The 54,901-nt window shown below is 67.6% G+C and carries 58 protein-coding genes and 2 tRNA genes (2 of these 60 only partly in view); 52 read left to right on the top strand and 8 right to left on the bottom strand.

Annotated elements, in window-relative coordinates:
- Positions 1–575, bottom strand: the 5' portion of a protein-coding gene (locus ACUDCK_RS01045; protein ID WP_175167268.1) for a 5-oxoprolinase subunit PxpA. It extends 196 nt beyond the left edge of the window; 575 of the gene's 771 nt are visible here — the first part of the coding sequence; it begins with the start codon at positions 573–575; its stop codon lies beyond the left edge, outside the window.
- A 258-nt stretch (positions 576–833) separates the two neighbouring features.
- On the opposite strand from ACUDCK_RS01045, the gene ACUDCK_RS01040 reads away from it, so the two are divergent.
- Together ACUDCK_RS01040 and ACUDCK_RS01035 are read left to right on the top strand one after the other, a co-directional pair.
- A complete protein-coding gene (locus ACUDCK_RS01040) occupies positions 834–1,751 on the top strand; it encodes a LysR family transcriptional regulator (protein WP_049070599.1) in 918 nt (305 codons plus the stop codon).
- A 129-nt stretch (positions 1,752–1,880) separates the two neighbouring features.
- The gene (locus ACUDCK_RS01035) at positions 1,881–2,522 is read left to right on the top strand and encodes an OmpW/AlkL family protein (protein ID WP_049070597.1); all 642 of its coding nucleotides are present in this window, start codon (positions 1,881–1,883) and stop codon (positions 2,520–2,522) included.
- Between the two features lie 17 nt (positions 2,523–2,539).
- Here ACUDCK_RS01035 and ACUDCK_RS01030 read toward each other — a convergent pair whose 3' ends face one another.
- Positions 2,540–3,412 (bottom strand): LysR family transcriptional regulator, encoded by an 873-nt coding sequence (locus tag ACUDCK_RS01030; RefSeq protein WP_116791679.1) that lies wholly within the window; start codon positions 3,410–3,412, stop codon positions 2,540–2,542.
- Positions 3,413–3,477: 65 nt separating this feature from the next.
- Between ACUDCK_RS01030 and ACUDCK_RS01025 the strand changes: the two genes are divergently transcribed.
- The 26 genes from ACUDCK_RS01025 to ACUDCK_RS00900 all read left to right on the top strand — a co-directional run bounded on the left by ACUDCK_RS01025 (position 3,478) and on the right by ACUDCK_RS00900 (position 23,488).
- Positions 3,478–4,698 carry a YbfB/YjiJ family MFS transporter gene (locus ACUDCK_RS01025; RefSeq protein ID WP_175167269.1) on the top strand — a complete coding sequence of 407 codons (1,221 nt, stop codon included), beginning with the start codon at positions 3,478–3,480 and terminating at the stop codon, positions 4,696–4,698.
- Positions 4,699–4,719: 21 nt separating this feature from the next.
- Positions 4,720–5,697 (top strand): Bug family tripartite tricarboxylate transporter substrate binding protein, encoded by a 978-nt coding sequence (locus ACUDCK_RS01020; RefSeq protein WP_054503728.1) that lies wholly within the window; start codon positions 4,720–4,722, stop codon positions 5,695–5,697.
- 20 nt (positions 5,698–5,717) lie between these two features.
- Positions 5,718–6,785, top strand: coding sequence for an NAD(P)H-dependent flavin oxidoreductase (locus ACUDCK_RS01015; RefSeq protein ID WP_175167270.1), 1,068 nt, complete (start codon positions 5,718–5,720; stop codon positions 6,783–6,785).
- Positions 6,786–7,066: 281 nt separating this feature from the next.
- Positions 7,067–7,903: an ABC transporter ATP-binding protein gene (locus tag ACUDCK_RS01010; RefSeq protein WP_054503785.1), complete on the top strand. Its 837-nt coding sequence runs from the start codon at positions 7,067–7,069 to the stop codon at positions 7,901–7,903.
- Positions 7,900–8,688: a lipid asymmetry maintenance ABC transporter permease subunit MlaE gene (gene mlaE, locus ACUDCK_RS01005; RefSeq protein WP_006392341.1), complete on the top strand. Its 789-nt coding sequence runs from the start codon at positions 7,900–7,902 to the stop codon at positions 8,686–8,688. Before ACUDCK_RS01010 ends, mlaE begins: the two co-directional genes overlap by 4 nt.
- Positions 8,689–8,701: 13 nt before the next feature.
- A complete protein-coding gene (mlaD, locus tag ACUDCK_RS01000; RefSeq protein WP_006392340.1) occupies positions 8,702–9,202 on the top strand; it encodes an outer membrane lipid asymmetry maintenance protein MlaD in 501 nt (166 codons plus the stop codon).
- Positions 9,203–9,293: 91 nt separating this feature from the next.
- Positions 9,294–10,097: an MlaA family lipoprotein gene (locus ACUDCK_RS00995; protein WP_054503730.1), complete on the top strand. Its 804-nt coding sequence runs from the start codon at positions 9,294–9,296 to the stop codon at positions 10,095–10,097.
- A gap of 38 nt (positions 10,098–10,135) precedes the next feature.
- Positions 10,136–10,765 carry an MlaC/ttg2D family ABC transporter substrate-binding protein gene (locus ACUDCK_RS00990; RefSeq protein WP_054503731.1) on the top strand — a complete coding sequence of 210 codons (630 nt, stop codon included), beginning with the start codon at positions 10,136–10,138 and terminating at the stop codon, positions 10,763–10,765.
- 175 nt (positions 10,766–10,940) lie between these two features.
- Entirely contained in the window at positions 10,941–11,738 is a 798-nt protein-coding gene (locus tag ACUDCK_RS00985) for an ABC transporter ATP-binding protein (RefSeq protein WP_054503786.1), read from the top strand.
- The gene (locus ACUDCK_RS00980) at positions 11,735–12,547 is read left to right on the top strand and encodes an ABC transporter permease (RefSeq protein WP_006388063.1); all 813 of its coding nucleotides are present in this window, start codon (positions 11,735–11,737) and stop codon (positions 12,545–12,547) included. Before ACUDCK_RS00985 ends, ACUDCK_RS00980 begins: the two co-directional genes overlap by 4 nt.
- A 5-nt stretch (positions 12,548–12,552) precedes the next feature.
- Positions 12,553–12,798 carry a BolA family protein gene (locus tag ACUDCK_RS00975; RefSeq protein WP_054503732.1) on the top strand — a complete coding sequence of 82 codons (246 nt, stop codon included), beginning with the start codon at positions 12,553–12,555 and terminating at the stop codon, positions 12,796–12,798.
- A 2-nt stretch (positions 12,799–12,800) separates the two neighbouring features.
- A complete protein-coding gene (murA, locus tag ACUDCK_RS00970; protein ID WP_054503733.1) occupies positions 12,801–14,081 on the top strand; it encodes a UDP-N-acetylglucosamine 1-carboxyvinyltransferase in 1,281 nt (426 codons plus the stop codon).
- A complete protein-coding gene (gene hisG, locus ACUDCK_RS00965; RefSeq protein WP_020925616.1) occupies positions 14,078–14,752 on the top strand; it encodes an ATP phosphoribosyltransferase in 675 nt (224 codons plus the stop codon). Before murA ends, hisG begins: the two co-directional genes overlap by 4 nt.
- A gap of 45 nt (positions 14,753–14,797) precedes the next feature.
- The gene (hisD, locus tag ACUDCK_RS00960; RefSeq protein ID WP_020925617.1) at positions 14,798–16,102 is read left to right on the top strand and encodes a histidinol dehydrogenase; all 1,305 of its coding nucleotides are present in this window, start codon (positions 14,798–14,800) and stop codon (positions 16,100–16,102) included.
- Positions 16,099–17,190: a histidinol-phosphate transaminase gene (hisC, locus tag ACUDCK_RS00955; protein ID WP_175167271.1), complete on the top strand. Its 1,092-nt coding sequence runs from the start codon at positions 16,099–16,101 to the stop codon at positions 17,188–17,190. Before hisD ends, hisC begins: the two co-directional genes overlap by 4 nt.
- A gap of 12 nt (positions 17,191–17,202) precedes the next feature.
- Entirely contained in the window at positions 17,203–17,790 is a 588-nt protein-coding gene (gene hisB / locus ACUDCK_RS00950) for an imidazoleglycerol-phosphate dehydratase HisB (protein WP_006388056.1), read from the top strand.
- Positions 17,791–17,827: 37 nt separating this feature from the next.
- Positions 17,828–18,526, top strand: a complete 699-nt coding sequence (gene hisH, locus ACUDCK_RS00945) for an imidazole glycerol phosphate synthase subunit HisH (protein ID WP_054503736.1) — start codon at positions 17,828–17,830, stop codon at positions 18,524–18,526.
- 57 nt (positions 18,527–18,583) lie between these two features.
- Positions 18,584–19,324: a 1-(5-phosphoribosyl)-5-[(5-phosphoribosylamino)methylideneamino]imidazole-4-carboxamide isomerase gene (gene hisA / locus ACUDCK_RS00940; RefSeq protein ID WP_006388054.1), complete on the top strand. Its 741-nt coding sequence runs from the start codon at positions 18,584–18,586 to the stop codon at positions 19,322–19,324.
- A complete protein-coding gene (gene hisF / locus ACUDCK_RS00935) occupies positions 19,321–20,139 on the top strand; it encodes an imidazole glycerol phosphate synthase subunit HisF (RefSeq protein ID WP_006388053.1) in 819 nt (272 codons plus the stop codon). The genes hisA and hisF overlap by 4 nt, the downstream gene beginning before the upstream one ends.
- Positions 20,140–20,141: 2 nt before the next feature.
- Positions 20,142–20,546, top strand: a complete 405-nt coding sequence (hisI, locus tag ACUDCK_RS00930; RefSeq protein WP_025139940.1) for a phosphoribosyl-AMP cyclohydrolase — start codon at positions 20,142–20,144, stop codon at positions 20,544–20,546.
- Positions 20,543–20,893 (top strand): phosphoribosyl-ATP diphosphatase, encoded by a 351-nt coding sequence (locus ACUDCK_RS00925; protein WP_054503738.1) that lies wholly within the window; start codon positions 20,543–20,545, stop codon positions 20,891–20,893. Before hisI ends, ACUDCK_RS00925 begins: the two co-directional genes overlap by 4 nt.
- Positions 20,894–20,908: 15 nt before the next feature.
- The gene (locus tag ACUDCK_RS00920) at positions 20,909–21,277 is read left to right on the top strand and encodes a histidine triad nucleotide-binding protein (protein ID WP_049070563.1); all 369 of its coding nucleotides are present in this window, start codon (positions 20,909–20,911) and stop codon (positions 21,275–21,277) included.
- Positions 21,278–21,291: 14 nt separating this feature from the next.
- Complete coding sequence (gene tatA, locus ACUDCK_RS00915) at positions 21,292–21,519, top strand: Sec-independent protein translocase subunit TatA (RefSeq protein WP_054503739.1); 228 nt, start codon at positions 21,292–21,294, stop codon at positions 21,517–21,519.
- A gap of 71 nt (positions 21,520–21,590) precedes the next feature.
- Positions 21,591–22,193 carry a Sec-independent protein translocase protein TatB gene (gene tatB / locus ACUDCK_RS00910; protein ID WP_175167272.1) on the top strand — a complete coding sequence of 201 codons (603 nt, stop codon included), beginning with the start codon at positions 21,591–21,593 and terminating at the stop codon, positions 22,191–22,193.
- Positions 22,190–22,981, top strand: coding sequence for a twin-arginine translocase subunit TatC (gene tatC / locus ACUDCK_RS00905; protein ID WP_054503741.1), 792 nt, complete (start codon positions 22,190–22,192; stop codon positions 22,979–22,981). Before tatB ends, tatC begins: the two co-directional genes overlap by 4 nt.
- A gap of 105 nt (positions 22,982–23,086) precedes the next feature.
- Positions 23,087–23,488: a helix-turn-helix domain-containing protein gene (locus tag ACUDCK_RS00900; RefSeq protein ID WP_144656492.1), complete on the top strand. Its 402-nt coding sequence runs from the start codon at positions 23,087–23,089 to the stop codon at positions 23,486–23,488.
- 73 nt (positions 23,489–23,561) lie between these two features.
- Here the strand turns inward: ACUDCK_RS00900 and ACUDCK_RS00895 are convergent, their stop codons facing one another.
- Positions 23,562–24,722, bottom strand: coding sequence for a trypsin-like peptidase domain-containing protein (locus ACUDCK_RS00895; RefSeq protein ID WP_054503743.1), 1,161 nt, complete (start codon positions 24,720–24,722; stop codon positions 23,562–23,564).
- A gap of 19 nt (positions 24,723–24,741) precedes the next feature.
- Between ACUDCK_RS00895 and ACUDCK_RS00890 the strand changes: the two genes are divergently transcribed.
- Positions 24,742–25,518, top strand: coding sequence for a Nif3-like dinuclear metal center hexameric protein (locus ACUDCK_RS00890; protein ID WP_064527556.1), 777 nt, complete (start codon positions 24,742–24,744; stop codon positions 25,516–25,518).
- A 499-nt stretch (positions 25,519–26,017) separates the two neighbouring features.
- Here the strand turns inward: ACUDCK_RS00890 and mscL are convergent, their stop codons facing one another.
- Positions 26,018–26,470: a large conductance mechanosensitive channel protein MscL gene (mscL, locus tag ACUDCK_RS00885; protein ID WP_006388043.1), complete on the bottom strand. Its 453-nt coding sequence runs from the start codon at positions 26,468–26,470 to the stop codon at positions 26,018–26,020.
- A 140-nt stretch (positions 26,471–26,610) separates the two neighbouring features.
- On the opposite strand from mscL, the gene petA reads away from it, so the two are divergent.
- From petA to ACUDCK_RS00845, 8 genes are all read left to right on the top strand, one after another.
- On the top strand, positions 26,611–27,252 hold the full coding sequence (gene petA / locus ACUDCK_RS00880) for a ubiquinol-cytochrome c reductase iron-sulfur subunit (protein WP_006388042.1): 642 nt from the start codon (positions 26,611–26,613) through the stop codon (positions 27,250–27,252).
- Positions 27,253–27,326: 74 nt separating this feature from the next.
- Positions 27,327–28,715: a cytochrome b gene (locus ACUDCK_RS00875; protein ID WP_049070550.1), complete on the top strand. Its 1,389-nt coding sequence runs from the start codon at positions 27,327–27,329 to the stop codon at positions 28,713–28,715.
- Positions 28,716–28,740: 25 nt separating this feature from the next.
- On the top strand, positions 28,741–29,595 hold the full coding sequence (locus tag ACUDCK_RS00870; protein ID WP_054503745.1) for a cytochrome c1: 855 nt from the start codon (positions 28,741–28,743) through the stop codon (positions 29,593–29,595).
- 153 nt (positions 29,596–29,748) lie between these two features.
- A complete protein-coding gene (locus ACUDCK_RS00865; RefSeq protein ID WP_006388039.1) occupies positions 29,749–30,360 on the top strand; it encodes a glutathione S-transferase N-terminal domain-containing protein in 612 nt (203 codons plus the stop codon).
- A 12-nt stretch (positions 30,361–30,372) separates the two neighbouring features.
- On the top strand, positions 30,373–30,816 hold the full coding sequence (locus ACUDCK_RS00860) for a ClpXP protease specificity-enhancing factor (protein ID WP_054503746.1): 444 nt from the start codon (positions 30,373–30,375) through the stop codon (positions 30,814–30,816).
- A gap of 218 nt (positions 30,817–31,034) precedes the next feature.
- The gene (locus tag ACUDCK_RS00855; RefSeq protein WP_054503747.1) at positions 31,035–31,679 is read left to right on the top strand and encodes an imm11 family protein; all 645 of its coding nucleotides are present in this window, start codon (positions 31,035–31,037) and stop codon (positions 31,677–31,679) included.
- A gap of 73 nt (positions 31,680–31,752) precedes the next feature.
- Positions 31,753–31,828, top strand: a tRNA-Thr gene (locus ACUDCK_RS00850).
- Positions 31,829–32,085: 257 nt separating this feature from the next.
- Complete coding sequence (locus ACUDCK_RS00845) at positions 32,086–32,487, top strand: VOC family protein (protein ID WP_054503748.1); 402 nt, start codon at positions 32,086–32,088, stop codon at positions 32,485–32,487.
- 233 nt (positions 32,488–32,720) lie between these two features.
- Here ACUDCK_RS00845 and ACUDCK_RS00840 read toward each other — a convergent pair whose 3' ends face one another.
- Entirely contained in the window at positions 32,721–34,109 is a 1,389-nt protein-coding gene (locus tag ACUDCK_RS00840; protein ID WP_054503749.1) for a GntP family permease, read from the bottom strand.
- A 153-nt stretch (positions 34,110–34,262) separates the two neighbouring features.
- On the opposite strand from ACUDCK_RS00840, the gene ACUDCK_RS00835 reads away from it, so the two are divergent.
- From ACUDCK_RS00835 to ACUDCK_RS00815, 5 genes are all read left to right on the top strand, one after another.
- Positions 34,263–34,338 (top strand) — tRNA-Asn (locus ACUDCK_RS00835).
- 187 nt (positions 34,339–34,525) lie between these two features.
- A complete protein-coding gene (locus tag ACUDCK_RS00830) occupies positions 34,526–34,939 on the top strand; it encodes a hypothetical protein (protein WP_054503750.1) in 414 nt (137 codons plus the stop codon).
- A 64-nt stretch (positions 34,940–35,003) separates the two neighbouring features.
- Positions 35,004–35,906 carry a transcriptional regulator GcvA gene (gene gcvA, locus ACUDCK_RS00825; RefSeq protein ID WP_116791554.1) on the top strand — a complete coding sequence of 301 codons (903 nt, stop codon included), beginning with the start codon at positions 35,004–35,006 and terminating at the stop codon, positions 35,904–35,906.
- Positions 35,907–36,012: 106 nt separating this feature from the next.
- The gene (locus ACUDCK_RS00820) at positions 36,013–36,486 is read left to right on the top strand and encodes a RidA family protein (protein ID WP_054503752.1); all 474 of its coding nucleotides are present in this window, start codon (positions 36,013–36,015) and stop codon (positions 36,484–36,486) included.
- Positions 36,487–36,533: 47 nt separating this feature from the next.
- Complete coding sequence (locus ACUDCK_RS00815; protein ID WP_175167273.1) at positions 36,534–37,736, top strand: aminotransferase class V-fold PLP-dependent enzyme; 1,203 nt, start codon at positions 36,534–36,536, stop codon at positions 37,734–37,736.
- A gap of 42 nt (positions 37,737–37,778) precedes the next feature.
- On the opposite strand, the gene ACUDCK_RS00810 is transcribed toward ACUDCK_RS00815, so the two are convergent.
- The gene (locus tag ACUDCK_RS00810; protein WP_175167274.1) at positions 37,779–38,672 is read right to left on the bottom strand and encodes a DMT family transporter; all 894 of its coding nucleotides are present in this window, start codon (positions 38,670–38,672) and stop codon (positions 37,779–37,781) included.
- A gap of 170 nt (positions 38,673–38,842) precedes the next feature.
- Between ACUDCK_RS00810 and ACUDCK_RS00805 the strand changes: the two genes are divergently transcribed.
- The 8 genes from ACUDCK_RS00805 (at position 38,843) to ACUDCK_RS00770 (ending at position 49,458) form a co-directional block, all read left to right on the top strand.
- Entirely contained in the window at positions 38,843–39,730 is an 888-nt protein-coding gene (locus ACUDCK_RS00805) for a helix-turn-helix domain-containing protein (protein ID WP_064527550.1), read from the top strand.
- A gap of 77 nt (positions 39,731–39,807) precedes the next feature.
- A complete protein-coding gene (locus ACUDCK_RS00800; RefSeq protein ID WP_175167275.1) occupies positions 39,808–41,238 on the top strand; it encodes a DUF2868 domain-containing protein in 1,431 nt (476 codons plus the stop codon).
- Positions 41,231–42,601, top strand: coding sequence for a GTPase/DUF3482 domain-containing protein (locus tag ACUDCK_RS00795; protein WP_064527545.1), 1,371 nt, complete (start codon positions 41,231–41,233; stop codon positions 42,599–42,601). Before ACUDCK_RS00800 ends, ACUDCK_RS00795 begins: the two co-directional genes overlap by 8 nt.
- A 210-nt stretch (positions 42,602–42,811) precedes the next feature.
- On the top strand, positions 42,812–44,419 hold the full coding sequence (locus ACUDCK_RS00790; protein WP_064527542.1) for an ABC transporter substrate-binding protein: 1,608 nt from the start codon (positions 42,812–42,814) through the stop codon (positions 44,417–44,419).
- A 156-nt stretch (positions 44,420–44,575) separates the two neighbouring features.
- The gene (locus ACUDCK_RS00785) at positions 44,576–45,547 is read left to right on the top strand and encodes an ABC transporter permease (RefSeq protein ID WP_024067408.1); all 972 of its coding nucleotides are present in this window, start codon (positions 44,576–44,578) and stop codon (positions 45,545–45,547) included.
- A gap of 12 nt (positions 45,548–45,559) precedes the next feature.
- Complete coding sequence (locus tag ACUDCK_RS00780; protein ID WP_054503759.1) at positions 45,560–46,486, top strand: ABC transporter permease; 927 nt, start codon at positions 45,560–45,562, stop codon at positions 46,484–46,486.
- A gap of 7 nt (positions 46,487–46,493) precedes the next feature.
- A complete protein-coding gene (locus ACUDCK_RS00775) occupies positions 46,494–48,221 on the top strand; it encodes an ABC transporter ATP-binding protein (RefSeq protein WP_054503760.1) in 1,728 nt (575 codons plus the stop codon).
- Between the two features lie 28 nt (positions 48,222–48,249).
- The gene (locus tag ACUDCK_RS00770) at positions 48,250–49,458 is read left to right on the top strand and encodes a metal-dependent hydrolase family protein (RefSeq protein ID WP_175167276.1); all 1,209 of its coding nucleotides are present in this window, start codon (positions 48,250–48,252) and stop codon (positions 49,456–49,458) included.
- Positions 49,459–49,488: 30 nt separating this feature from the next.
- Here the strand turns inward: ACUDCK_RS00770 and ACUDCK_RS00765 are convergent, their stop codons facing one another.
- Positions 49,489–50,928, bottom strand: coding sequence for a YdgA family protein (locus tag ACUDCK_RS00765; RefSeq protein ID WP_244976886.1), 1,440 nt, complete (start codon positions 50,926–50,928; stop codon positions 49,489–49,491).
- 151 nt (positions 50,929–51,079) lie between these two features.
- Positions 51,080–52,552, bottom strand: coding sequence for a YdgA family protein (locus ACUDCK_RS00760; RefSeq protein ID WP_054503762.1), 1,473 nt, complete (start codon positions 52,550–52,552; stop codon positions 51,080–51,082).
- 304 nt (positions 52,553–52,856) lie between these two features.
- Between ACUDCK_RS00760 and ACUDCK_RS00755 the strand changes: the two genes are divergently transcribed.
- A complete protein-coding gene (locus tag ACUDCK_RS00755) occupies positions 52,857–54,371 on the top strand; it encodes a DEAD/DEAH box helicase (protein WP_175167278.1) in 1,515 nt (504 codons plus the stop codon).
- 45 nt (positions 54,372–54,416) lie between these two features.
- Positions 54,417–54,901, top strand: partial view of a LysE family translocator gene (locus tag ACUDCK_RS00750; RefSeq protein ID WP_049070507.1) — the 5' portion only. It continues 145 nt past the right edge of the window; 485 of the gene's 630 nt are visible here — the first part of the coding sequence; its start codon is at positions 54,417–54,419; its stop codon lies beyond the right edge, outside the window.

Below are 54,901 nucleotides of genomic sequence, written 5' to 3'. Positions count from 1 at the left end.
GGATCGAGCGCCTGGGTGTAGCGCGTGAACACGATCGAGCCGCCGGCGTCGTAGTCGCGGTCCGCGTAGAACTCGCGCACCACCGGCAGGCCCAGCTCGCGCGCCACCTTGCAGGTCAGCGAGTTCTCCATGCAATACAGCATCAGCGTGGGCTCCAGGTCGCGCAGCGTCTGCACCAGGCGGCGCGACAGGGTTTCGTCGCGCGCGGCGCGCATGTAGAGCGCGCCATGCGGCTTGACGTGCTGCAGCCGCAGGCCATAGAGGCGGGCGAATTCGCGCAGGGCGCCGACCTGGTAGACGATGTCGTTGACCAGGCCCTCGGCGTTCTCGTTCAGGTCGCGGCGGCCGAAGCCGACCAGGTCGCGAAAGCCGGGATGCGCGCCGATGCCGATGCCATGCTCGCGCGCCATCACCACGGTGCGGTTCATGATGTTGGGATCGCCGGCGTGAAAGCCCGTGGCGATGTTGGCCGAGCTGATCAGCGGCATGATGGCGTCGTCGACGTCATCGCCGATCTTCCAGGAACCAAATCCCTCGCCCATGTCGGAGTTCAGGTCTATCGTCGCCTTGCTCATGAAACAGGATCTCCTTCCATCTGCGGGCCGGTGGCCCGCGCAATGCCTGCACAGTAGCGAAGCGCCCGAGGGATAAAAAGTTCTTTTTTCGGATCAACGGTTATCTGAATTTTTGATGCCCCGCATTACGCACCAAATCAGGGCGATTACCGGATTCCTATGAAATTTCAGGGATTTCCCTGAGATTCGGCGCACCCCCATGGCGCGGATAAACAGATATTCTGGTGGCTGACTATCTATTAATCAGATATTGCCGCCATGTCGCTTACCCTCCGGCAGCTCAAGTATTTCGTCGCGGCCGCCGAACTCGGGCAGATCTCGCAGGCGGCGATCCAGTTGGCGATCTCGCAATCCGCCGTCACCACCGCCATCCGCGAACTCGAGGAGATCGTGGGCTCGCCGCTGTTCCAGCGCAGCGCCAGCGGCGTGGCGTTGACCGAGACCGGGCGCGGCTTCCTCAACCACGCCTACAACATCCTGTCGTCGGTCGACGAGGCGCTGCGCATGCCCAGCGCCGACGGTCGCGAGAGCGGGAGGTTGCTGCTGGCAGCGTCCTATACCGTGATCGGCTACTTCCTGCCGTACCACCTGCAGCGCCTGTCGCAGCTCTATCCCAACCTGGACATCCAACTGCACGAACTGAACCGCAACGCCATCGAGGAAGGCCTGATCGCGCACCGCTACGACATGGCGGTGCTGCTGACCTCGAACGTGGTGAACCCGGAACTGGCCGTCGAGCATTTCTTCGGCTCGCCGCGGCGGCTGTGGGTGCCGGCGCGCCATCCGCTGCTGGCGCGCGACACGGTCACGCTGGAAGACGTGGCGCATGAACCGTTCATCATGCTGACCGTCGACGAGGCCGCGCACACCGCGCTGCGGTACTGGAGCGAGACGCCGTTCCGCCCCGACGTGCGCCTGCGCACCTCTTCAGTGGAAGCGGTGCGCAGCATGGTGGCCAATGGCGGCGGCGTGGCGGTGCTGTCGGACATGGTCTATCGGCCGTGGTCGCTGGAAGGCCGGCGCATCGAGACCATCCAGTTGAAGGATCCGATCCCGCCGATGAACGTGGGGCTGGCGTGGCGCAAGGGCGCGGACATCACCGGCCCGATGCGCGCGGTGCGCGACTATTTCCGCCACGCGTATGCCGTGCCGCGTGGCACCGACAACTTGCGTTGAGTCCGATTCGTACGTATTTGTGGCGCCGCTACCACGCGCCGCGTTGCCGCTTGATACACGTCAAGGCCCGCTTTTCCCGCCTCTGCGAACCTGAATGCCTGCATTCACGCAATACACGGAGAGAGGAAAATGTTCGCGATGTCTCGGCGCCTGCGCGCCCTTGCCCTGGCCACTGCCTGCGGCGCCCCCCTGATGCTTGCCGCCCCCGCCCATGCCCACGAAGCCGGCGACATCCTGTTCCGGGTCGGCGCGACCCAGGTACGCCCCGCGTCCAACAACGGCACGGTGCTCGATGGCACCGTCAAGCTCGACGCCAACAACAACGTGCGCCCCAGCTTCACGCTGGCCTACATGGCCACGCGCAACATCGGCATCGAACTGCTGGGCGCCTGGCCGTTCCAGCATGATGTGCGCGGCAGCGGCCTGGGCAAGATCGGTTCCAGCAAGCAATTGCCGCCGACCCTCAGCCTGCAATGGCACATCCTGCCCGACAGCATGGTTCAGCCCTACATCGGCGTCGGCATCAACTACACCAAGTTCTTCGACACCAAGGCCGAAGGCGCGCTCAAGGGTTCCGACCTGAAGATGGGCGATTCCTGGGGCGTGGCCGCGCAACTGGGCGCGGACATCAAGATCAGCGAACGCTGGTTCATGAACGCCGACATCCGCTACATCGACATCAAGTCCAAGGTGAAGCTCAACGGCGAACACATCGGCACCGCCCGCATCAACCCGTGGGTCGCCACGCTGGGCGTCGGCTACCGCTTCTGATACCCACGTCCCATCGGCTACTGGCGCCGCTGCGCCAGTAGCTGCCGCAACGCCTGCAATGCAGGCGTTTCGTCGTCCGCGCGCCAGATCAATCGCGTCTGCGCGCGGCCGTGTCTGCCAGCCAGCGGCGTCACGCGCAGCGACGGCTCCGCGCCCAGCAGCGCCAGCACCGAGCGCGGCACGATCGCCACGCCCGAGCCTGCCGCCACGCACGCGACGATGGCGTGGTACGACGCGAATTCCATCACCTTGCCCGGCGCCACGCCTTCCTGGCCGAACCAGGATTCCAGGATGCGTCGGTACGAACAGCCCGCCGCGAACGCGATGACACTGCGATCGCCGACATCCTTGGGGCCATGGATCTCGGGCCAGGCCAGCGGCGAGATCAGCGCCAGTTCTTCCTCGAAAGCCGGTTGCTGCGCCAGACCCTGCGCGTCGAAGGGCTGCGCCACGAAGGCGGCCTCGATCTCGTAGTTGCGCACCATGGCCGCCAACGCGCCCGACGTGCCCGTGACCAGTTCGATCCGCACCTTCGGCCAGGCCGCGTGATACGTCGCGAGGATAGGGGGCAGGCGCGCCGCGGCCGTGCTTTCCATGGTGCCGATGCGCAGCAGGCCCTGCGGCGCGCCGTCGCGCACGGCCGCCTGGGCCTCGGCCGACAGGCGCAGCATGCGGTCGGCGTAGGACAGCAGCACGCGCCCCTGTTCCGACAGCACCAGGCGCCGGTTCTGGCGGCGAAACAGCGGCGCCTCCAGCGTCGCTTCAAGCTGCTTGAGGCGGGTCGAGACGTTCGACTGCACCCGGTTCAGGTGGGCCGCGGCGCGCGCCACGCCCCCGTGGTCGGCCACCGCCTTGAAGATCTGCAGCGCGTCGAGATCCAAATTTCTCATTTCAAGAACTCATGTTCTTAATAATTCACTATTCAAGATATTAGTACAGCCGTAGAGTGGGAGCCATGTCAATAGCCGCCTACCCCGATCCCGCGTCCCCGCGCGGCGCCATCCGCCTGGCCTTGCCGGCCGCGCTGGCGCTGGCCGCCGCCATGGGCATCGGCCGCTTCGCCTTCACGCCGGTCTGGCCGTTGATGGCGCAGGAGGCCGGCCTGTCGCTGGCTCAGGGCAGTTGGCTGGCGTCGGCCAATTACGCGGGTTACCTGCTGGGCGCACTGGCGGCGGCGGTGCGGCCGCCGCGCCATCCGCGCGCCATGCTGGCGATCAGCCTGCTGGCCGTGGCCGTGCTGACGCTGGCCATGCCGGCGTTCCACGGCGTCCTGGCCTGGAGCCTGCTGCGGCTGGCGGCGGGCTATGGCAGCGCCAGCGCCTTCATCTGCGTGGCCGCGTCGCGCGCGGTCGCCCCGGGCGACCCGCGCGCGCCAGCCGTGTCGGCCATCACCTACGCCGGCGTCGGCGCGGGCATCGCGCTGACCGGCCTGGCCTGTCTGGGATTGATGGCCGCCGGCGTCGGCGCCAATGCAAACTGGATCGCGCTGGGCGCGCTGGCGCTGCTGCTGTCGGCCCTGGCCTGGCCCGGGCTGAAGCGCCCCGGGCCGGCCCGCCACCTGGCCGCCGCGCCCGCGCCCGGGCGCCTGCCGCCGGGTATCGGCCGCCTGGCGCTGCATTACGGCGTGTTCGGCGCCGGCTACATCATTCCCGCCACCTTCCTGCCCGCCATGGCGCGCGAGATCATTCCCGATCCCGCCGTGTTCGGCTGGGCCTGGCCATTGTTCGGCCTGGCCGCCGCGCTCTCCTGCCTGGTGGCGCCGCGCGTGGCGCAAGCCCGCGAGGACAAGACGGTGTGGCGCGGGGCGCAGGCGTTGATGGCGCTGGGCATGCTGGCGGCGGCGCTATGGCACGACATCGCCGCGATCATCGTCGCCGCGCTGCTGGTGGGCGGCACCTTCATGGTCATCACGCAATCGGGCATGCTGGTGGCGCAACGACTGGCCGGCAGCGCCGCGCCACGGGCCGCGGCCGTCATGACCTCGGCCTTCGCCGCCGGCCAGATCGTGGGGCCGCTGCTGGCCTCCGCCGCCGCGCGCTGGGGCGCCACGCTGCCGCAAGTGCTGGCGGCAGGCGCGGCATTGCTGGCGCTGTCGGCCTGGCGCTTGGGGAAAATCAGCACCACGGGCGGCAACGCTGGGCATAATGCGATCGGTTCCCGGGAACCATCACATTAAGAGAAAGAGGAGTCACCCAGCATGAAATCGCTACGCCCCCTGGTCGCCGCCCTGGCCACCTTCGCCGCCCTGAGCGGCACCGCCCACGCCCAGGCCGCCGACTGGCCCGCCAAGCCCATCACCATGATCGTGCCCTACGCCCCGGGCGGCTTTGCCGATACCCGTGTGCGCCTGCTGGCGCGCAAGCTGGGCGAATCGCTGGGCCAGCCGATCGTGGTCGAGAACAAGGCGGGCGCGGGCGGCGTGGTCGGCACCAACCTGATCGCCAAGGCGGCGCCCGACGGCTACACCATCGGCACCGGCAACCTGGCGCCGATGGCGGTCAACCCGTCGCTGATGAAGGACATGCCGTACAACCCGCAGAAGGATCTGGCGCCCGTCATCCTGATCGAGAACAGCCCCCTGGTGCTGAGCGTGAACAACGAGCTGCCGGTCAAGACCCTGGCCGACCTGATCGCCATGGCCAAAAAGCAGCCGGGCAAGCTGTCATTCGGTTCGTCCGGCGTGGGCGGCGCCCATCACCTGTCCGGCGAGATGTTCCGCGAGCAAGCCAAGATCGACATCGTGCACGTGCCCTACAAGGGCGGCAGCCTGGCCGCGACCGACCTGATGGGCGGCCATATTTCGATGATGTTCGAGATGGGCTACTCGGCGCTGCCGGCCATCCAGGGCCAGAAGATCCACCCGATCGCGGTGACCTCGGCCAAGCGCCTGGCGGTGCTGCCGGACGTGCCCACCATGGCCGAATCCGGCCTGCCGGGCTTCGAGTCGTACAACTGGCAGGGCATCGTCGCCCCCGCCGGAACCCCCGCGCCCATCATTGCCAAGCTCAATGCCGAGTTCAACCGCATCCTGAAGGAACCCGACGTGCAGAAGGCCATCGCCGACACCGGCAGCCAGGCCGGCGGCGGCACGCCCGAGGAATTCGGCGCGTTCATCAAGAGCGAAACGGACAAGTGGGCGCACGTCATCCAGGCTGGAAACATCCAGCTGCAATAAGCCAACCAGGAGGTTTCCCCATGACATCCCGCCTATCCGATCTGCTCAAGCTTGACCACCCCATCATCCAGGCGCCCATGGCGGGCGGCGCGACGACGGTGGAACTAGTGTCGGAGGCTTCCAAGGCGGGTGTCCTGGGTTCGCTGGGCGCGGCCTACCTGTCGCCCGATCAGATCGAGACGGCGGCCGCCGGGATCCGCGCGCGCACCGACCGGGCGTTCGGCATCAACCTGTTCGCGGCGGTGCCGGAGCAACCGTACCAGGGCGACGCCAGCCGCATGCTGGCGCTGCTGGCGCGCTACCACGCCCAACTGGGCCTGCCGGCGCCCGTCGCGCCCGGCCCGCAGGCCGACCCGCTGCCCGGCCAGATCGAGGCCGTGCTGCGCGTGAAACCGGCGGTCCTGAGCTTCACCTTCGGCCGCCTGCCCGCGGACGTGCTGGCGCGCTGCCGCGAACTGGGCATCCTGACGGTCGGCACCGCCACCACCGTGCGCGAAGCGGTGGTCCTGGAGCAGGATGGCGTCGATGCCGTCGTGGCGCAGGGAGCGGAGGCGGGCGGGCATCGCGGCACCTTCCTGGACGATTTCGAGCATTCGCTGGTCGGCACCATGGCCCTGGTGCCCCAGGTGGCCGACGCGGTATCGATCCCGGTGATCGCCTCCGGCGGCATCATGGACGGCCGCGGCATCGCCGCCGCGCTGGCCCTGGGCGCGGATGTCGCACAAATGGGGACGGCCTTCCTGACCACGGACGAAGCCGGCATCGGCGATGCCTACAAGGCGGTGCTGCCTGCCTCGCGTTCCGAACAGTCGCGGGTGACCCGGGCCTTTTCCGGACGCCCGGCGCGCGGCATCGCGAATTCGTTCATGCGCGACGCCGATCAACTTTCAGACGATATCCTGCCTTACCCGCTGCAGAACGCGCTGACCCGCCCCATGCGCACCGCCGGCGGCCAGGCCGGCAACGTCGCCGTCCTGTCTTTGTGGGCCGGCCAGGGCGCGCCGCTGGCGCGGCGGGAAAGCACGGCCGCGCTGGTGGCGCGGCTGGCCCGCGAAACCGCCGCGGCGCGCGGCCGCGGCCGGGCCTGAACGGGGCCGGCGCAAGGGATTCCGGGGGGCCGACAGGCCCCGCCGATTGTTCCCAATGCCGAAAACACTGTTCCATAGACAACCCTAACGCACTGCGATGACAGTTCGTCGGGCTACAATGGCCCCTCGCCGCCGGGTGCGACGGGTCTTTCCTCGTCCCCGGCATATGAGTAACAGGGCGCTTCCCGACGCAGCCCGTCTCGCTCGCGCCGGCCGGATGATCCGCCCAGGCACGAACGTGGCGGCAGGGCATTCGCCACCGAAACACCCTTTTGTTGCCCATGCCCGATCAAACCCGCAGCACCCCGGAATTCGCCCTGCGCCTGCAAGGTGTGGCGCTAGGCTACGGTGATTTCACCGTCTTGCGCGACATTTCCATGGAAGCGCGTTCGGGCCAGGTGGTCGCCATCATGGGCGGCTCGGGTTCAGGCAAGACCACGCTGCTGCGGGCCGCCACCGGCCAGCTCACTGCGCAACAAGGCACCGTGCTGGCGTTCGGCCAGGACATCGCCCGCGCCACCCCCGCCGAACTGCAGTCGCTGCGCAAGCGCATGGGCGTGCTGTTCCAGCAGGGCGCGCTGTTCACCGACCTGAACGTGTTCGAGAACGTCGCCTTCCCGCTGCGCGAACACACCACGCTGGCCGAATCCGAAATCACGGCGCGCGTGCTCGACAAGCTCGACGCCGTCGGCCTGCGCGCCGCCGCCCACCTGAAGGTGGCCGAGATCTCCGGCGGCATGTCGCGCCGGGTGGCGCTGGCCCGCGCGGTCGTGCTGGAACCCGAACTGATCCTGTACGACGAACCCTTCGCCGGCCTCGATCCGATTTCACTGGGTATCACCGCCCGCCTGATCCGCAGCCTGGCCGACCGCCTGGGATGCGCCTCGGTGCTGATCACCCACGACGTGCACGAATCGTTCGCGATTGCCGACCAGGTCTATCTGGTGGGCCAGGGCCAGCTCAAGGCCGCCGGCACGCCCGAGAGCCTCTCGGCATCGCAGGACCCCTACGTGCAGCAATTCCTCAAAGGCGAGCCCGACGGCCCGGTCGCGTTCCAGTATCCCGAAACGCCGGCTTTCCAGAAGTGGCTGTCGCAACAACAAGGGCGCAAGGCATGAGCGGATCCAACAACGCCGTGAGCGCGCTGGGCGGCTGGGTGCGCACCCGCATCGCCGGCATCGGCTACTTCACCCGTTTCTTCGGCGCCATGCTGGCCCGCAGCGGCATCGCGCTGTCGCGGCCGCGGTTGGTGTCGCAGCAAATTCATTTCATCGGCAACTTTTCGCTGCTGATCATCGCCGTGTCCGGCATGTTCGTGGGCTTCGTGCTGGGCCTGCAGGGCTATTACACGCTGAACCGCTACGGCGCCGAGGAATCGCTTGGCCTGCTGGTGGCGCTGTCGCTGGTGCGCGAACTGGGGCCGGTCGTGACCGCGCTGCTGTTCGCCGGCCGTGCCGGCACCTCGCTGACCGCCGAGATCGGCCTGATGAAGGCGGGCGAACAACTGTCGGCCATGGAAGTCATGGCCGTCGACCCGATGCGCCGCGTGCTGGTGCCGCGCCTGTGGGGCGGCATCATCGCCATGCCGATCCTGGCCGCCGTGTTCTCCATGGTGGGCATCCTGGGCGGCTGGGTGGTCGGCGTGCTGATGATCGGGGTCGATGCCGGCGCCTTCTGGTCGCAGATGCAGGGCGGCGTCGATGTCTGGAACGACGTCCTGAACGGCGTCATCAAAAGCCTGGTCTTCGGCGTCACGGTGACGCTGGTGGCGCTTTACGAAGGCTGGCAGGCCAAGCCCACCCCCGAAGGCGTCGCCCGCGCCACCACCCGCACGGTGGTGGTGGGCTCGCTGGCGGTGCTGGGGCTGGACTTCCTGCTGACCGCCTTGATGTTTGGAAACTGATTACGGATCGATCATGTCTCGCGAAAAAACCGATTTCTGGGTAGGCCTGTTCGTCTTGCTGGGCGCGGCCGCGCTGGCGTTCCTGGCGTTGCGCGCCGGCAACTTGAGCACCTTTTCTTTTGCCCCCACCTATACGCTGACGGCCAATTTCGATAACGTAGGCGGCCTCAAAGTGCGCGCGCCCGTGAAAAGCGCCGGGGTCGTGGTCGGCCGGATCTCCAAGATCTCCTTCGACGACAAGACCTTCCAGGCGGTCGTCGCGATGAACCTGGAAACCGCCTACCAGTTCCCCAAGGACTCTTCCGCGGCCATTCTCACCTCGGGCCTGCTCGGCGAGCAGTACCTGGGCCTGACGCCGGGCAGCGAAGACGACAATCTGGCCGAGGGTGGCAAAATCCGCTATACCCAAAGCGCCGTGGTGCTGGAACAGCTCATCAGCAAGTTCCTGTACGGCTCGGCCGAGAAGGAAGGCACGAACGCGGCTGGCGCGCCCGACGCGAAAGCCCCGAATTGAAGAGGACCCGTCACGCCCGGCAACAACCCGAAGCTTGACGCGCCGCACGCTGCAATAAAAATAGAAATCTGCTGATAGGGATGCCCTGATCATGAACACGAAAGCTCTTTCCCGCATTGCCACCGTCGCCGCCGCCGGCGCACTGATGGCGGGCTGCGCCGCGCCGCAGCACCCGGATCCGCGCGATCCCTGGGAAGGCTTCAACCGCGGCGTGTACAAGTTCAACGACACGGTTGACCGCGCGGTCTTCAAGCCGGTGGCGCAGGCCTACACCTACGTCACGCCGGAACCCGTGCGCAGTTGCGTCCACAACATCTTCAGCAACGTCGGCGATCTCTGGTCGGGCACCAACAGCTTCCTGCAGGGTCGCGGCCACGACTTCGTCAACACGCTCGGCCGCTTCCTGTTCAACACCACCATGGGCGTGGGCGGCTGCTTCGACGTCGCCTCGGCCAACGGCGCGCGCAAGATCCCGAACGACTTCGGCACCACGCTGGGCGTCTGGGGCTTCAGCCAGGGGCCGTACCTGGTGCTGCCGTTCTTCGGCTCGGCGAGCGTGCGTGATGGCGTCGGCCTGGTCGGCGACTGGCAGGGCCGCATGCGCGGCTACATGGGCGTGAGCGCCATCGACAACGTGGCCCTGCGCAATTCGCTGTGGGGCCTGGAAGTGGTCGACACGCGCGCCAGCCTGCTCAACGCCACCGACACCATCGACCGCGTGGCGCTCGACCCGTACAGCTTCGTGCGCGACGCCTACCTGCAGCGCCGCGCCGCGATGGTCAACGGCCAGCGCGTCGACGACGAATCCAGCCTGCCCAACTACGAGGACGACGAGGACGACGCCGCCAAGGCCAAGGGCGCGGCCGCGCCGGTCGCCAACCCCGCAACCAAGTAAGCTGTCGGATTGCGTTTTCAGTACAGCAAGGAGTTTCCATGCGGTTTTCTTTTTTTCCCCTGCTCCAACGCCTGGCCTTTGCCGGCCTGCTAGGGCTCGCGGCAACGCCCGCCGTGCAGGCGCAGCCCAACGCCAACGGCGCGCCCAACGATTTCGTGCTGGCGGCCGCCAATGAGGCGCTGGACGTCCTGAAGGCCGACGGCGCCGTCAAGGCCGGCAACACGGCCCGCATCAACCAGGTCGTGAACGAGCACATCCTGCCTTACGTCAACTTCCAGAAGACGACGCGGCTGGCCGCCGGGCGCTACTGGCGCCAGGCCACCGAACAGCAGCGGACCGCCCTGGCCGACGCCTTCCGCGGCACCCTGGTGCGCACCTACAGCGGCGCGCTGACGCGCGTCACGTCGGGCACCACCATTACGGCCCTGCCGTTCCGCGGCGACCCCAAGGCCGACGACGCGGTCGTGCGCACGCTCATCAGCCAGCCCAACGGCCAGCCGGTCGGCGTCGACTACCGCCTGGAAAAGACGCCCCAGGGCTGGAAGATCTACGACATGAACGTCGAAGGCATCTGGCTGATCGAGAACTACCGCAACCAGTTCGCCCAGCAGATCAACCAGAATGGCATCGACGGCCTGATCCAGGCGCTGAACCAGCGCAACCAGTAACGATCCCGTCCGGCTTGTCCCGGCCCGGCGCGCCCCTGCGGTCCGCCGGGCCTGTCATTTTGGGGACGGACCATTGCGCCACGCCCCCACGGCCGCCGGGGCTATCGGCGCCTCGCGTAGCGGGGCGCTTATATAATGATCAATTCGCTCTTTGCCGGGCACCCTCGCCGCCGTCATGTCTGCCGTCAGTCTTGAGAACGTCTCCAAAATCTACTCGCCGCGCCGCAGCGGCTGGGGCAAGCTCACCGGGCGCGCGCCTGGCGCCGGCTTCCAGGCCCTCGACAATGTCAGCCTGAACATCGAGCACGGCGAGTTCTTCGGCCTGCTCGGGCCCAACGGCGCCGGCAAGACCACCCTGATCTCCATCCTGGCCGGGCTGGCGCATGCCACCGCCGGCCGCGCCACCGTCTGTGGCTACGACGTCGTGGCCGACTACAAGTCGGCACGGCGGGCGCTGGGCGTCGTGCCCCAGGAACTGGTCTATGACCCGTTCTTCACGGTGCGCGAGACGCTGCGGATCCAGTCAGGCTATTTCGGCCTGCGCAAGAATGACGACTGGATCGACGAGATCCTGTTCAACCTGGGGCTGGCCGACAAGGCCAACTCGAACATGCGCGCGCTGTCCGGCGGCATGAAGCGCCGCGTGCTGGTGGCGCAGGCGCTGGTGCACCGCCCGCCCGTGATCGTGCTGGACGAGCCCACCGCGGGCGTCGACGTCGACCTGCGCCGCACCCTGTGGGAATTCATCTCGCGCCTGAACAAGGCCGGCCACACCATCATGCTGACCACCCACTACCTGGAAGAAGCGGAAGCCCTGTGCGGCCGCATCGCCATGCTCAAGGGCGGCCACATCGTGGCTTTGGACACCACCCAGGCGCTGCTGGCCCGCGTCGGCGGCGTCGACCTCGAGGACGCCTTCGTGCGCATCATGCACCAGGACGACGCCCCGCAACCCGAAGGTATTCCGCAATGACGCAGCCCGCCGCCAATGCCAGCCAGCCGCTGGTGCAGCCCCGACTGGACGCGGGTTCCGGCTTTCCGACCCTGCTGCGCAAGGAGTTGCTGCGCTTCTGGAAAGTCAGCTTCCAGACCATCGCCGCGCCCGTCATCACCGCGCTGCTGTACCTGCTGGTGTTCGCCCACGTGCTGGAAGGGCGCGTCATGGTCTATGGCAGCGTGCCGTACACCGCGTTCCTGATCCCCGGGCTGATGATGATGAGCATGCTGCAGAACGCCTTCGCCAACCCGTCGTCGTCGCTGATCCAGAGCCGCATCACCGGCAACCTGGTGTTCATGCTGCTGCCGCCGCTGTCGCACCGCGACATTTTCGCCGCCTACGTGCTGGCGGCCGTGGTGCGCGGCCTGGCCGTGGGCCTGTGCGTGTGGGTGGTGGCGCTGTTCTTCGTCTCGCTGGTGCCGTCCAACCCGCTGTGGCTGCTGGTGTTCGCGGTGCTGGCCTGCGGCATCATGGGCGTGCTGGGCCTCATCGCCGGCCTGTGGTCCGAGAAATTCGACCAGTTGGCGGCGTTCCAGAACTTCCTCATCATGCCGGCCACCTTCCTGTCCGGCGTGTTCTATTCCATCCATACGCTCCCGGCCTTCTGGCAGGGCGTGTCCCACTGGAACCCCATCTTCTACACCATCGACGGCTTCCGCTACGGATTCTTCTCGGTGTCGGACGTCTCCCCCTGGCGCAGCCTGGCGGTGGTGACGGGGGTGTTCCTCGCGCTTTCGATCTATGCGCTGCGGCTCCTGGCCAGCGGCTACAAACTCAGGAACTGACGTCCATGCTTCCCACTCCCGCGCAAGTCCGCCAATACATCGCGGACGGCCTGCCCTGTGAACACCTCGACGTACAGGGCGACGGCTCGCATTTCGACGCGGTCATCGTCAGCGCCGCCTTCGAAGGCAAGCGCCTGATCCAGCGCCACCAACTGGTCTACGCGGCGCTGGGCGACCGCATGAAAGCCGAGATCCACGCTTTGTCGATGCGCACCCTGACCCCGGCCGAATACACCCAGGCGGGCAAGTGACCATGGACAAGCTACGCATTACCGGCGGTGCGCGCCTGCATGGCGAAGTCACCATCTCCGGCGCCAAGAACTCGGCCCTGCCGATCCTGTGCGCCGGCCTGCTGACGGCGGACCCGCTGACCATCGCCAACGTGCCGCACCTGAACGACACCGCCACCATGCTGCGCCTCCTGGGCCGCATGGGCGTGCGCGCCGAACGCGCCAACGACGGCATCGTGACCCTGCAGGCCGACCGCGTCGACAGCCTCGAAGCGCCGTACGACCTGGTCAAGACCATGCGCGCCTCGATCCTGGTGCTGGGCCCGCTGGTGGCGCGCTTCGGCGAAGCCCGCGTCAGCCTGCCGGGCGGCTGCACCATCGGCCAGCGGCCGGTGGACCAGCACATCAAGGGCCTGGCGGCGCTGGGCGCCGACATCAGCATCGAGCACGGCTTCGTGGTGGCGCGCGCCAAACGCCTTAAGGGCGCCTCGATCCGCACCGACATGGTCACCGTCACCGGCACCGAGAATCTGCTGATGGCCGCCGTGCTGGCCGAAGGCCAGACCGTGCTGGAAAACGCCGCGCGCGAGCCCGAGGTGGTGGACCTGGCCGAGCTGCTCATCAAAATGGGCGCCCGCATCCAGGGCCACGGCACCGACCGCATCGTGATCGACGGCGTCGAACGCCTGCACGGCGCCGAGCACCGCGTGATTTCCGACCGCATCGAGGCCGGCACCTTCCTGTGCGCCGTGGGCGCGGCGGGCGGCGACATCGTGCTGCGCAACACCGACGCCGGCATCCTCGGCGCCACGCTCGACAAGCTGACCGAGGCCGGCCTGGCCATCGAGACCGGCCCCGACTGGATCCGCGGCGCCATGTCGAAGCGCCCCAAGGCCGTGGGCTTTCGCACCCATGAGTACCCCGGCTTCGCCACCGACATGCAGGCCCAGTTGATGACGCTGAACACGGTGGCCGAAGGCACTTCGGTGATCGTCGAGAACATCTTCGAGAACCGCTACATGCACGTGCAGGAACTGCGCCGCATGGGCGCGGACATCGACATCGACGGCCACACCGCGGTGGTGCGCGGCATTGCCCGCCTGTCGGGCGCGACGGTCATGGCCACCGACCTGCGGGCCTCGGCCAGCCTGGTGATCGCCGGCCTGGCCGCCGATGGCGACACGCTGGTCGACCGCATCTACCATCTGGATCGCGGCTACGATCGGATGGAAGTCAAACTGCGCGCCCTGGGCGCCAATATTCAACGCGTCGTTGAACGCACTAGCGGCAAGGAATCGGCATGAGCAATGCCCCGCTCGCCCCGCTGACCCTGGCTCTGTCCAAGGGGCGGATCTTCGAAGAAACCATGCCTTTGCTGGCGGAAGCCGGCATCGAGGTGCCCGAGAACCCCGAAAGTTCGCGCAAGCTGATCCTGCCGACCAGCGATCCCGGCCTGCGCCTGATCATCGTGCGCGCTTCCGACGTGCCGACCTACGTGCAGTACGGCGCGGCCGACCTCGGCATCGCCGGCAAGGACGTGCTGATCGAGCACGCCGCGCAGCAGCCCGGCGGCCTGTACCAGCCGATCGACCTGAACATCGCCAAGTGCCGCCTGGCCGTGGCCGTGCGCAACGGCTTCGACTACGAAGCCGCGGTGCACCAGGGCGCGCGCCTGCGCGTGGCCACCAAGTACGTGCAGTCAGCCCGTGAACACTTCGCCTCCAAGGGTGTGTACGTCGACATCATCAAGCTGTATGGTTCGATGGAACTGGCGCCGCTGGTGGGCCTGGCCGACTGCATCGTGGACCTGGTGTCCACCGGCGGCACGCTGCGCGCCAACGACCTGGTCGCGGTCGAGGACATCATGCCGATTTCCTCGCGCCTGATCGTCAACCAGGCCGCGCTGAAGACCCGCGGCGAACGCCTGCAACCGCTGCTGGACGCTTTCGAGCGCGCCGCCTCCCGCAACGCCTGACCCAGGCCGCCGCCCCGCGCGGCGGCCGCCACCCGCCTGAACGCCATGGCCCTGATCAATCGTCTCGACTCCCGCGATCCCGGATTCGCATCCGCCCTGTCCAAGCTGCTGGCCTTCGAAGCCACCGAGGACGAGTCCATCGACCGCGCCGCCGCCGGCATCCTGGCCGACGTGCGCGCCCGCGGCGACGCCGCGCTGGTGGAATACACCCAGCGCTTCGACCGCATGCCGCACGCGTCCGCGGACACGCTCGAAATCCCCAAGGCCGACTGGCACGCCGCCCTGGCCGCGCTGCCGGCCGCCCAGCGCGACGCGCTGCAGGCCGCCGCCGAGCGCGTGCGCCGCTACCACGAACGCCAGCGCGCCGAGACCTGGACCTACACCGAAGCCGACGGCACGGTGCTGGGCCAGCAGGTCACGCCGCTGGACCGCGTCGGCCTGTACGTGCCGGGCGGCAAGGCCGCGTATCCGTCGTCCGTGCTGATGAACGCCATCCCGGCCAAGGTCGCCGGCGTGCAGGAACTGGTCATGGTCACGCCCACGCCGGACGGCGCGCGCAACCCCATCGTGCTGGCCGCAGCCGCCATCAGCGGCGTCGACCGCGTGTTCGCCATCGGCGGCGCGCAGGCCGTGGGCGCGCTGGCCTACGGCACCGCCACCGTGCCGGCCGTGGACAAGATCGTCGGCCCGGGCAACGCCTACGTGGCCGCCGCCAAGCGCCGCGTGTTCGGCGTGGTCGGCATCGACATGATCGCCGGCCCCAGCGAAATCCTGGTGATCTGCGACGGCAAGACGCCGGCCGACTGGATCGCCATGGACCTGTTCTCGCAGGCCGAACACGACGAACTGGCCCAATCCATCCTGCTGTGCCCGGACGCCGCCTTCATCGCCGAGGTCGAGGCCGCCATCGCGCGCCTGCTGCCGACCATGCCGCGCGCCGACATCCTGCGCACCAGCCTGGCCAACCGCGGCGCGCTGATCCAGGTGCGCGACCTGGACGAAGCCTGCCGCATCGCCAACGACATCGCCCCGGAACACCTGGAGATCTCCACCGAGCAACCGGAAATCTGGACCGCCAGGATCCGCCACGCCGGTGCCATCTTCATGGGCCGCTTCAGCTCGGAAGCCCTGGGCGACTACTGCGCCGGCCCGAACCACGTGCTGCCCACTTCCCGCACGGCGCGCTTCTCGTCGCCGCTGGGCGTGTACGACTTCCAGAAGCGCTCCAGCCTGATCCAGGTCTCGCACCAGGGCGCCCAGACGCTCGGCCGCATCGCCGCCGAACTGGCGCTGGGCGAAGGCCTGCAGGCCCACGCCGCCAGCGCCCAGTACCGGATCGACCAGCCATGAGCGAGGTCGCCGGCCGCATCGCCGGCACCATCCGGCCCGATATCCGCAAACTGACCGCGTATCCGGTGGCGCACGCCGAAGGCTGCATCAAACTGGACGCGATGGAGTCGCCCTACGAGCTGCCCGAGGCGGTGCGCGACGACCTGGCCCGGGTGCTGCGCGATACGCCGCTGAACCGCTACCCGGCGGCCGACCTGTCCGAACTGCGCCAGGCCGTGAAGACGGCCTTCGGCGTGCCTGCCGGCGCGGGCGTGCTGTTCGGCAATGGTTCGGACGAGCTGATCCACATCGTGGTGCAGGCCTGCTGCAACCCGGGCGAGGTGGTGCTGGCGCCGTGGCCGTCGTTCGTCTATTTCGACATGGCGGCGCGCTTCGACCACGCCCGCTTCGTCGGCGTGCCGCTCGCCGAAGATCTGTCCCTTGATCTTCCCGCCATGCTGGCCGCGATCCGCGAACACCAGCCCAAGGTGGTGTTCCTGGCCGTGCCCAACAATCCCACCGGCGGCGCCTGGTCGGACGCCGACATGGCCGCCATCATCGCCGCCGCCCCCGGCCTGGTGGTGGTGGACGAGGCCTACCAGCCGTTCACCGACCGCAGTTGGATGCCGCGCCTGCTGGACGCGCCCAACGTGGTGGTGATGCGCACGGTGTCCAAGATCGGCTTGGCGGGCCTGCGTTTCGGCTACCTGGCCGGCCACCCGGACTGGGTTGCCGAACTGGATAAAGTGCGCCCGCCCTACAACCTGGACGTGCTGACCCAGGCCGCGCTGCTGACGGTGCTGCGCCACAAAGCGGTGCTGGACGAGCAGGCGGCCCGCCTGCGCGCCGACCGTGAACCGCTGGCGGCGGCGCTGGCGGCGCTGCCCGGCGTCAGGGTATTCCCTTCCGCGGCCAACTTCATACTCGCGCGCTTTTCCGGCAAGCTGGACGGCAACGCCGTGCATCTTGCCCTGAAACAGCGCAAAATATTGGTTCGAAACTTCTCCAACGCCCATCCGCTCCTGGCCGGCTGCCTCCGCATCTCGGTAGGTTCCCCGGACGAGAACGCCGCTTTGCTATCGGCACTGCAAGACATCCTGAGTGCCTAATCGAGTCCTGACATGCGTACCGCAGAGATCACCCGCAACACCAACGAAACCCGCATCCGCGTGGCCATCAATCTGGATGGCACCGGCAAGCAGACGATCGACACGGGCGTGCCCTTCCTGGACCACATGCTGGACCAGATCGCGCGCCACGGCCTGATCGACCTCGACATCAAGGCCGAGGGCGACCTGCACATCGATGCGCATCACACGGTGGAAGACGTGGGCATCACGCTGGGCATGGCCATCGCCAAGGCGGTCGGCACCAAGGCCGGCCTGCGCCGCTACGGCCACGCCTACGTGCCGCTGGACGAGGCGCTGTCGCGCGTGGTGGTCGATTTCTCGGGCCGTCCCGGCCTGGAATACCACATCCCGTTCACCCGTTCGCACATCGGCGCCTTCGACGTCGACCTGACGCGCGAATTCTTCCAGGGCCTGGTCAACCATGCGCTGATCACCCTGCACATCGACAACCTGCGCGGCACCAACGCCCACCACCAATGCGAAACGGTCTTCAAGGCCTGTGGCCGCGCGCTGCGCATGGCCATCGAAGTCGACCCGCGCATGGGCGACGTCGTCCCCTCGACCAAGGGCGTGCTGTAAGCTGCGCGACCTCCCGCCACGCATCAGGTAAACCGAAGTGACCACTATCGCCATCGTCGACTACGGAATGGGCAACTTCCACTCCGTCGCGCGCGCGCTCAAGTACGCCGCCCCGGACGCGGACATCCGCATCTGCAACCAGCCCCATGAAATCGACGCGGCCGACCGCGTGGTGTTCCCGGGGCAGGGCGCCATGGCCGACTGCATGCGCACCCTGAACGAATCCGGCCTGCGCGAAGCGGTCGTCAAGGCCGCCCGCAGCAAGCCGCTGCTGGGCGTCTGCGTGGGCGAACAGATGCTGTTCGATTCCAGCGAAGAGGGCGCCACCCCGTGCCTGGGCCTGTTCCCCGGCGTGGTGCGCCGCTTTGCCGGTCCGCGCTTCGCCGACCCGGTCGCGGCCGACGACGCGGCCTGCGAGGCCGACACCGGCACGGCCGGCCCGGTCGATGTCCGCCCCGAGCGCCTGAAAGTCCCGCACATGGGATGGAACAAAGTGCGCCAGACGCGCTCTCACCCTATCTGGGACGGCATTCCGGACGACACGCATTTCTATTTCGTCCATAGTTATTACGCCGACCCGGCCGATACGAGCCTGACTGTTGGTGAAACCGATTACGGCGTCGCCTTTACCTGCGCGGTGGCGGCAGCTAACATTTTCGCGGTGCAGTTCCACCCCGAGAAGAGCGCCGAGCACGGTTTGCGCCTGTATCGCAATTTTGTAGACTGGCAGCCGTAAGCCCACCCGGCCGACGCGCGCCAGCCCGTTCAACCCCATATTTTCCCGCTGCCCACCATGCTGCTGATCCCCGCCATCGATCTCAAAGACGGACGCTGCGTGCGTCTGCGCCAGGGCGACCTGGACGATGCAACGGTGTTCTCCGAAGACCCCGCCTCCATGGCCTCGCAATGGCTCGACCAGGGCGCCCGCCGCCTGCATCTGGTCGACCTGAACGGCGCCGTCGCCGGCAAACCGAAGAACGAAGCGCCCATCAAGGCCATCCTGGACGCCGTCGGCGACGACATCCCCGTCCAGATCGGCGGCGGCATCCGCGATCTCGACACTATCGAACGCTACCTCGACGCCGGCATCTCCTACGTGATCATCGGCACCGCCGCGGTCAAGAACCCGGGCTTCCTGCAGGATGCCTGCGGCGCCTTCCCCGGCCAGATCATCGTTGGCCTGGACGCCCGCGACGGCAAGATCGCCACCGACGGCTGGAGCAAGCTGACCCGCCACGACGTGCTCGACCTGGCCAAGAAGTTCGAGGACTACGGCTGCGAAGCCATCATCTATACCGACATCGGCCGCGACGGCATGCTGTCGGGCGTGAACGTCGAGGCCACCGTGCGCCTGGCGCAGCACGTGCGCATTCCCGTGTTCGCCTCGGGCGGCATCGCCGGCATCCAGGACATCGAGGCGCTGTGCGCCGTCGAGGAAGAGGGCGTCGAAGGCGCCATCCTGGGCCGCAGCATCTACGAAGGCACGCTCAACTTCCAGGCGGCGCAGGCCCGCGCCGACGAATTGGCCAAATGACCACCTCCAGCAGTACCTCCGGGGCGGGCGCGCCCGCCCAGAGCGCGCTGACCCGCCGCATCATTCCCTGCCTTGACGTCACCGCCGGCCGGGTCGTCAAGGGCGTGAACTTCGTCAACCTGGCCGACGCCGGCGACCCCGTCGAGATCGCCCGCCGCTACAACGAGCAGGGCGCCGACGAGCTCACCTTCCTGGACATCACCGCCACCAGCGATGGCCGCGACCTGATCCTGCCCATCATCGAGCAGGTCGCCTCGCAGGTCTTCATCCCCCTGACGGTGGGCGGCGGCGTGCGCCAGGTGTCCGACATCCAGCGCCTGCTGAACGCCGGCGCCGACAAGATCAGCATCAACAGCGCCGCCGTGGCCAATCCGGAACTGGTGCGCGCGGCCTCCGACTACCACGGCTCGCAATGCGTGGTGGTGGCGATCGACGCGCGCCGGGTCTCGGCCGCGGGCGAAGCACCGCGCTGGGAAGTCTTCACCCACGGTGGCCGCAAGGCCACCGGACTGGACGCCGTGGCCTGGGCCCGCCGCATGGCCGCCTACGGCGCCGGCGAGATCCTGCTGACCAGCATGGACCGCGACGGCACCAAATCCGGCTTCGACCTGGAACTGACCCGCACCGTGTCGGATGCCGTGCCGGTGCCGGTCATCGCCTCGGGCGGCGTCGGCACCCTGCAGCACCTGGCCGACGGCGTCACCACCGGCCGCGCCAGCGCCGTGCTGGCCGCCAGCATCTTCCACTTCGGCCAGCACACGGTCGGGGAATGCAAGCGCTTCATGGCCGAGCAGGGCATCGAAGTAAGGATATGACGATGAGCAACGAACCCAGTTGGATGGCCGACGTCGTCTTCGACGAGAACGGCCTGATCCCCGCCATCGCCCAGGACGCCGACAATGGCCAGATCATGATGGTGGCCTGGATGAACCGCGAATCGCTGGCCGAGACCGCCGCCACCGGCCGCGCGGTGTACTGGTCGCGCTCGCGCCAGCGCCTGTGGCGCAAGGGCGAGGAATCCGGCCACGTGCAGCAGGTGCACGAGCTGCGCCTGGACTGCGATGGCGACGTGGTGCTGCTCAAGGTGCACCAGGAGGGCGGCATCGCCTGCCACACGGGCCGAGCCAGTTGCTTCTACCGCCGCCTGGAAGGGCAGACCGACCAGGCCGCCTGGGTTACCGTGGACCCGGTGCTGAAAGACCCCGAACTGATCTACAAATGACCAACTCGCCCCTGACCGCCCACGACGTCCTGGCCCGCATCGCCGACACGCTGGAGACCCGCCGCCCCGAGAATGGCGGCGACCCCAAGGCCTCGTACGCGGCCAAGCTGCTGTCCAAGGGCCCCGACGCCTTCCTCAAGAAGATCGGCGAGGAAGCCACCGAGCTGGTCATGGCCGCCAAGGACGGCGTGCCCGAACGCATCGTCAGCGAAACCGCCGACCTGTGGTTTCATTGCCTGGTGGCGCTGACGCACTTCAACCTGCGCCCCGACGACGTGCTGGCCGAACTGGCCCGCCGCGAAGGGCTGTCGGGCCTGGCCGAAAAGGCCAGCCGTCCCCAGGACTGACACGGAACCGGAAAAATGAGCGCCAACTGTATTTTCTGCAAGATCGCCGCCGGCGAGATCCCGTCCAAGAAGGTCTACGAGGACGAGGACTTTGTTGCATTCCACGATATCAACCCGGCCGCGCCGGTGCATTTATTGCTGATCCCTCGACGTCATGTCACATCCATGCAGGATATTACGGCCGAGGACGCAGGTTGGTTGGGTAGAATGATGGCATTGGCGCCGCGGCTTGCCGCTGAAAACGGCTGCACCCCGGGCCCTGATGGCGGGTTTCGCATCATGATCAATTCTGGCGTCGAAGGCGGCCAGGAAGTCCCGCATCTGCATTTCCACATCATCGGCGGTCAGCGACCCTGGAAAGGGCGCATGGCCCCCACTGCGTAATACGGAGAACCATCATGGGTAGCTTTAGCATTTGGCATTGGCTGGTCGTTCTGGTCATTGTGGCGCTGATCTTCGGCACCAAGAAACTGCGCAACATCGGCTCGGACCTGGGCGGCGCCGTCAAGGGCTTCAAGGAAGGCATGAAGGACGCCAACAGCGACAAGCCGACCGAACCCATCGCCCAGCAGCGCGTGGCCGGCGACACCATCGACGTGCAGGCCAAGGAAAAGTCCAACTCCTGAGCGCCTGCGCGTCCCCGGGCCCGGCCTGCACCGGCCGGCCCTCATAGCCTCAATTCCCGAGCGGCCGTCGAATGTTTGATGTCAGCCTCACTGAACTGATGGTGATCGGCGTCGTCGCGCTGATCGTCATCGGCCCCGAACGCCTGCCCAAGGTCGCCCGCACGGTCGGCCACCTGCTGGGCCGCGCGCAGCGTTACGTCAATGACGTGAAATCCGATATCCAGCGCGAGATCGAGCTGGACGAGCTGCGCAAATTCAAGAGCGAAATGGAGACCGCGGCACAGGATGTGCACCAGTCGCTGAACGATACCCACAACGCCTTGCAGGAGCCGGTGCAGCAATTCCGCGCCGAACTCGACGAAGTCGCCCGGGAAGCCAGCGGCAAGCCCGCGCTGACGGCCGGCGCCGAAACCACCGCCCCCGCCGACCCGCACGCCGCGCCGGCCGCGTCGGCCGACCCGCTGATGACGCCGCACGCGGCCCAGCCGGCCGAGCCGCCGCGAACCATCGCGCCGCCCAACCCGAACCTGAGCCTGGACCTGGATCCGCCCGCCGCCGCGCCGGCCGCCCAGCCCGCGCCCGCCCCGCAACCGGCGCCGGCGCCCGGCGCCCCGGCCGCCAGCGAGACCCCGCCGGCCAACAAGCCCGCCACGCCCTCCGGAACGACAACGTGACCCAGGACGCCTCCCAAGAAGACGGCCAGCAGGAAAGCTTCATCTCCCACCTGGTCGAACTGCGCACCCGCCTGCTGCGCGCCGTCGGCGCGGTGGTGGCGGTGTTCATCATCCTGTTCATCTACCCCGGCGCGTCCGCCATCTACGACGTGCTGGCCCAGCCCATGCTGGCCTCGCTGCCGCAGGGCACGCGCATGATCGCCACCGGCGTCATCACGCCCTTCATGGTGCCGGTCAAGGTCACCATGATGGCCGCCTTCATCGTCGCTTTGCCGGTGGTGCTGTACCAGGCCTGGGCCTTCGTCGCGCCCGGCCTGTACAAGCACGAGAAGCGCCTGGCGCTGCCGCTCATCATCTCCAGCACGCTGCTGTTCATCGCGGGCATGGCGTTCTGCTATTTCGTGGTGTTCCGAACGGTCTTCCACTTCATCGCCACCTTCGCGCCGCAATCGATCACGCCGGCGCCGGACATCGAGGCCTACCTGAGCTTCGTCATGACCATGTTCATGGCGTTCGGCATCACCTTCGAGGTGCCGGTGGCGGTGGTGCTGCTGGTGCGCATGGGCGTGGTGGAGCTGTCCAAGCTCAAGAGCGCGCGCGGCTACGTGGTGGTCGGCGCCTTCATCATCGCCGCGGTGGTGACGCCGCCGGACGTGGTCAGCCAGTTCATGCTGGCGGTGCCGCTGTGCCTGCTGTACGAGCTGGGACTGATCTGCGCGCGCATGGTTACGCCCAAGCCCGGCGCCGACGACGCCGTGAACGACGGCTCGCTGACCGAGCGCCACTGAACCCTCGCTGCCGACCCTGACGGGGCCCCTTGCGGGCCCCGTTGTCATTGCATAAACGGACTGTTTCCGCTTGTCCGGCGGCGACTGCAAACTTACATTGCAGCCATGTCGCTCGCCCTACGCCTGCGCACCCTGATGCGGTGGCGCGGCATCAAAAGCCAGAACCAGCTTGCCCGCATCTCCGGCGTGCCGCAGTCCTGCATCCACCGTATCCTCACCCGCGATGAACACTACGCGCCCACCCGCGCCACGCTGCAACGGCTGGCGCGGGCGCTGGACACGCAGGTCCCCTGGCTGGCCGACGGCATGGTGGCGCAGGCCGGCGCGGCGCCCCTGGCCCAGGAAGACGCGCACTCCGACGCCTACAGCGCCGAAATCTGCGCGCTGCTGCGGCATCAACCCGAAGCCGTGCGCAAGCGCGTGCTGCAGGTCGTGCGCCTGGTGCTCGACGCCCCGTGCCGTCCGCGACGCGCCCCCGCGTCGCGACAGCCTCAGGCCCGACCGTAGCGGCATCGGCGGCCAGCGTGCCACCTGCGCCGCCCATCCACGGCCATCGCCGGCGTGCCAGGTGACCGCCCCGTTATCGCGGCAGCCCCGGCCGCGTGCCCACCATCACCGTCAGCTCGGCCACCTTGCCGCCGCGCAACACGCCCAGCGTCGCGCGCTGTCCCGGCGTCAGTTGCGCGATCTCGGCCAGCAGCGCCGACGTATCCATCATCGGCTTGCCGTTCACCGTCTGCACGATGTCGCCAACCCGCAGGCCGCCCTTGGCGGCCGGGCCGTCGCGCAGCACGCCGGCGATGATCACGCCGCGCGCATCGCGGTCCAACTGGAACGCGCGCGCCAGCTCGGGCGTCAGGTCCTGCGGCTCCACGCCCAGCCAGCCGCGCTTGACGCCGCCGGTCTTGACGATCTCGTCCATCACTTTGCGGGCGATGTCGATGGGCGTGGCGAAGCCGATGCCCATCGAGCCGCCCGACTCGGAATAGATCGCGGTGTTGATGCCCACCAGGTTGCCCTGCGCATCCACCAGCGCGCCGCCCGAATTGCCCGGATTGATGGCGGCATCGGTCTGGATGAAATTCTCGTAGGTATTCAGGCCCAGTCCGTTGCGGCCCAGCGCCGACACGATCCCCTGCGTGGTGGTCTGCCCCACGCCGAACGGATTGCCGATGGCCAGCACCACGTCGCCGACCCGCAGGCCGCGGTCCGGCGCCAGCGTGGCCGCGGGCAGGTTGCGCAGGCTGGCCAGCTTCAGCACCGCCAGGTCGGTGTCCGGATCGGCGCCCACGACCTTGGCCGTATCCTTGCGCCCGTCCGCCAGCGCCACCTCGATGGCGTCGGCCGCCTGCACCACGTGATAATTGGTCAGCACGTACCCGTCATGATTCACCACCACGCCCGAGCCCAGGCTGGTGCTGGCCTGGCGCCGGCTGACGCCAGGCACCTGGCCGAACAACTGGCGCAGGATCGGATCGTCCGGCAGCGGCACCAGCGGCACATCGACGTGCTTGGTGGTGTAGACATTGACCACCGAGGGCGCCGCGCGCGCCACGCCATCGGCGTAGGAAACCGCCCCCGCCAACGGCCGCACGGTCGCGGCAACCGGCTGCGGCGTCGCCGCGGGCGCGGCGTCCGGCCCGACCAGCCGCAGCAGATCCGGCCGCAAGGTGGTGACGACGAATAGAATACCCAGGCAGACCGTGACGGCCTGAGCGAAGATCAGCCAATATCGGCGCATGTTTCTGATAGGACTAGCAATGAGTAAAGTGGACTCCCACGTCCTGGCCGCCTGGCTGGACGACACCCTGCAAGCCGCCCGTTTCAAGGACTACTGCCCCAACGGGCTGCAGGTGGAAGGCCGATCCGAAGTCGGACACATTATCACCGGTGTCACCGCCAGCGAAGCCCTGTTGCGCATCGCCGTGGAACGCGGCGCCGACGCGGTGCTGGTCCACCACGGCTGGATGTGGCGCAACGAGGACCGCCGCATCATCGGCACACGCCGCACCCGCATGGCGCTGGCGCTGAAGAACGACCTCAACCTCTACGCCTACCACCTGCCCCTGGACGCCCATCCCACCCTGGGCAACAACGCCCAGTTGGCCCGCGTCCTCGGCCTCGAACCCAAACGCCGCGACGACGGCGCCCCCCGCACCTGTGGCCCCGACAACCTGGTCTGGCTCGGCACCGCCCCCGACGTGGCCACCGTCGGCCAACTCGCCGCCCGCATCCAGCAACGCCTGGGCCGCCAACCCCTGGTCGTCGGCAACCCCGACCAGCCCGTCGCTCGCATCGCCTGGTGCACCGGCGGCGCCCAGGGCATGCTCGCCGACGCCATCGACGCCGGCGCCACCGCCTACATCACCGGCGAAGCCTCCGAATCCACCTTCCACCTCGCCCAGGAAACCGGCGTCGCCTTCCTCGGCGCCGGCCACCACGCCACCGAACGCTACGGCGTCCAGGCCCTGGGCCAGGCAGTGGCCGAACGCTTCGGCATCAAGGTGGAATTCGTGGACCTGGACAACCCGGTGTGACGGCAACGAAAGGGCATGGCCGCAACGCTGATCCGTGCGCGTACCCGCCCACCCGCAGCCACGCAGCCACGCAGCGTCTGAACGCCGCCGGGCCACCCATAACACTCACCGCAAGCGCGCAGCGCACACCCTCCCACTCCCCAGAAGCACGTATGCCAAAACCGGCTGCCCGCGCAGCCGGTTTTGGCGGGCAACACAAGCCCCTCCCATGCCGCCTCGGTCCAGCAGCGCATGAAACCTCGAAACCGGTAGCCCGGCGCGGGTGGTCGCGGGCGGGGCGCGCCGTCAGATGCGCCCGGCGGAAACCGAAGGCAGCCGCCGGCAGGCGGCAACGAGGTTGAGCTCGGGGCAGTCCGGAGCGAACGCTCCGGACCGCAATCGCAGGCGCGCCCCGCCCGCGACCGCCCGCGCCGGGCGGCCTACGAAGCCCACACCCCCCGCAAGCAATCAACCACTGAACCAACAAAAAAGCGCCCCGCAGGGCGCTCTTCCATTCACTTCAAGGCTGCTTCTTCAACAAATCCCGAATCTCGCGCAACAACGCCACATCCTCGGGCGTCGCAGCAGGCGCCGCCGGCGCTTCCTCGGCCTTGGTCCGCGCCTTGTAGATCGCCTTCACCATCCAGAAGATCACAAACGCCAGCAACACGAAATTGATAATGATCGTGATGAAGTTCCCCCAGGCGAAAACGTTGGCTCCCGCCTTGGTCAGATCGGCATACGTCATCGGCCCGTTGTAACCGGCCGGCATCGACAGCACCAGGAACTTGTTCGAAAAATCGACGGATCCGCCAAGCACGAAGTTCACCAGCGGCATGACGATATCCTTGACCAGTGAGTCGACGATTCTGCCGAAAGCCGCCCCAATGATCACACCAACCGCCAAATCAACCGCATTGCCTTTGACAGCGAAATCTCGGAATTCTTTGACGAAACCAGTCGCTTTGCTCATAAAAGCACTCCCTTCGTGATACGCCCACCAGTAGGCTGGCGCTATAATACGCGGTTGCTATGTTGTTACATATTCCCGCGAAGCCGATGCCGCAGAAGTGATGCTACTCGTAGAGCGGGCGCATCAACAAGGATAGGAAGATGAGTCAGGATACGCTGGTGCATGATGATGACGGTGCGGTTGATCCAAATCTGCCGCCCGATCCTTCGCGACGTTTCTGGGTAACCACCGCCTGTGCTGTGGGTGGCGTAGCAGGTGTCGCAACGGCAATACCGCTTGTGAGCACGTTTTCCCCTTCTGAAAAAGCCCGCGCGGCCGGCGCCCCCGTCGAAGTCGACATCGGCGATATCCCGGTCGGCACCATGAAAACCGTGGAATGGCGTGGCAAGCCGGTCTGGATCATCCACCGGTCTCCTGAACAGATCGCCGGCCTCAAGACCCAGGACGCGCTCCTGGCGGACCCTCAATCCAAACGCCCCGGCTTCACTCCCAAATACGCAGAAAACGAAGGTCGCTCGCGCAAGCCCGAGATCTTCGTCTGTGTTGGCATCTGTACTCATCTGGGCTGCTCGCCCACCTCGCACTTCGAAACGGGCGGCGGTGGCGGCATGGGCGCCTCCTGGCAAGGCGGATTCCTCTGTCCGTGCCACGGCTCCACGTTCGACCTGGCAGGCCGGGTCTACAAGAACAAGCCCGCTCCCGATAATCTCGAAGTCCCGCCGTACCAGTATCTCACCGACTCCCGCATCATCGTGGGCGTCGATGAAGACAACAAGGCCTGACGCTCGCGTCGCGCTTTTTTCCCGAATTACGTAAGTAAAACAAATACGCCACGTATTAGAGAAGGAGCCGTTACATGGCTGGCGAGAAAACCGTCGAGACGACAGGCCTGTTGGGCTGGCTGGATCGGCGCTTCCCGGTGACCTCCACCTGGAAAGCGCATCTGTCCGAATACTACGCACCGAAAAACTTCAACTTCTGGTATTTCTTCGGCTCACTGGCGCTGTTGGTGCTGGTGCTGCAGATCGTGACCGGCATCTTCCTGGTCATGCATTACAAGCCGGACGCCGAACGCGCGTTCCAATCCGTCGAATACATCATGCGCGAAGTCCCGTGGGGCTGGCTGGTGCGCTACATGCACTCGACCGGCGCCTCGATGTTCTTCGTCGTCGTCTACCTGCACATGCTGCGCGGCCTGCTCTACGGCTCGTACCGCAAGCCGCGTGAACTGGTCTGGATCTTCGGCGTCGCGATCTTCCTCTGTCTGATGGCCGAAGCATTCTTCGGCTACCTCCTGCCGTGGGGCCAGATGTCCTACTGGGGCGCACAGGTGATCGTGAACCTGTTCGCGGCCATCCCGTTCATCGGCCCCGAGCTGTCGATCTGGATCCGCGGCGACTACGTCGTCTCCGACGCCACGCTGAACCGCTTCTTCGCCTTCCACGTCATCGCCATTCCGCTGGTGCTGGTGGGCCTGGTGGCGGCCCACCTGGTGGCGCTGCATGAAGTCGGCTCGAACAACCCGGACGGCATCGAGATCAAGGAAGGCCCGAAGGACAAGTACGGTCGCCCGAAAGATGGCATTCCGTTCCATCCGTTCTACACGGTGCACGACCTGGTCGGCGTCGCGGGCTTCCTGCTGGTGTTCGCCTTCATCGTGTTCTTCGCGCCGGAAATGGGCGGGTACTTCCTGGAGTTCAACAACTTCATCCCGGCCGACTCGCTCAAGACGCCGCCGCACATCGCCCCGGTCTGGTACTTCACGCCGTTCTACTCGATGCTGCGCGCCACCACCGACGAGTTCACGTGGGTGCTGGCCGGCGCTTCGGTGCTGGGCGCCATCGCGCTGCTCGTCAAGAGCAACCTGAAGGGCTTCATGCGCATCGCGGTGCCCGGCATCCTGATCGTCGTGGCCGTGCTGCTGCGCGTGATCGACGCCAAGTTCTGGGGCGTGGTCGCCATGGGCGGCACCGTGGTCATCCTGTTCTTCCTGCCGTGGCTGGACCATTCCCCGGTCAAGTCGATCCGCTACCGCCCCACCTGGCACAAGTGGATCTACGGCATCTTCATGGTCAACTTCCTGGTGCTCGGCTACATCGGTACGCAGCCGCCCAGTCCGCCGTTGAACATCACGTCGCAGATCGGCACGCTGCTGTACCTGGCATTCTTCTTCCTGATGCCGGTCTGGAGCCGCCTGGGCACTTTCAAGAAAGTGCCTGACCGCGTGACGTTCCACGCCCACTGAGCCCCACGAAAATAACGGACTGACCATGATCAAGAAGCTGATTGGTGCCGTGGCGTTGATGATGCTCACGTGTACCGCCACGTTCGCCGCCGAGGGCGGCTATCCGCTGGACAAGGCGCCTTACCGCGTCAACGACATGGCGTCGCTGCAAAACGGCGCCAAGCTGTTCGTCAACTACTGCCTGAACTGTCACAGCGCATCGTCGATGCGCTACAACAAGCTCAAGGACATTGGCCTGACCGACCAGCAAATCAAGGAAAGCCTGCTGTTCACCGGCGAGAAGGTCGGCGACATGATGAATGTCGCCATGACGCCCAAGGACGCCAAGAAGTGGTTTGGCACCACGCCCCCGGACCTGTCCGTGATCGCGCGCGCCAAATCCGTCAACGCCGGCCCCTCGGGTTCCGACTACATCTACACCTACCTGCGCACGTTCTACCGCGACACCTCGCGTGCCACGGGCTGGAACAACCTGGTGTTCCCGGCCGTCGGCATGCCGCACGCGCTGTGGGAACGGCAGGGTCCGCGCGAGCTGACCACGGTGGCGATGCACGAGGTCGAAGGCAAGGACGGCGCGCCGAAGTCGTGGGAACGGGTCACGACGGTGTACGATGCGCAAGGTTTTGCCACGGTCAAGGCCGAGCCGGTAGCCAGCTACCACGGCCATGCCACCTTCGAGGCCAAATTCAAGGCCGCCAACCCGGCCCAAACCGCAACATACGACAACGACGTCGCCGACCTGACCGCGTTCATGTCCTGGATGGCCGAGCCCGTCCAGACTTTCCGCGTCCAGTTGGGCGTCGGTGTCATGTTGTTCCTGCTCTTGTTCTTCCTGGTGATGTGGCGCCTGAACGCCTCTTACTGGAAACACGTGCGCTAACCGCAACGCCCCGCCAGGCTTATCCGCCCCCATTTTCGCCAGGGTGGATAATGGCGGGTTAGGGCTGTATGCCTACCCCCCGCCTGGCAATCGGGGCCAGCGCCTGCTAGATTAGGGCGCTGGCCTTTCGTTTTTCATAAAGGATTTTTCGCCATGATGGTGCTCTATTCCGGAACCACGTGTCCGTTTTCGCAACGCTGCCGCTTCGTGTTGTTCGAAAAGGGCATGGATTTCGAGATCCGCGACATCGACCTGTACAACAAGCCCGAAGACATCTCGGTGATGAATCCGTACGGTCAAGTGCCCATTCTGGTCGAGCGCGACCTGGTCCTGTACGAGTCGAACATCATCAACGAGTACATCGACGAGCGCTTCCCGCACCCGCAGCTCATGCCGGCCGATCCGGTCATGCGCGCGCGCACCCGCCTGTTCCTGTACAACTTCGAGAAAGAGCTGTTCGTCCACGTCTCGACGCTGGAAGACCGCAGCGCCAAGCCCGACGAGAAGAAGCTGGCCAACGCCCGCCAGAACATCCGCGACCGCCTGGCCCAACTGGCCCCGATGCTGCTCAAGAACAAGTACATGCTGGGCGAGGAATTCTCGATGCTCGACGTGGCCGTGGCCCCGCTGCTGTGGCGCCTGGACCACTACGGCATCGAGCTGCCCAAGAACGCGGCTCCGCTGCAAAAGTACGCCGAGCGCATCTTCTCGCGCCCGGCCTACATCGAAGCGCTGACGCCTTCGGAAAAAGTGATGCGTCGCTAAGGTTGTTGCGTGATGGGTGAAACTTCGACCAAACCGTATCTGATCCGCGCGCTGCACGAATGGTGCACCGATAACGGCTACACGCCGTACATCACCGTGCAGGTCGACGAGCACACCATGGTGCCCGTCGCCCACGTGCGCGACGGCCAGATCACCCTGAACGTGGGCACGCTGGCCACCAACCGCCTGGTGCTGGGCAACGAATTCATCGAATTCCAGGCCCGCTTCAGCGGCGTGACCGAAAACGTCTACGTGCCGGTGGGCGCCGTCAGCGCCATCTATGCGCGCGAAACCGGCGCCGGCATGGGCTTCGAAGTGCAGCCCTACGAACCGCCGGCCCCGGGCGCGCAGAACGCCTCCGAGACCGTCCCGTCCGAAGCCGAGGCGGATGCCGCCCCCGGCGATGACGGCGGCGACGACGAGCCCAAGCGTCCGCACCTGACGATCGTCAAGTAATCCGGCAGGTCCCCCGCGCCGCCCCGGCCCCAGGCCCGGGCGGCGCGGTCACGTCTGGCCGCCGCCAATGTGACGCCCGATTGCATGGCGATCTTCTGAAGCACGGGATAAGAGTGCGTATCATTTGCATATCCAGGAAAAATCCCGTCTCATACGCTTGAACCGGGTCCGCTGCGGCACGCGCCGCTCCCCGGCTTTCCAGGAGTGATGCACCGCCCATGCCGTACCTGATCGGAATGACGCCCGCCGGCGGCGTATCGACCCAGTTCATGCCGCAGATAGACCGCCAACTGGTTGCCAAGCTGTGCCTGTTCGATAGCCTGTCGGACGACGATCTCGCCCGCATCCCGCGTCAGATCCGACTGACCTTGCGCGGCACCGGCCGCGTCCCCGCGATCGTCGGATGGGACGGCGGGCCATTCCTGGTCAATGCCCGGGTGCGCGAACTCATGGAAACGCTCGAACCCGACACGCACCGCTTCCTGCCGGTCGAGGCCGAGACCATGATCGTGGGCCGCAAGAGCCGGCCGTTCCGCACCTACCACCTGCTGCTGTGCCCGCCGCGCGTGGACGCCGTCATCATCGAGAAGACCGAGTTCTCCAAAGGCATGGGCCGGGCGGGCTACGAAGCCGGCGGCTGCTTCTCGTTCCTGAAGGGCACGCCGCTGGTGCTGGACCGCGGCGCCATCCAGGACCGCTGCTTCTGGCGCCTGCCGCGGCAATTCGGCGTCCGGCCGTCGTATCCGCACAGCGGCATCAGCGGCTACTTCTGCTCGGATGAATTCTGGCGCGCCCTGCGCGCCGAGCGCCTGGGCGGCTGGGAAGCCAGGCGCCGCTGCGCGACGGGCGTGCGCCCGGAATGACCCGCATGCACGCCGGAAAGAATCTCCTTTTTTCATTACAATGCAGTCCCTGCGCGCGGCCCGCGCGCGCCACGCCGGTGTAGCTCAGTTGGTAGAGCAGCTCACTTGTAATGAGAAGGTCGAGGGTTCGATTCCTTTCACCGGCACCATCAGCATCCCCCGGGATCCTCCCTCAGCGCACAAGGTCAGGCCGAACGTCCCAGTTCGCCAATCAATCACGCGATTTCGCCGCGTGCCGTGCCACCGGTAAATGATCGATTCGATGAAGTCCGGCCATCCGGCCAGTCTGGCGTGGCTATACTTGTCTTGGTCCCTCGCACAGGCCCCGAACGCCGCGGTAACACGACAGTCCATGGCAGCGAGGATCGCTTGCCTGTGAAGCACTTGATTTGGGAAATGCGGATCCATGTTCAGTCACATCACGGTCGGCGTCAGCGATCTGGCCCGCGCCTCGGTTTTCTACGATGCGATCCTCGCACCGCTTGGCCTGCGCCAACGGCAGGTCACACCCGACGGCGGGCCGGCAGCGCTCTGCTGGGTGGTTCCCGGCGCCACGCTGCCTCGGTTCTACGCCTACGCGCCGTTTGATGGAAAGCCCTGCTCCGCGGGTAATGGCAGCATGGTGGCGTTCCTCGCGCCCGACGAGCAGGCGGTGAGGCACGCTCATGCCCTCGGGCTTGCCGCGGGAGGTGTGGACGAGGGGGCTCCGGGCCCGCGCCCCCACTATGGCAACGGCTACTATGGCGCCTACCTGCGCGACCCCGACGGCAACAAGATCCACCTCGTCTACCGGGGCGATATCGTCTAGAACGCCGAGACGGCAACTCCCCATACGGTGCACCCATGATGCCCATGGAATCCGACACCTGCGCCAGCTCCTGCGGGTCTACGCGACCTGTCTGATCGCCACGGCGAGCCGCGCTTGCGCGTTGTCTGATTGAGTTCCGGCGTGCAGCCGACAAAAAAAACGGCCATTCGGCCGTTTTTTTCGATTCCTTGCACGCAGGCAGCGGCCGCATTCCGGCCGGCCCGTGCCGCGGCTCACCCCAGCGCCGGCAGCATGTTGAACAGCAGCACCATCACCAGGCCGGCCACCGACACGATGGACTGCACCACCGAGATCGTCTTGGTGGCCTCGCCCATGGTCATGCCGAATGATTCCTTCACCATCCAGAAGCCGGCGTGATTGGCATAGTTGAAGAACAGCGAGCCGCAGCCGATCGACAGCGCCAGCAGCGGCAGGTTCAGCGAGGGATCGGCGCCGGCCAGCGGCGCCAGCAGGCCGGCGGCGCCGACGATGCCGACGGTGGCCGAGCCGGTGGACACCGACAGCAGCATGGCGATCAGCCAGCCCAGCACCAGCGGCGGAAACGCGAACTGGTGGGTCAGGTGGACGATGGCGTCGCCGACCTTGGCGCTGGTCAGCACCTGCTGGAACGCCCCGCCGCCGGCGATGATCAGCATGATGCCGGCGATCGGCTTGAGGCTCTTGCCGAGCCCGTCGCGCAACTTCTCGGCGTCGCCGCCGCGCGCCAGCACCAGCGCCACGGCTGCGAACAGCACGCCCAGCAACATGGCGACCAGCGGATTGCCCAGGAAGGCCGCCACGTGCATCAGGGGCGAGGTCTTGGGCAGCAGCATCTCGGCCACCGCGTGCAGCAGCATCAGCAACGCGGGCAGCAGGGCCGCCAGCACGCCCAGGCCCACGCCCGGCACCGAATGGCCGGCATCGGCCTGGCGGACGGCGGTGAATTGCTCGAGCAGGGCTTCGTCCGGGCGGGTCGTCATGCGCGGCGCGATGAAGGCGCCGTACAGCGGACCGCCCAGGATCATGGCGGGCAGGGCGGCGAGAAAGCCGTAGATCATGGTCGGGCCGACCGTGGTCTTGAGACTGGCGATAGCCGTCAGCGGGCCGGGATGCGGCGGCACCATGCCGTGCATGGCGGCCAGGGCCGAGATCACGGGCACGCCCACGTACACATAGGCCGAGCCCTTGAAGCGTTCCTGGCCTTCCAGCTTGCGCGCCACGCTGAAGATCAGCGGCAGCATCACCACCAGGCCCACCTCGAAGAACATCGGGATGCCGATGATGAATGCCACCAGCGTCATGGTCCACGGAATCATGCGCGGCGAGGTGCGGTTCAGGATCGCATTGGCCAGGCGCTCGGTGGTGCCCGAGTCCGCCAGGATCTTGCCGAGCATGGCGCCCAGCGCGATCACCACGCCCACCGCGCCCAGGGTCTTGCCGGCGCCGTCGGTCAGGTTCTTGACGATGGCGGTCGGCTCCATGCCGGTGGCGAAGCCGACGCCGATGGACACGATCAGCAGCGCCAGCAGCGGGTGCATGCGGATGCGCGAGACGATGAGTGCGACCAGCACCAGGACGCTCACCAGGGCGGTGAGCAACAATTGGATGTCGAACGAAGACATGTGTGAAACCCAGAAAAAACGTGAGAGGTCGCGAACCTTCTGGTTGCCATGATAAGGGATCGCCCTGGCGCCGAAGCGTCATAACCCCTCCAGTCATCCGGGCCGTTTTGCATTCCCCGCGAAATTTGTGCATAATTCGCCCCCTCTACCTGTTCCCCGATAGCTCAGTCGGTAGAGCGACGGACTGTTAATCCGCAGGTCGCTGGTTCGAGCCCAGCTCGGGGAGCCAAAGAATGCAGTACTGAAGGGCCCGCAACGTGTTGCGGGCCTTTTGCATGGGCGAACGCCCGCGGCACGCCGCCAAAGTCGGACGGTGTTCCGCCTCAATCGAGCGGTCCGGGCCCGAATGCGGGGTGAAATGGTTCTACGATTGGCGTCGAGTCAACCGTGATGCCCGGGTACCAGCCGCTCTCCCCATGCCTTCCCCAACGAAATCCGTCGACGCAAAGACCGCCTTTGAACTCGTGTTCGGGCTGCTGCAGAAAAATCCCTGGATCGTGCCCGGCGCCTCGGCCCCGCTGCCGGACATCGCGGTCATGAAGCGGCACCAGGCCGAGGCCGTCAATGTGATCCTGTGGATCTGTGAAACCGGCGACCTGACGGGCTGGCCCGCGCAGACGCCGCTGGACACCCAGGCCACGGCCGCGTATCTGCTGATGGATCTCACTTTCCGGCTGCTCGATCCGGCCTCGGCGCTGTCGGCAAGCACCTGGGACGTCCCGGCGGACGAGCAGGCGCAGCGCCAGGCGCTGCGGATCGTGCGGCATGAAGTGCAGCGCAGCAAGCCGATCAACGCGGCCGACCTGGCCCGATTCCCTGCCCACTCCTGATTTGCGAGAATGGGGCGCCCGCCGGATACTCCCCCAAGCCGGTCCTTCCGCCACCGCCTGCCCCATGCGATCCAATCGATCCCTGCCCGCCCTGGTCTCGCTGCGCGCCTTCGAGGCCGCCGCCCGGCGCCTGAGCTTCAGCCTGGCGGGCGAAGAGCTGTTCGTCACCCAGAGCGCCATCAGCCACCATATCCAGCGGCTGGAGGCGGAACTGGGCGTGGCGCTGTTCGAGCGCCGCACCCGTGCCGTGGCGCTGACCCCGGCCGGGCAGGCTTATTACGAGCAGGTCCACGCCGCGTTCACGCTGCTGCGCCAGGGCACCGACGCCATCCGCGCGCCGGCCCCCGCGCGCCGCGCGCTGCGCGTCGGCCTGCTGGCATCGTTCGCCACGCGATGGCTGGCGCCGCGGCTGCCGGACTTCGCCGCGGCGCATCCGGACATCGACCTGCAACTGCTGCCCGACATCGGCCTGGCCGACGTGGCGGGCGGCGAGGTCGACGTGGCCATTCGCTACGGCCGCGGCACGTGGCCCGGCGTGCGGGCGCGCCGCATCATGGCGGAGCGGCTGTCCGTGGTGTGCGCGCCCGCGCTGCTGGCGGGCCGGCGGCGTCCGCGCACGCCGGCGGACCTGCTGCGCCATTCCCTGCTGGTCTCGCATACCCGGCATCCGTTCGAGTGGGACACGTGGTCGCGCCATCATGGCCTGGATCTCGGCCGCGCCCAGACCGTGCACCTGCACGACTACAACATCGTGGTCGAAGCCGCGCTGGCGGGGCAGGGCCTGGCCATGGGCCGCCACCGCATGATCGCCGCGCAACTGGCCAGCGGCGCCCTGGTCGAGGCCCTGCCGGGCACCACCCTGGAAGATCCGCGTATCGGCTGGTGGTTCGTGAGTCCGCGCGGCAAGACCGATGCCGCCGCCCAGGCGTTCCTGGCGTGGCTGATGCGGGCCGCGGCGCAAGGCTGACGCATTACTTTTACTCATACGTCGCTCGCAATAATTGATTGGTCAGGCGCGACGCGCATCGATAGCATGGAGATCACCCTTTCTTTTCCGTTTCACAGGTGACTCCATGACCCGTACGATCTCCGGCCGCGTGGCCGAACTCGGCCTTGCGCTGGACCCCGCGGCCGCGCCCGCCGCCAATTACGTCCCCTTCGTGCAAGAGGGCAACCTGCTGTACATCTCGGGCCAGATCTCGCGCGCCGCTGGCAAGGCGACGTTCCTGGGCCAGTTGGGCAACCAGATTTCCGAAGCCGACGGGGTCGCCGCCGCGCGCCTGTCGGCGCTGGGCATCCTGGCGCAGATCGCCGCCGCCACCGACGATCGGCTCGATCGCGTGGCGCGCGTGGTGCGCCTGGGCGTATTCGTCGCCAGCACGCCGGACTTCAACCGCCAGAGCGCGGTGGCCAACGGTGCCTCGGACCTGATGGTCGAAGTGTTCGGCGACGCCGGCCGCCACGCGCGCAGCGCGGTCGGCGTGGCCTCGTTGCCGCAAGGCGTGGCGGTGGAAGTGGAAGCGGTCATCGCGCTCACCCCCGCCTGATGTCCCGACGCCGGGCCGCCGCCCGGCGCGATTTTCCTGGAATTGCCATGTCCGCCGCCCTGACCCCCGCCGCCCTGGAAGCGTTGCGCGCCGCCACGCCCGGCACGCGCACCACCGTCCATTTCAACCATGCCGGCGCCTCGCTGCCGTCCGCCGCCACCCTGGACGCCATCCAGGCCCACCTGCGGCGCGAAGCCGAGCAAGGGCCGATGGAGGCGGGCGTGGCCGCGCGCGCAACGACCGAACAGGCGCGCCAACTGGCGGCGCGCCTGCTCAACGCCCAGCCCGACGAGATTGCCCTGACCGGCGGCAATTCCCCCGGCTGGGGCGCGGCCTTCGCCGCGCTGGGCCCGTGGCGCGCGGGCGACCGCATCCTGGTCGGACGCCACGAATGGGGCGGCAATCTCTCCGCCATGCGGCTGACGGCGCAACGCGCCGGCGCCTCGATCGAGACCATCCCGTCGGACGACAGCGGTTGCGTCGATCCGGTCGCGCTGCAAGCCATGCTGGACGAACGGGTGCGGCTGATCGCGTTGACCTGGCTGCCCGCCAACGGCGGCCTGATCAACCCGGCCGCCGCCGTCGGCCGCGTGGCGCGCGCCGCCGGCGTGCCGTATTTCATCGATGCGGCGCAGGCCGTTGGGCAATTGCCGGTGGACGTGGCCGAGGTCGGCTGCGACGTGCTGAGCGGCGCCGGTCGCAAGGCCCTGCGGGGCCCGCGCGGCACCGGCCTGCTGTACGTGCGGCGCGATTTCCTGCCACGGCTGACGCCGGCGTTCGTCGACACCTATTCGGCGCCGCTGGGTGCCGACGGCCAGCCGCAAGTGCGCGCCGACGCGGCGCGCTTCGAATCCGCCGAGGCCTCGCTGGCGCTGCGCTGCGGCCAGGCCAATGCGCTGCGCGAGGCGCTCGATATCGGCCTGGAAGCGATCCGCGACCGTATCGACACGGTCGCCCAGGCCCTGCGGGCGGAACTGGCCGCGATTGCCGGCATCGAGGTCCTGGACCAGGGCCGCGAGCGCTCGGGCCTGGTGTCGTTCAACCTTGCCGGGCACGAAGCCACCGCGGTGCAGCGGGCCCTGGCGGCGCAGGGCATCATTATCGGCAGCAACGGCGTGCCGTACACGCCGCTGGACATGAACGCGCGCGGGCTGACGCAGATCGCGCGCGCCTCGGTCAGCTACCTGACGCGCGACGACGAGATCGACCGCCTGCTCGACGCGCTGCGCATGCTGGCGCGCCAGGGCTAGCGCTCGTCGCCCGGCGCCGATGCACACCGCGGCGCCATCGCCCTACACCGCGATACGGCGTGCGAACGGCGACCACTTGGTGAAAACCAGCAGATTGCCGAACATCACCAGCGCCAGACCCAGCAACGCGGCAGGGGTCCACTGATAGCCCTCGGCAAAGGTCGACACGCTCAAGGCCACCACGGGGAACAGCACGGTGCAGTACGCCGCGCGCGCCGGCCCCATGCGACCGACCAGCGTCAGGTAGGCGGTAAAACCGATCACGGACCCCGGAATCGCCAGGTACACCAGCGCGCCAACATAGGCCGTGGAGGTGTCGAAGCGGAACGGCACGCCCGCGGCCAGGCAGCCGGCCAGCAGCACCGCCGCGCCGTACAGCATGCTGTAGGCGTTGCCGGTGAGCGGCCGCAGGCCCGCGCGCTGTTGCAGCGACGACAGCATGTTGCCGGTCGAGAAGCAGAACGTGCCGAGCAGCGCGAAGCCCAGGCCCAGCAGGGTCTCGTGGCTGGCCTGCTGGCCCGCCAGTTCGGGCCAGAACAGCAACACCAGCCCGCTGAATCCCACCACGCCGGCGACCATCACGCGCGGCGCGATGCGGGTGCCGAACCAAAGCCGCGCGTTGAGCGCGTTCCACAGCGTCGCGGCCGAGAACACCACCGACACCAGGCCGCTGGGAATCCACTGCGTAGCGGTGTAGAAACAGAGGAAGTTCAGGCAGAACAGGCACAGCCCCTGACCCAGGCACAACAGGTGCCCGCGTCGGTCCATGCGCTGCAGTTTGCGCGTCAGCAGCAGGGCGGCGAACAGCACCAGCCCGGCCAGCGCGAAGCGGTAGAAAATGGACATGGGAATGGGCACCACGCCCAACTGCAGTTTGATGGCAATCCAGGTGGTGCCCCAGATGATGACGGTCAGGAAATACAGGAAGAGATTCACTTTCGGACGCTCGACAGGGCGAAAAGAGACATGGAATCCGGGCGCGCGAAAATGCGTCGCCCTGTCGCGCAGTCTGCGCCCGCGCGGGCCACGAAAATTGCCGGTTCTTGCGGTTTTTTCTTGCTCCGCGCGATCCACGCGCGCAAGGATCGCAGTAGCATTTCGATTCCATGGGCACCATCGCATCGGCTCCGTCCGACTTCTCCGTTTTCCGCACGCTGTCCGCGTCCACCGCGACGCTGGCGCGCGCGGCCTCGCTGGGCGAGGGCATCGCCATCTCGCAATGGAGCCGCAGCGCCCATGAGACGCTTGGCTACGACATGCCCGGGCATCACACGCTGTCGCTGTACCTGCATGGCGGCGAGAAATCCTTCCGCGTGGGCAACCCGCTGCATGGCGGCGCCGGCAAGTTCTGCGTGCTGCCGGCCGAGCACTATTCCCGCTGGTGCATGAACGACACGGTGCACTTCCTGCATCTGTACATCGCGCCGGAGCGGCTGGCGCGCGAGGCGGTGATGCGGCTCGATTGCGAGCCGCGCTCGCTCGAACTGCGCGACCGCACCTATATCCACGACGACTCGCTGACCGACGTCTGCCGGGCCCTGCTCGACACCGACTGGCGCGCGCCCGCCGACCGTCTGGCCGCCAGCAGCGCGGCCGAGACCGTGCTGCATCACCTGCTGCTGCAGGGTGTGTCGCGCAAGGTCGCGCCGCCAGCGCGCGGCGGCCTGGCGCCCGCGGTGCGCCGGCGTGTCATGGACTATGTCGACGCGCATCTCGCCGAGCCCTTGACGCTGGACCAGTTGGCCGGCGTGGCCGCGTTGTCCACCTATCACTTCGCGCGCATGTTCCACGCCTCGTTCGGCGAACCGCCGCACGCCTGGGTGCGCGCCCGCCGCCTGGCGCATGCGCGCGGCCTGCTGGCCGCCGGCAAGGGCGACCTGGCGGGCATCGCGCAGGCCGCCGGGTTCGGCAACGCCAGCCACCTGTCGCGCGTCTTCCGCGACGCGGTCGGGGTGACGCCGGGCCAGTACCGCGCCGCCCGCCGCGGCCACTGAACCGCCGACCCCGCCGGCGCGCCCGGTCTACAATGGCGCACCGCCCTTCGCGGCCTTGATCGCCTGCCCCGCCCGCGATGCCATCGCCGACTTCCCGCGACGTTTCCGCTGTCCCCGACGCCTCCCGCCCCTCGCCGCTGCACGCGCATTGGCTGGCCGAGCTGGTCCGGCTGCGCGAAGCGCACTGGGGGCCGCTGGAAGACGCCGCCGTGGTGTGGCGGGTGCGCCAGTTGGACGCCGACCTGCCAGACCGCATCCTGGCCCGCGCGCAACACCTGGCGCGACGCGAAGGCCTGGCGCCGCTGGTGGACGGCTGGCGCCGCAGCGCCTGGGCCGTGCTGGCGGTGTTGCTGCTGCTGGCGCTGCTGTCGGGCGCGGGCGTGGCCGCCGGCGCGCTGGGCGACGGCGCCCGTCCCGTCAATGTGCTGTGGGCGCTGGGCGCCTTGCTTGGCCTGCACGCGCTCACTTTCCTGCTGTGGCTGGCCAGCTTCCTGCTGACGCCCGCCTCGATGACCCCGCTGGGGCGCCTCTGGCTGTGGGCCACCCGCAAGCTGGCGCGCGGCCCGGACAGCGCGCTGGTGCCGCAGGCCCTGCTCAATCTGCTGGCCCGCGCGGGCGCGCTGCGCGCGCTGTTCGGCGCCGTCAGCCACGGGCTGTGGCTGGCCGGCCTGAGCGCGGCGCTGGCGACCTTGCTGGCGCTGTTGACCACCGCCAGCTACCGCTTCATCTGGGCGACCACGCTGCTCGCGCCGGACACCTTCGTCTGGCTGACCCAGGTGGCGGGCTGGCTGCCGGCGCATCTGGGTTTTCCGCTGCCCGACGCCGCCATGGTGCGCGCCAGCGACGGCGTCCAGGCGCTGGCGGCCGACGCGCAGGTGCAGTGGTCGTGGTGGCTGATCGGCGTGCTGGTGACCTACGGCATCCTGCCGCGCCTGGTGGCGTGGCTGGCATGCGTCGCCGTCGCCCGGCGCGCCTTGCGCGGCCTGCGCATCGATCCCGCGCTGGCCGGCTACGCGGCGCTGCGCGACCGGCTGGAGCCGCCGGCCCAATCCACCGGCATCGACCGCCCGGTCGATCCGCTGCATCAGCCCCGCGTCGAGTCTGCCGTCCCGGCGAGCATGGGCGGCCAGCCCGTGCTGCTGGGGCTGGAGCTGCCGACGGATCTGGACTGGCCGCCCGCCGGCCTGCCCGACGCCATCCGCATGGCCGGCAATCTCGATACCCGCGAGCAGCGCAATCGGCTGCTCGACGCGCTGTCGCAAGCCGGCGCCTCGCGCCTGCTGATCGCCTGCGACGCGCGCCAGACGCCCGACCGCGGCACGCTGGCGCTGATCGCCGAACTGGCCGCGCACGCTGGCCAGACCCGCGTCTGGCTGCGCGCGCCCGCCGCCGCCGACACGCGCGAACCCATCTGGCGCGAGCGCCTGGCGGCCCTGGGCCTGGAGGCTGGCGCCATCATCAGCGCCGGCGGCGCGCCGCTGGACTGGCTGGAGCACGGCGATGCGTGAGCCGCTCATCAGCATCGCCGTGGTCGGCCACACCAACACCGGCAAGACCTCCCTGCTGCGCACGCTGACGCGCGACACCACTTTCGGCGAAGTGGCCGACCAGCCCGGCACCACGCGGCACGTCGAGGGCGCGCGCCTGCGGCTGGACGGCCGTCCGGTGCTGGAATGGTTCGACACGCCGGGCATGGAAGACAGCATCGCCTTGCTGGAGTATCTGGAACGCCTCGCCCAGCCTGGCGAAAGGCTCGACGGACCGGCGCGCATCCAGCGCTTTCTCGACACCCCGGAAGCGCACGGCCGCTACGAGCAGGAAGCGCGCGTGCTCAAGAAAATGCTGGACTGCGACGCCGCGCTGTACGTGGTCGACGCGCGCGACCCCGTGCTCGGCAAGCATCGCGACGAACTGGCCATCCTGGCCGCCTGCGGCCGCCCCTTGCTGCCAGTGCTGAACTTCGTCAATGCGCCCGCGCACCGCGCCGGCGAATGGCGCGACGCGTTGGCCAGGCTCGGGCTGCACGCGGCGGTCGAGTTCGACACCGTCGCACCGCCGCTCGATGGCGAACAGCAGCTATACGCCAAGCTCGGCGTGCTGCTGGACCGCCATGCCGACACCCTGGCGCAACTGGCCGACAGCCTGGCGCGCCAGCGCCGCGAGCGTCATGAGGCGGCGTGCGAACTGCTGGCCGATCTGCTGGTCGACGTCGCCGCGCTGCGCCTGACCAGCGCCAGCGACGAAGCGGCGCTGGCCGCGACCGCGCAGCAACTGCGCCAGCAGGTGCGGCAACGCGAACAGGCCTGCGTCAGCGCCTTGTTGGCGCTCTACAACTTCCGTTCATCCGATTTCGATGACGACGCGCTGCCCCTGCAGGGTGAACGCTGGGGCATGGACCTGTTCCACCCGCAGGCGCTCAAGGACATGGGCGTGCAGGTCGGCATGGGCGCAGCCGCGGGCGCCATGGCCGGCGCCGCGGTGGACCTGCTCAGCGCAGGCTTGAGCCTGGGCACCGGCATGTTGATCGGCGCCGCCGCCGGCGGCCTGTGGCAGGGCGTGGAAAAGCTCGGCAAGCGCGTCGCCGGCAAACTGCGCGGCTGGCGCGAGATCAGCGTCGACGACGCGGTGCTGCGCCTGCTGGCGTTGCGCCAGCGGCAGTTGATCGACGCGCTCGAGCGCCGCGGCCATGCGGCCCGCTCGCCGCTGCGGCTGGAACGGCCTGATAACGAGGCGCTGCGCAGCGGTCCCTTGCCCGAGGCGCTCAAGGAAGCCCGCAGTCGCCCCGAATGGTCGGCGCTGGCGCCCGGCCACGAAGACAGCGAGCGACGCAAGCAGGTGGTGCGCGAATTGGCGAAAGCAAGCAAGTACTAACCCCAACCCAAACCGATTGACGCTTAAACGAATCGATCTATAAGATTCGTTCTGCATCGGTGCGGTCCATCCCGCCATGACAATCACAAGGGGTTGGATCTACCGTGAACCGCCTTTCCTCGTAGCAGCAACGCCATGCCCCGGCTCCCCGTGGGGCCAGGGCCCTATCACTTCTGTCGCGCTATCCGCGCATTACGGAGCATGAGGGCTATGCGTACTTTCCCCCACCTGAAACAAGCGGCGCTGGCGGCTGCACTGACGGCCTCGTTGGCGTTCAGCGCCGGCGCGGCCGCCAAGACTTTCCACTGGTCTTATCAAGGCGACGCCACGTCGATGGACCCGATGGCGTTGAACGAGACGTTCACGCTGGGCTTCCAGGGCAACATCTACGAAACGCTGGCCGGTTATGACGGCAACCTGAAACTGACGCCGCTGCTGGCCGAGAGCTGGGAAAACCCGGAGCCCACCAAATGGGTCTTCAAGCTGCGCAAGGGCGTGAAGTTCCACGACGGCTCGCCGTTCACCGCCGATGACGTGATCTTCTCCTGGAAGCGCAGCCTGACGCCGGGCTCCGACATGAAGGGCTACGGCGCCAAGGCCTCCGACATCAAGAAGATCGACGACTACACCATCGAGGTCACCACCCCCACGCCCAACCCGATCCTGCCGCGCGAATGGGTGTTCCTCTACATCATGAGCAAGACGTGGTCGGAGAAGAACAAGACCACCGAGGCCACCAACGTCAAGGGCGACAACCAGGGCAACTACGCCAATCTCAACGCCAACGGCACCGGCCCGTTCATGCTGGTGTCGCGCCAGCCGGACGTAAAGACCGTGCTCAAGCGCTACGACGGCTACTGGAACAAGGACATCAAGACCAACGTCGACGAGGTCATCTTCCAGCCGATCACGCAGGAGGCCACGCGCGTGGCAGCGCTGATCTCGGGCGAGATGGACCTGGTGCAGCCGGTGCCGGTGCAGGACTGGAAGCGCCTGGAAGACGCCAAGGGCGTCAAGCCGCTGACCGCGCCCGAGGCCCGGGCCATCTTCATCGGCATGGACCAGGACCGCGACGAACTGCTGTTCTCGGACGTGAAGGGCAAGAACCCCTTCAAGGATCCCAAGGTGCGCGAAGCGGTGGTGCTGGCCGTGGACACCAAGGCCATCAACGAGAAGATCATGCGCAACGCGGCCAAGCCGCTGGGTTCGCTGATCGCCACTGCCATCAACGGCTACGACGAATCGTTCGGCGCGCCCTACAAGCCGGATCCGGAGCGCGCCAAGAAGCTGCTGGCCGAGGCCGGTTATCCGAAGGGCTTCACCGTCACCATGGACTGCCCCAACGACCGCTACGTCAATGACGAGAAGGTCTGCCAGGCGGTGGCCGGCATGCTGGCGCGCGTCGGCATCAAGATCAACCTGCTGGCGCAGACCAAGTCCAAGTACTTCGGCAAGATCCTGCTGCAGGCCGGCAACCAGACCAGCATGTACATGCTCGGATGGACGCCCAGCTCGACGGACGCGCACAACACGCTGCTGAACCTGGCCGCGTGCCGCGACGCCAAGACGGCGGCGGGCCAGTTCAACCTGGGCGGCTACTGCAACAAGAAGGTCGACGAGCTCACCGCCAAGATCGGCGTCGAGACCGACCAGGCCAAGCGCAACGCGATGATCAAGGAAGCCTTCGGCATCGTGCGCAGCGACTTCGGCTATCTGCCGCTGCACCAGCAGCCGATGTCATGGGGCGTGAAGGACAACATCAAGGTCATCCAGCGCGCCGACGACGTGCTCGACCTGCGCGACGTGGTCCTGCCGTAGTCCCCGGGCGCCGCGCCACGCCGCAGGGCGTGCGCGGCGCCGTGTTGATGCGACCCCCGCGACGGCGCCAGCCGTCCGGGCGCGCCCGGCCCAGCCCCGCTTGCCGCGACCGGCAACGCGCGGCCCGGCGTTATCCGACCAAGAGGGCATCAAACCATGCTTTCCTTTATTGCGCAGCGGCTGATCCAGTCGGTGCTGGTGATGTTGACGGTGGCGCTGATCGCGTTCTCCATGTTCCGCTATGTCGGCGATCCGATCGCCAGCATGGTGGGGCAGGACACCACGCCCGAGCAGCGCGAACAGTTGCGTGAACAGTTGGGCCTGAACGATCCCTTCGTGGTGCAGTACGCGCATTTCGTCGCCAACGCGGTGCGCGGCGACTTCGGCATTTCCTATCGCCATCGCCGGCCGGTCAGCGAACTGCTCGAAGAACGCCTGCCGGCCACGCTGGAGCTGTCGTTCGTCTCCGCCGTGATGGCGCTGGCGCTCGGCATCCCCATGGGCATCTACACCGCGCTCAAGCGCCACGGCGTGCTGTCCAAGACCTTCATGGCGATCTCGCTGGCCGGGATCTCGCTGCCCACCTTCCTCATCGGCATCCTGCTGATCCTGTTCTTCGGCGTGCAGTTGCGATGGCTGCCCAGCTTCGGGCGCGGCGACGTGGTCGGGCTGGGCTGGTGGACCACGGGCTTCCTGACCAAATCCGGCCTGCTGGCGCTGATCATGCCGGCCATCACGCTGGCGCTGTTCCAGATGACCCTGATCATGCGGCTGGTGCGCGCCGAGATGCTGGAGGTGCTGCGCGCCGACTTCATCAAGTTCGCGCGCGCCCGCGGCCTGCCGGAGCGGCTGATCAATTTCCGCCATGCGCTCAAGAACACCATGGTGCCGGTCATTACCATCACCGGCCTGCAACTGGGCTCCATCATCGCCTTCGCCATCATCACCGAAACGGTGTTCCAGTGGCCCGGCATGGGCCTGCTGTTCATCCAGGCCATCAGCATGGTGGACATCCCGGTGATGGCCGCCTACCTGGTGCTGATCGCCTTCATGTTCGTCGTCATCAACCTGGTGGTCGATCTGCTGTATTTCGCCGTCGACCCGCGCCTGCGCGTGCAGAGCAAATAAGGGAACCGCCTCATGAACGCCCGCATCGCTCCCTTCTTCGCGCGCGCCGCCGACAGCGACCTCTGGCACAGCTTCAAGCGCTCGCCCGGCGCCATCGTCGCCGCCGCCGTCACGCTGGCCATCCTGCTGGGCGCGCTGTTCGCGCCGGTGGTGGCGCCGCACAATCCGTTCGACCTGGCTTCCCTGAACATCATGGACGCCAACACCCCGCCAGCATGGCAGGAGGGCGGCAGCCCCGACTTCCTGCTCGGCACCGATGACCAGGGCCGCGACATCCTCTCGGCCGTGCTGTATGGCTCGCGCGTGTCGCTGCTGGTGGGCTTCGCCTCGGTGCTGTTCTCGATGGTCCTGGGCGTCACGCTGGGTCTCATCAGCGGCTACGCCGGCGGCCGCGTCGACAGCTTCATCATGCGCATCGCCGACGTGCAGCTATCGTTCCCCGCCATCCTGGTGGCGCTGCTGATCGACGGCGTGGCGCGCGGACTGCTGCCGCGCGACATGCACGACGAACTGGCCCTGTACGTGCTGATCTTCGCCATCGGCATCTCGGGCTGGGTGCAGTACGCGCGCACCGTGCGCGGCTCGACGCTGGTGGAACGCAACAAGGAGTACGTGCAGGCGGCAAGGCTGATCGGCATCGGCCCGGTCACCATCCTGCGCCGCCACATCCTGCCCAACGTCATGGGGCCGGTGCTGGTGATCGCCACCATCCACCTGGCGATCGCCATCATCACCGAAGCCACGCTGTCGTTCCTGGGCGTGGGCGTGCCGCCGACCGCGCCGTCGCTGGGCACGCTGATCCGCATCGGCAACAGCTATCTGTTCTCGGGCATGTGGTGGATCTCGATCTTCCCCGGCATCGCGCTGGTCGCGCTGGTGCTGTCGGTCAACCTGCTGGGCGACTGGCTGCGCGACGCGCTCAACCCCAAGCTGCGCTGAGGATGCCATGGCCCTGTTGAACATCGAAGACATCCGCATCGAATTCCCCAGCCGCCGCGGCACGCTGGTGGCGGTGGACGGCGTGTCGCTGTCGCTGGAGAAAGGCGAGATCCTGGGCGTGGTCGGCGAGTCCGGCGCCGGCAAGTCGACCATCGGCAACGCCGTGATCGGCCTGCTCGAAGCGCCCGGCCGTCTGGCCGGCGGCGCGGTGCTGCTGGACGGCGAACGCATCGACACCCTTACCCCGGCGCAGAAGCGCAAGGTGCGCGGACGCCGCATCGGCATGATCTTCCAGGATCCGCTGACCTCGCTCGACCCGCTGCAGACCGTGGAAAGCCAACTGGTCGAAACCATGCTGGTGCACCTGGACCTGACGCACGACCAGGCCAGGCAGCGCGCGGTGCAATTGCTGGCGCAGGTCGGCATCGACCAGCCCGAGCTGCGCGTTCAACAGTATCCGCACCAGTTCTCGGGCGGCATGCGGCAGCGCGTGGTGATCGCGCTGGCGCTGTGCTGCGAACCCGAGGTCATCATTGCCGACGAACCTACCACCGCGCTCGACGTGTCGATCCAGGCGCAGATCCTGGAGCTGCTGAAAAAGCTCTGCCGCCAGGAGCAGGTCGGCATGATCATCATCACCCACGACATGGGCGTGATCGCCGACGTCACCGACCGGGTGGCGGTGCTGTACCACGGCAAGCTGGTCGAGCAGGGCCCCACCGCCAAGATCCTGGGCGATCCCGATCATCCCTACACCCGCAGCCTGATCTCGGCCGTTCCGCGCCCGGACATCAAGCTCAAGCGCTTTCCGCTGGTCACCTACATCGAGGACGTCAAGACGCCGGCCAAGCCGCTCGACCTGGCCACCCACTGGCTCGGCCAGCGGCGCGACTTCGGCGCACGCGGCGAAGGCCCGCTGGTGCAGGTCCGGGACCTGAGCATGCGCTTCGTGCTAAAGAGCGCCTTGTTCAAGCGCAACCAGCGCACGCTGGATGCCGTCAAGCGCGTCAACTTCTCGATCGGCGAAGGCGAGGTATTCGGCCTGGTGGGCGAATCCGGTTCGGGCAAGTCCACCGTGGCGCGGCTGATCTCGGGCCTGTACACGCCCAGCGGCGGTTCGGTCACGTTCGGCGGCACCGACCTGACCGCGCTCAAGGGCGAAAAGCAGCTCAACCCGTTCCGGCGCCAGATCCAGATGATCTTCCAGGATCCGTTCTCGTCGCTCAACCCGCGGATGCGGGTGCTGGACATCGTGGCCGAGCCGATCCGCTTTCACAAGCTGGCGGCCAGCGAGGCCGAGACGCGCCGCGTGGTGGCGGACCTGCTCGACGTGGTCGGGCTGGGCGAGCGCGCCGCCGAGCGCTTCCCGCACGAGTTTTCCGGCGGCCAGCGCCAGCGCATCTGCATCGCGCGGGCGCTGGCCACGCGGCCGCGCTTTCTGATCTGCGACGAACCCACGTCGGCGCTGGACGTGTCGATCCAGGCCCAGATCCTGAACCTGCTCAAGGACCTGCAGGAACAACTCGGCCTGACCATGCTGTTCATCAGCCACGACCTGCCCGTGATCCGCCAGATGTGCGACCGCGTCGGCGTGATGCGCTACGGCGAACTGCTGGAGGTGGCGGACACCGAGGCGCTGTTCGAGCATCCGCAGCATCCCTACAGCCAGCACCTGCTGGGGCTGATGCCCCGCTTGCAATCCATGTCCCGCGAGGGACTGGAGGTGGAAGGCTGAGCCTCACCCACACGAGAAGGAGCGAGACATGAGTGCGTTGCCACAGACCCTGTTCATCGGCGGCAAGGTGTTCGACGGACATGGCGCAATGCTGCCGGGCCATGGCGTGCTGGTCGAGGGCAGGCAGGTCACGCGGGTGGCGCCGGCCGCCGAATTCAACGGCTTCGCCGGGCGGCGCATCGACACCACGGGCATGACGCTGATGCCCGGCATGGCCGACTGCCACGTGCACCTGGTCTACACCGGCGGCGCCGACCCGCAGACGCAGATGTCGAAACAAGGCCCGGCCCAGATTACGCTGACCGCGCTGGAGAACGCGCAAGCCGCGCTGCGCGGCGGCTTCACGGCGCTGCGCGATTGCGGCGGCAAGGACTACCTGGAATTCGGCGTGCGCGACGCCATTGCGCGCGGCGTGTTCCCGGGCCCGACCATCAAGGCCTCGGGGCGCATCATCTGCATGACGGGCGGCCACGGCAACCGCATCGGCCGCGTCGCCGACGGCTGCGAAGAAGTGGTGAAGGCGGTGCGCGAGCAGGTCCACGCCGGCTGCGACCTGGTCAAGATCATGGCCACCGGCGGCGTCATGACGCCGGGCGTGAGTCCGATGGATGCGCACTACAGCTTCGACGAAATGAAGGCGGGCGTGCACGAAGCCAAGCGCTTTCGCAAGAGCACCGCCAGCCATGCGCAAGGCACGCAGGGCATCCTGAACGCGGTGCGCGCCGGCATCGACTCGATCGAGCACGGCATCTTCATGGACGCGCAGTGCCTGGAGGAAATGCTCGCGGCCGAAACCTACCTGGTGCCGACCATCGCGGCCGTGCGCAACATCGTCGCCAACGCCGACAACGGCATTCCCGCCTATGCCGTGGAAAAGGCGCGCGCGGTGGAGCAGCGCCATCGCGAATCGATCCAGATGTACTACAAGGCCGGCGGACGCATCGCGCTGGGCACGGATGCCGGCACGCCGTTCAACCTGCATGGCGAGAACGCGATGGAGCTGGCCTACATGGTGGAATTCGGCATGACGCCGGTCGACGCCCTGATTGCCGCCACCTCGCGCGGCCATGACCTGATGGGCATGGCCGGTCACGGCGTGGTGGAGACGGGCGCCGTGGCGGACCTGCTGCTGGTGCGCGGCGACCCGACCGAGGACATCATGCGGGCCGCCGACAAGCGCTTCCATGTGGCGGTGCTGCGCAACGGCGACGTGGTGGCGGGCGCCTTGCCGGCCTGACGCGCTGCGCCCGCGAGTCGGGCGCAGGCTTTACTTCACGCCCCGCGACATCAGCCAGGCCAGGAAGGTCTCGAGCGGCATGCGCTCTCCATTGAAATCGACTTGGCCGCCCGCGTAGCTCAGGCTCGCCAGCAGCTTGCCGTCTTCCAGGCGCCCCCATTGACTGCCCACGATGCGGTCGCGCACGCCATCGGCCTGCCGGCGCGCGGCGTCGCGGGCGGCGGCCTCGGCCATGCCGTCGGCCTGCAGGCGCACGGCGATGAGGTCGGCCACGCTGGCAACCGGCACCGACAGCCGCGCGTCGAACTTGCGCACGGTCTCCTTGACCACCGCGGCCGGCGAGTGATTCCACAGCGTCGGCGCGGCCAGGCCCACCGCCAGTTGCAGCGTGGCGCTGCCGTTGGCGGTATCGATCTGCAACGGCGCCAGCGAGAAGCCGGGTTCGGCCAACAGAAACTTCATCACATGACCTGCCCCCACCATCTTGTCGCTCATACTGCCGCCGCCATCTTTCGTGGCCTCCATGGTGTCGCGGAACCCGCGAAACGACACCAGGTCCAGGTTGTGCGCCTCAGCCGCCAGGCGCAGGTTGGCCACCTGTCCGGCGCGGGTGTCGATGCCCGCCACCTGCACGGCCAGCTTGCCTTGCATGGCGCTGTCGGCGCCGCTGGCGTCAAGGTTCACCGCGACGTCACGCAGGGTGACCGGCTCGCCGTCGATCTCGGCGGTCCATTGCTTGAGGGTCGCACGGGTCGTGGCCACGCCCGTCTCGTCGCTGGCGCGGGTCGCGTCGTACCTTATCGCCAGGTCACGCATGGCCAACCGGCGCGTGTGGTTCGCGCCGTCTTTGATGAACGGCTCGAACAGGTCGGCCCGGTCCGAGCGGATCGTCACGACGGTGTGTTTGCCGCCGGCGGCAACGTCGGTCTGCAGCGTCAGGCCCGAGAAACTGAAGCGGGACTCGTCGCGCGCGCGCTCGACAGGCGCCAACGCCAGGGAAGCCGCGATGTCGCGGCCATACCCCGCCACGGCCTCGGCCGTCATCGGCACGCCGCCCTGCGCGGCGGCGAACCAGGTTTCCAGCGACGGCGTGGGCGCCAACTCGGCGCGGGCGGCGGCCATGGCCGGAAACAGATGGCCCTGCAACAGGCGGTACCGCGGGAACGGCCCGTGATCCAGGCGCACCACTATCTCGTAGTCGCGTCCCGTCGCGCCGGGGCCATCCTTGGCCAAGGGCTGCGCCTTCAGCCGATAGCGCGCTTGCGACGTGAACACGCCGCGTTCGTACGACAGTTGTTCGAACGACAGCGTCTCGCCCAGCTTCGCGCCGATCAGCCGCGCCTGCGCGTCGGCGCTTTCGGCCAACTGCGCCATGCCGCTCTCGAGCTGCTTGCCGGTGTACCAGGCCGTGCCTGTCCAGATCGCGCCCAATGCCAGCACGGTGCAACCCACCGCCACCCATTTCCGCATAATGTCCTTCCCGCTTCCCAATTGCGCCGGTCCCGCATGAACCGAAGCCGCCAGCATACGCCGCGCATGAAAAACGGGCTGCCGCGCCCTAAGGCGCCGCAGCCCGCGTGGGGCGCCGGCATCATGCCGGCGCCGGGGTCTTGCCCGCGCCTTAGCGCATACCGCCCATCGCGCCGCTCATGACCATCATCATGAACTGCTGCAGCGGCATCTTCTTGCCGTTGAAGTCCACTTGGCCGTCGGCGTAGTTGAGGTAGGAAACGATGTTGTCGTTTTCCGCCTTGGCCACGCCCATCGCCACCGCCATGGTGCCGACCATTTCGGCCTGGCCCTTGGCGGTCTGGACGGCGCGGTCGGCCGGCACGCCGCGCGTCTGCGGCTCGATCGCCATCAGGTCGGCCAGATTGGCCTTGGACAGGATCAGTTTGGCGTTGAGCTTGCGAATGGCTTCCATGGCCAGGTCGCTTGCCGGCTTGTCGGTCGAGGCCGGCTTGGCCAGGTCCACGTCCAGGTTGAAGGTCGAGGTGCCGTTGGCGGTGCGCACCTGCAGCGGCGACACCGACAGGCTGGGATTGCCGGCCAGCAGCAGTTCGACGTTGGTCTTCAGGATCTGCTGTTCTTCGGGCGTGAACTCGGAAGAACCCTCCTGGCCGCCGCTTTGCATCATGCGGCGCGACGAAGACTCGTACACGTCGTTCAGGGCCTTGAGCGCCTTGGGGTCCATGTTCTTCATGCCGATGGCCAACTGCAGGCCCGCCATGTCCTTTGCCTGGACGTTGATCATGCCAAAGTCCAGCACCATCTTGGCATTCACGCCGGTATCGGCCTCGGACAGGTCCACGGCAACGCTGGTGTCCTTGAGCAGCACCGGCGGCTTGGTCTGGGACGTGATGGTCCATTCCTTGAGGACCAGCTTCTGGCTGCCCATGGCCATGTCGTTCTTGCCCGGGGTCAGGTCGCTGTTGAGCGTGATGCCCTTGACCGCCATGCCCACGATATCGCTATCGCCGGCGGGGCCGGCCAGCGTCACGCCATCGCTCTTGAGCGCCAGCACGCCGTGCTTGGTGTTGGTGTCGAAGTCGACATCGGCCGCCATGCCGGCGAAGGTCAGCTTGGTCTTGTCGGTCGAGGCTTCGGCCGGGGCCAGGTTGAACGTGCCGGTGACCTGCTTGCCGTAGCTGACGCTATAGGCGCCCGTCAGCGGCGTGGCGCCCTTGGTGGCGGCGAACCAGCCCTTGACGGCCGGGGTCTCCTCGATCTGGAAGCGGCTCGCGACCATGGCCGGGGCCAGCTTGCCCGAGGCCAGGTTCGAGAACGGGAACGGGCCGTGCGACAGGTGTTCGACGAACTGGAGTTCACGCTCCTCGGCCGGCTTGCCATCCTTGGCGGGCAGCGTGAACTTGACGCGGTAGCGCTCGGTGGACGAGAACACGCCGCGCTCGAACGACATCAGTTCGATCACCGGCGTCACGCCCCACTTTTCACCGAACTTGCGCAGTTCGACGTTGCCGTCTTCGATCGACTGCTTCACGAACGCTTCGGCCTTCTGGCCGGTGTACCAGGCCGTGCCGGTCCAAATCGCACCCAGTGCAACGACCAGACCCGCTATTGCCGCCTTTTTCATAGCAACCCTTAATTCTTGTGTGATGGAGGTAAGCGATCGGATTATAGGGAGACCGGCTTAGGGATTACACTAATTTCGTACACGATTAGTGCAAAATGTTACGCAGCTATACCGCAGACCGTGTGCGCCACATGCCGCGGCGCCGCATCGGCTACAATGGCTTCGCGTGCTTTGCCAATCTGCACGCGTCCGCTAGGCACTTCGCCGCCAAGCTTCGCCCTCAGGGGCGCTTCCCTTTTCTCCTTATTCGTCCGCCTGGATTGGAGTCTCTCAACTTGAGCGACGGGCTGCCGCTGGAGTTGTTTTGACTACCTCTTCCTCTTTCGCCGACCTCGGGCTGGCCGATTCCCTGTTGCGCGCCATTGCCGATACCGGCTACACCGCGCCCACCCCCATCCAGGCCCAGGCGATTCCGCAGGTCCTCAAGGGCGGCGACCTGCTGGCCGCCGCCCAGACCGGCACCGGCAAGACCGCCGGCTTCACGCTGCCCATCTTGCATCTGCTGATGCAGCGCAAGCCGGAAGCCCGCAAGGCCGGCCGCCCGCGCTGCCTGATCCTGACGCCGACGCGCGAACTGACCGCGCAGGTGGCCGAATCGGTGCAGACCTACGGCAAGCACACCTCGCTGACGTCCATGGTGATGTTCGGCGGCGTCAACATCAACCCCCAGATCTCCGCCCTGCGCAAGCCGCTGGACATCCTGGTGGCCACCCCCGGCCGCCTGCTGGACCACTGCGGCCAGAAGACGGTCGACCTGTCCGGCGTCGAGATCCTGGTGCTGGACGAAGCCGACCGCATGCTCGACATGGGCTTCATCCGCGACATCCGCAAGATCCTGGCCCTGCTGCCCAAGCAGCGCCAGAACCTGCTGTTCTCGGCCACCTTCTCGGATGAGATCCGCGCGCTGGCGCGCGGCGTGCTGAACAACCCGGGCGAAGTCTCGGTCACCCCGCGCAACACCGCCACCGAACTGGTCACCCAGACGGTGCACCTGGTCGAACAGCACCACAAGCGCGACCTCATCAGCCACATCATCCGCGAAAGCGGCTGGCACCAGGTGCTGGTGTTCACGCGCACCAAGCACGGCGCCAACCGCCTGGCCGAAAAGCTGGTCAAGGACGGCCTGACCGCCGCCGCGATCCACGGCAACAAGAGCCAGTCGGCCCGCACCCGCGCGCTGGCCGGCTTCAAGGACGGCACCGTGACGGTGCTGGTGGCCACCGACATCGCCGCCCGCGGCCTGGACATCGACCAACTGCCCCAGGTGGTGAACTTCGAACTGCCCAACGTGCCGGAAGACTACGTTCACCGCATCGGCCGCACCGGCCGCGCGGGCGCCACCGGCGCCGCGGTCTCGCTGGTGGACAACAGCGAGATCAAGCTGCTCAAGGACATCGAGCGCCTGATCAAGAAGACCATCGAGCGCAAGCCGGTGGCCGACTGGACCCCGCCCGCCACCAGCGCCGCCGCCTTCGAACGCCAGGAACGCGACGAAGACTCGCGCCAGCCGCGTGGCGGTGGCGGCCGTAACGGCGGCCGCGGCGGCAACGCCGGCGCGCCCCGTTCGCGCCCGGCCAACGCCGCGCCGCGCAGCGCCAACGGCGGCCGCGCCCCGGCGCCGGCCCGTGCCGGCGGCGACAACCGCGGCGGCCAGGGCCAGCGCGATGGCAAGCCGTCCGACCGTCCGGCCCACGCCGGCCGCGGCGACGCCCGCCCGCAGCAGAACCACCGCCGTCCCGAAGGCAGCGCCCGCCCCGCCGGCAACGGCAACGCCGGCCGCCCGGCCGGCGCCCCGCGCGCCGCGCTGCTCTCCAAGTAATATCAGCGGCATACCTGTTACTGCGACCCACGGACCCGCGCCATCATGCCCCTTTCCACCTGGTTGACGTTCTTCCTGGCCTCCTGGGCCATTTCGTTCTCGCCCGGCGCGGGGGCCATCTCCGCGATGTCCTCCGGACTGAAGTACGGCTTTGCCCGCGGCTACTGGAACACGGCCGGCCTGATCCTGGGCATCCTGTTCCAGTTCGTGGTGGTCGCGGTCGGCCTGGGCGCGGTGCTGGCCACCTCCGAGATGGCCTTCAACGTGGTCAAGTACCTCGGCGTCGCCTACCTGATCTACCTGGGCGTGCGCCAGATCCGCACGGACGCCGCGCCGGTCGCGGTCGATGCCGGCGATCCCAAGCAGGCCTCGATCCGCGAGCTGGTGATGCGCGGCTTCCTGATCAACACCATGAACCCCAAGGGCACGGTGTTCCTGCTGGCCGTGGTGCCGCAGTTCGTCGACACCGCCTTGCCGCTGACGCCGCAGTACGCGGCGCTGGCGGGCACGCTTGCCTTCACCGACCTGGT

Source organism: Achromobacter sp. CF-sbj1-Ac2-l (assembly GCF_052698165.1).
This window is presented reverse-complemented; position numbering and strand designations above follow the sequence as displayed.

Coding starts and splice junctions, on each gene's coding strand:
- ACUDCK_RS01040 (WP_049070599.1), top strand. CDS start 834: ATGTCGCTTACCCTCCGGCAGCTCAAGTATTTCGTCGCGGCCGCCGAA.
- ACUDCK_RS01035 (WP_049070597.1), top strand. CDS start 1,881: ATGTTCGCGATGTCTCGGCGCCTGCGCGCCCTTGCCCTGGCCACTGCC.
- ACUDCK_RS01030 (WP_116791679.1), bottom strand. CDS start 3,412: ATGAGAAATTTGGATCTCGACGCGCTGCAGATCTTCAAGGCGGTGGCC.
- ACUDCK_RS01025 (WP_175167269.1), top strand. CDS start 3,478: ATGTCAATAGCCGCCTACCCCGATCCCGCGTCCCCGCGCGGCGCCATC.
- ACUDCK_RS01020 (WP_054503728.1), top strand. CDS start 4,720: ATGAAATCGCTACGCCCCCTGGTCGCCGCCCTGGCCACCTTCGCCGCC.
- ACUDCK_RS01015 (WP_175167270.1), top strand. CDS start 5,718: ATGACATCCCGCCTATCCGATCTGCTCAAGCTTGACCACCCCATCATC.
- ACUDCK_RS01010 (WP_054503785.1), top strand. CDS start 7,067: ATGCCCGATCAAACCCGCAGCACCCCGGAATTCGCCCTGCGCCTGCAA.
- mlaE (WP_006392341.1), top strand. CDS start 7,900: ATGAGCGGATCCAACAACGCCGTGAGCGCGCTGGGCGGCTGGGTGCGC.
- mlaD (WP_006392340.1), top strand. CDS start 8,702: ATGTCTCGCGAAAAAACCGATTTCTGGGTAGGCCTGTTCGTCTTGCTG.
- ACUDCK_RS00995 (WP_054503730.1), top strand. CDS start 9,294: ATGAACACGAAAGCTCTTTCCCGCATTGCCACCGTCGCCGCCGCCGGC.
- ACUDCK_RS00990 (WP_054503731.1), top strand. CDS start 10,136: ATGCGGTTTTCTTTTTTTCCCCTGCTCCAACGCCTGGCCTTTGCCGGC.
- ACUDCK_RS00985 (WP_054503786.1), top strand. CDS start 10,941: ATGTCTGCCGTCAGTCTTGAGAACGTCTCCAAAATCTACTCGCCGCGC.
- ACUDCK_RS00980 (WP_006388063.1), top strand. CDS start 11,735: ATGACGCAGCCCGCCGCCAATGCCAGCCAGCCGCTGGTGCAGCCCCGA.
- ACUDCK_RS00975 (WP_054503732.1), top strand. CDS start 12,553: ATGCTTCCCACTCCCGCGCAAGTCCGCCAATACATCGCGGACGGCCTG.
- murA (WP_054503733.1), top strand. CDS start 12,801: ATGGACAAGCTACGCATTACCGGCGGTGCGCGCCTGCATGGCGAAGTC.
- hisG (WP_020925616.1), top strand. CDS start 14,078: ATGAGCAATGCCCCGCTCGCCCCGCTGACCCTGGCTCTGTCCAAGGGG.
- hisD (WP_020925617.1), top strand. CDS start 14,798: ATGGCCCTGATCAATCGTCTCGACTCCCGCGATCCCGGATTCGCATCC.
- hisC (WP_175167271.1), top strand. CDS start 16,099: ATGAGCGAGGTCGCCGGCCGCATCGCCGGCACCATCCGGCCCGATATC.
- hisB (WP_006388056.1), top strand. CDS start 17,203: ATGCGTACCGCAGAGATCACCCGCAACACCAACGAAACCCGCATCCGC.
- hisA (WP_006388054.1), top strand. CDS start 18,584: ATGCTGCTGATCCCCGCCATCGATCTCAAAGACGGACGCTGCGTGCGT.
- hisF (WP_006388053.1), top strand. CDS start 19,321: ATGACCACCTCCAGCAGTACCTCCGGGGCGGGCGCGCCCGCCCAGAGC.
- hisI (WP_025139940.1), top strand. CDS start 20,142: ATGAGCAACGAACCCAGTTGGATGGCCGACGTCGTCTTCGACGAGAAC.
- ACUDCK_RS00925 (WP_054503738.1), top strand. CDS start 20,543: ATGACCAACTCGCCCCTGACCGCCCACGACGTCCTGGCCCGCATCGCC.
- ACUDCK_RS00920 (WP_049070563.1), top strand. CDS start 20,909: ATGAGCGCCAACTGTATTTTCTGCAAGATCGCCGCCGGCGAGATCCCG.
- tatA (WP_054503739.1), top strand. CDS start 21,292: ATGGGTAGCTTTAGCATTTGGCATTGGCTGGTCGTTCTGGTCATTGTG.
- tatB (WP_175167272.1), top strand. CDS start 21,591: ATGTTTGATGTCAGCCTCACTGAACTGATGGTGATCGGCGTCGTCGCG.
- ACUDCK_RS00900 (WP_144656492.1), top strand. CDS start 23,087: ATGTCGCTCGCCCTACGCCTGCGCACCCTGATGCGGTGGCGCGGCATC.
- ACUDCK_RS00895 (WP_054503743.1), bottom strand. CDS start 24,722: ATGCGCCGATATTGGCTGATCTTCGCTCAGGCCGTCACGGTCTGCCTG.
- ACUDCK_RS00890 (WP_064527556.1), top strand. CDS start 24,742: ATGAGTAAAGTGGACTCCCACGTCCTGGCCGCCTGGCTGGACGACACC.
- mscL (WP_006388043.1), bottom strand. CDS start 26,470: ATGAGCAAAGCGACTGGTTTCGTCAAAGAATTCCGAGATTTCGCTGTC.
- petA (WP_006388042.1), top strand. CDS start 26,611: ATGAGTCAGGATACGCTGGTGCATGATGATGACGGTGCGGTTGATCCA.
- ACUDCK_RS00875 (WP_049070550.1), top strand. CDS start 27,327: ATGGCTGGCGAGAAAACCGTCGAGACGACAGGCCTGTTGGGCTGGCTG.
- ACUDCK_RS00870 (WP_054503745.1), top strand. CDS start 28,741: ATGATCAAGAAGCTGATTGGTGCCGTGGCGTTGATGATGCTCACGTGT.
- ACUDCK_RS00865 (WP_006388039.1), top strand. CDS start 29,749: ATGATGGTGCTCTATTCCGGAACCACGTGTCCGTTTTCGCAACGCTGC.
- ACUDCK_RS00860 (WP_054503746.1), top strand. CDS start 30,373: ATGGGTGAAACTTCGACCAAACCGTATCTGATCCGCGCGCTGCACGAA.
- ACUDCK_RS00855 (WP_054503747.1), top strand. CDS start 31,035: ATGCCGTACCTGATCGGAATGACGCCCGCCGGCGGCGTATCGACCCAG.
- ACUDCK_RS00845 (WP_054503748.1), top strand. CDS start 32,086: ATGTTCAGTCACATCACGGTCGGCGTCAGCGATCTGGCCCGCGCCTCG.
- ACUDCK_RS00840 (WP_054503749.1), bottom strand. CDS start 34,109: ATGTCTTCGTTCGACATCCAATTGTTGCTCACCGCCCTGGTGAGCGTC.
- ACUDCK_RS00830 (WP_054503750.1), top strand. CDS start 34,526: ATGCCTTCCCCAACGAAATCCGTCGACGCAAAGACCGCCTTTGAACTC.
- gcvA (WP_116791554.1), top strand. CDS start 35,004: ATGCGATCCAATCGATCCCTGCCCGCCCTGGTCTCGCTGCGCGCCTTC.
- ACUDCK_RS00820 (WP_054503752.1), top strand. CDS start 36,013: ATGACCCGTACGATCTCCGGCCGCGTGGCCGAACTCGGCCTTGCGCTG.
- ACUDCK_RS00815 (WP_175167273.1), top strand. CDS start 36,534: ATGTCCGCCGCCCTGACCCCCGCCGCCCTGGAAGCGTTGCGCGCCGCC.
- ACUDCK_RS00805 (WP_064527550.1), top strand. CDS start 38,843: ATGGGCACCATCGCATCGGCTCCGTCCGACTTCTCCGTTTTCCGCACG.
- ACUDCK_RS00800 (WP_175167275.1), top strand. CDS start 39,808: ATGCCATCGCCGACTTCCCGCGACGTTTCCGCTGTCCCCGACGCCTCC.
- ACUDCK_RS00795 (WP_064527545.1), top strand. CDS start 41,231: ATGCGTGAGCCGCTCATCAGCATCGCCGTGGTCGGCCACACCAACACC.
- ACUDCK_RS00790 (WP_064527542.1), top strand. CDS start 42,812: ATGCGTACTTTCCCCCACCTGAAACAAGCGGCGCTGGCGGCTGCACTG.
- ACUDCK_RS00785 (WP_024067408.1), top strand. CDS start 44,576: ATGCTTTCCTTTATTGCGCAGCGGCTGATCCAGTCGGTGCTGGTGATG.
- ACUDCK_RS00780 (WP_054503759.1), top strand. CDS start 45,560: ATGAACGCCCGCATCGCTCCCTTCTTCGCGCGCGCCGCCGACAGCGAC.
- ACUDCK_RS00775 (WP_054503760.1), top strand. CDS start 46,494: ATGGCCCTGTTGAACATCGAAGACATCCGCATCGAATTCCCCAGCCGC.
- ACUDCK_RS00770 (WP_175167276.1), top strand. CDS start 48,250: ATGAGTGCGTTGCCACAGACCCTGTTCATCGGCGGCAAGGTGTTCGAC.
- ACUDCK_RS00765 (WP_244976886.1), bottom strand. CDS start 50,928: ATGCGGAAATGGGTGGCGGTGGGTTGCACCGTGCTGGCATTGGGCGCG.
- ACUDCK_RS00760 (WP_054503762.1), bottom strand. CDS start 52,552: ATGAAAAAGGCGGCAATAGCGGGTCTGGTCGTTGCACTGGGTGCGATT.